Source organism: Actinospica acidithermotolerans, from assembly GCF_018139625.1.
Classification (GTDB): domain Bacteria; phylum Actinomycetota; class Actinomycetes; order Streptomycetales; family Catenulisporaceae; genus Actinospica; species Actinospica acidithermotolerans.
Map to the genome: position 1 here is coordinate 57160 of NZ_JAGSOH010000006.1, position 56273 is coordinate 113432.

The 56273-nt window shown below is 71.3% G+C and carries 54 protein-coding genes (2 of these 54 only partly in view); 26 read left to right on the top strand and 28 right to left on the bottom strand.

Annotation, left to right across the window (positions count from 1 at the left end; all coding sequences use genetic code 11):
* The 3 genes in view from KDK95_RS04210 to KDK95_RS04220 are tightly spaced (each overlapping or abutting the next) and all read right to left on the bottom strand, a layout consistent with a single transcriptional unit that may run on beyond the window.
* Positions 1–140, bottom strand: partial view of a glycosyltransferase gene (locus tag KDK95_RS04210; protein ID WP_212516649.1) — the start only. 1165 nt of this gene lie to the left of the window's left edge; the window shows 140 of its 1305 coding nt (coding positions 1–140); it begins with the start codon at positions 138–140; its stop codon lies beyond the left edge, outside the window.
* Complete coding sequence (locus KDK95_RS04215; protein ID WP_212516650.1) at positions 137–976, bottom strand: DUF2334 domain-containing protein; 840 nt, start codon at positions 974–976, stop codon at positions 137–139. The genes KDK95_RS04210 and KDK95_RS04215 overlap by 4 nt, the downstream gene beginning before the upstream one ends.
* Entirely contained in the window at positions 973–2154 is a 1182-nt protein-coding gene (locus KDK95_RS04220; RefSeq protein ID WP_307844151.1) for a glycosyltransferase family 4 protein, read from the bottom strand. The genes KDK95_RS04215 and KDK95_RS04220 overlap by 4 nt, the downstream gene beginning before the upstream one ends.
* Before the next feature lie 218 nt (positions 2155–2372).
* Here KDK95_RS04220 and KDK95_RS04225 point away from each other — a divergent pair, with 218 nt between their 5' ends.
* Positions 2373–2975: an NUDIX hydrolase gene (locus KDK95_RS04225; RefSeq protein ID WP_212516652.1), complete on the top strand. Its 603-nt coding sequence runs from the start codon at positions 2373–2375 to the stop codon at positions 2973–2975.
* On the opposite strand, the gene KDK95_RS04230 is transcribed toward KDK95_RS04225, so the two are convergent.
* Positions 2959–3867, bottom strand: a complete 909-nt coding sequence (locus KDK95_RS04230) for a hypothetical protein (RefSeq protein WP_212516653.1) — start codon at positions 3865–3867, stop codon at positions 2959–2961. The two genes, KDK95_RS04225 and KDK95_RS04230, sit on opposite strands and share 17 nt — an antisense overlap.
* A gap of 43 nt (positions 3868–3910) precedes the next feature.
* Between KDK95_RS04230 and KDK95_RS04235 the strand changes: the two genes are divergently transcribed.
* Entirely contained in the window at positions 3911–4420 is a 510-nt protein-coding gene (locus KDK95_RS04235; RefSeq protein WP_212516654.1) for an NUDIX hydrolase, read from the top strand.
* 62 nt (positions 4421–4482) lie between these two features.
* Here KDK95_RS04235 and KDK95_RS04240 read toward each other — a convergent pair whose 3' ends face one another.
* A complete protein-coding gene (locus KDK95_RS04240) occupies positions 4483–5520 on the bottom strand; it encodes an NAD(P)H-dependent flavin oxidoreductase (RefSeq protein ID WP_212516655.1) in 1038 nt (345 codons plus the stop codon).
* Between the two features lie 378 nt (positions 5521–5898).
* On the opposite strand from KDK95_RS04240, the gene KDK95_RS04245 reads away from it, so the two are divergent.
* From KDK95_RS04245 to zwf, 3 genes are all read left to right on the top strand, one after another.
* Complete coding sequence (locus KDK95_RS04245) at positions 5899–6489, top strand: TMEM165/GDT1 family protein (protein ID WP_212516656.1); 591 nt, start codon at positions 5899–5901, stop codon at positions 6487–6489.
* Between the two features lie 85 nt (positions 6490–6574).
* Entirely contained in the window at positions 6575–7135 is a 561-nt protein-coding gene (locus KDK95_RS04250) for a gluconokinase (RefSeq protein ID WP_212516657.1), read from the top strand.
* 43 nt (positions 7136–7178) lie between these two features.
* The gene (zwf, locus tag KDK95_RS04255; protein WP_212516658.1) at positions 7179–8555 is read left to right on the top strand and encodes a glucose-6-phosphate dehydrogenase; all 1377 of its coding nucleotides are present in this window, start codon (positions 7179–7181) and stop codon (positions 8553–8555) included.
* A gap of 19 nt (positions 8556–8574) precedes the next feature.
* On the opposite strand, the gene KDK95_RS04260 is transcribed toward zwf, so the two are convergent.
* The 9 genes from KDK95_RS04260 to KDK95_RS04300 all read right to left on the bottom strand — a co-directional run bounded on the left by KDK95_RS04260 (position 8575) and on the right by KDK95_RS04300 (position 19104).
* Positions 8575–9222, bottom strand: a complete 648-nt coding sequence (locus KDK95_RS04260; RefSeq protein WP_249160266.1) for a response regulator transcription factor — start codon at positions 9220–9222, stop codon at positions 8575–8577.
* 43 nt (positions 9223–9265) lie between these two features.
* Positions 9266–9796: a hypothetical protein gene (locus KDK95_RS04265; protein ID WP_212516659.1), complete on the bottom strand. Its 531-nt coding sequence runs from the start codon at positions 9794–9796 to the stop codon at positions 9266–9268.
* A 268-nt stretch (positions 9797–10064) separates the two neighbouring features.
* A complete protein-coding gene (locus KDK95_RS04270) occupies positions 10065–11243 on the bottom strand; it encodes an acyl-CoA dehydrogenase family protein (RefSeq protein ID WP_212516660.1) in 1179 nt (392 codons plus the stop codon).
* Entirely contained in the window at positions 11240–12523 is a 1284-nt protein-coding gene (locus KDK95_RS04275; RefSeq protein ID WP_212516661.1) for a CaiB/BaiF CoA transferase family protein, read from the bottom strand. Before KDK95_RS04275 ends, KDK95_RS04270 begins: the two co-directional genes overlap by 4 nt.
* Before the next feature lie 55 nt (positions 12524–12578).
* Positions 12579–13889: an LCP family protein gene (locus KDK95_RS04280; protein ID WP_212516662.1), complete on the bottom strand. Its 1311-nt coding sequence runs from the start codon at positions 13887–13889 to the stop codon at positions 12579–12581.
* Between the two features lie 48 nt (positions 13890–13937).
* Positions 13938–14651 (bottom strand): helical backbone metal receptor, encoded by a 714-nt coding sequence (locus KDK95_RS04285; protein WP_212516663.1) that lies wholly within the window; start codon positions 14649–14651, stop codon positions 13938–13940.
* Between the two features lie 201 nt (positions 14652–14852).
* On the bottom strand, positions 14853–16565 hold the full coding sequence (locus KDK95_RS04290; protein WP_212516664.1) for a glycerol-3-phosphate dehydrogenase/oxidase: 1713 nt from the start codon (positions 16563–16565) through the stop codon (positions 14853–14855).
* A 100-nt stretch (positions 16566–16665) separates the two neighbouring features.
* Positions 16666–18186 carry a glycerol kinase GlpK gene (gene glpK, locus KDK95_RS04295; RefSeq protein ID WP_212516665.1) on the bottom strand — a complete coding sequence of 507 codons (1521 nt, stop codon included), beginning with the start codon at positions 18184–18186 and terminating at the stop codon, positions 16666–16668.
* 75 nt (positions 18187–18261) lie between these two features.
* A complete protein-coding gene (locus tag KDK95_RS04300) occupies positions 18262–19104 on the bottom strand; it encodes an MIP/aquaporin family protein (protein ID WP_212516666.1) in 843 nt (280 codons plus the stop codon).
* Between the two features lie 279 nt (positions 19105–19383).
* On the opposite strand from KDK95_RS04300, the gene KDK95_RS04305 reads away from it, so the two are divergent.
* Positions 19384–20151 (top strand): IclR family transcriptional regulator, encoded by a 768-nt coding sequence (locus KDK95_RS04305; RefSeq protein ID WP_212516667.1) that lies wholly within the window; start codon positions 19384–19386, stop codon positions 20149–20151.
* A gap of 76 nt (positions 20152–20227) precedes the next feature.
* Positions 20228–21742 (top strand): glycerol kinase GlpK, encoded by a 1515-nt coding sequence (gene glpK, locus KDK95_RS04310; protein WP_212516668.1) that lies wholly within the window; start codon positions 20228–20230, stop codon positions 21740–21742.
* A 27-nt stretch (positions 21743–21769) separates the two neighbouring features.
* On the opposite strand, the gene ppk2 is transcribed toward glpK (KDK95_RS04310), so the two are convergent.
* From ppk2 to KDK95_RS04340, 6 genes are all read right to left on the bottom strand, one after another.
* Complete coding sequence (ppk2, locus tag KDK95_RS04315) at positions 21770–22729, bottom strand: polyphosphate kinase 2 (protein ID WP_307844155.1); 960 nt, start codon at positions 22727–22729, stop codon at positions 21770–21772.
* 78 nt (positions 22730–22807) lie between these two features.
* Positions 22808–23299, bottom strand: coding sequence for a DUF1877 family protein (locus KDK95_RS04320; protein WP_212516669.1), 492 nt, complete (start codon positions 23297–23299; stop codon positions 22808–22810).
* A gap of 86 nt (positions 23300–23385) precedes the next feature.
* Positions 23386–24444 (bottom strand): lactonase family protein, encoded by a 1059-nt coding sequence (locus KDK95_RS04325; RefSeq protein ID WP_212516670.1) that lies wholly within the window; start codon positions 24442–24444, stop codon positions 23386–23388.
* Positions 24441–24860: a RidA family protein gene (locus KDK95_RS04330; protein ID WP_212516671.1), complete on the bottom strand. Its 420-nt coding sequence runs from the start codon at positions 24858–24860 to the stop codon at positions 24441–24443. The genes KDK95_RS04325 and KDK95_RS04330 overlap by 4 nt, the downstream gene beginning before the upstream one ends.
* Positions 24860–25630: an IclR family transcriptional regulator gene (locus KDK95_RS04335; RefSeq protein WP_212516672.1), complete on the bottom strand. Its 771-nt coding sequence runs from the start codon at positions 25628–25630 to the stop codon at positions 24860–24862. The genes KDK95_RS04330 and KDK95_RS04335 overlap by 1 nt, the downstream gene beginning before the upstream one ends.
* A complete protein-coding gene (locus KDK95_RS04340; RefSeq protein WP_307844156.1) occupies positions 25627–26646 on the bottom strand; it encodes a sugar kinase in 1020 nt (339 codons plus the stop codon). Before KDK95_RS04340 ends, KDK95_RS04335 begins: the two co-directional genes overlap by 4 nt.
* A 111-nt stretch (positions 26647–26757) precedes the next feature.
* On the opposite strand from KDK95_RS04340, the gene KDK95_RS04345 reads away from it, so the two are divergent.
* The 4 genes from KDK95_RS04345 to KDK95_RS04360 are packed head-to-tail and all read left to right on the top strand — an operon-like array spanning position 26758 to position 31214.
* Positions 26758–28026 carry an alanine racemase gene (locus KDK95_RS04345; protein ID WP_212516673.1) on the top strand — a complete coding sequence of 423 codons (1269 nt, stop codon included), beginning with the start codon at positions 26758–26760 and terminating at the stop codon, positions 28024–28026.
* Entirely contained in the window at positions 28026–29654 is a 1629-nt protein-coding gene (locus KDK95_RS04350) for an N-acyl-D-amino-acid deacylase family protein (protein ID WP_212516674.1), read from the top strand. Before KDK95_RS04345 ends, KDK95_RS04350 begins: the two co-directional genes overlap by 1 nt.
* Complete coding sequence (locus KDK95_RS04355) at positions 29651–30286, top strand: bifunctional 4-hydroxy-2-oxoglutarate aldolase/2-dehydro-3-deoxy-phosphogluconate aldolase (RefSeq protein WP_212516675.1); 636 nt, start codon at positions 29651–29653, stop codon at positions 30284–30286. The genes KDK95_RS04350 and KDK95_RS04355 overlap by 4 nt, the downstream gene beginning before the upstream one ends.
* 43 nt (positions 30287–30329) lie before the next feature.
* Positions 30330–31214, top strand: a complete 885-nt coding sequence (locus tag KDK95_RS04360) for an endonuclease/exonuclease/phosphatase family protein (RefSeq protein ID WP_212516676.1) — start codon at positions 30330–30332, stop codon at positions 31212–31214.
* A 171-nt stretch (positions 31215–31385) separates the two neighbouring features.
* Here the strand turns inward: KDK95_RS04360 and KDK95_RS36710 are convergent, their stop codons facing one another.
* Positions 31386–31517, bottom strand: a complete 132-nt coding sequence (locus tag KDK95_RS36710; RefSeq protein ID WP_282971230.1) for a hypothetical protein — start codon at positions 31515–31517, stop codon at positions 31386–31388.
* A gap of 398 nt (positions 31518–31915) precedes the next feature.
* Between KDK95_RS36710 and KDK95_RS04365 the strand changes: the two genes are divergently transcribed.
* A complete protein-coding gene (locus KDK95_RS04365; protein WP_212516677.1) occupies positions 31916–34762 on the top strand; it encodes a poly(A) polymerase in 2847 nt (948 codons plus the stop codon).
* 143 nt (positions 34763–34905) lie between these two features.
* On the opposite strand, the gene KDK95_RS04370 is transcribed toward KDK95_RS04365, so the two are convergent.
* Positions 34906–35310 carry an MmcQ/YjbR family DNA-binding protein gene (locus tag KDK95_RS04370; RefSeq protein WP_212516678.1) on the bottom strand — a complete coding sequence of 135 codons (405 nt, stop codon included), beginning with the start codon at positions 35308–35310 and terminating at the stop codon, positions 34906–34908.
* Positions 35311–35570: 260 nt separating this feature from the next.
* On the opposite strand from KDK95_RS04370, the gene KDK95_RS04375 reads away from it, so the two are divergent.
* From KDK95_RS04375 to KDK95_RS04390, 4 genes are all read left to right on the top strand, one after another.
* A complete protein-coding gene (locus KDK95_RS04375; protein ID WP_212516679.1) occupies positions 35571–36218 on the top strand; it encodes a hypothetical protein in 648 nt (215 codons plus the stop codon).
* A gap of 61 nt (positions 36219–36279) precedes the next feature.
* Positions 36280–36837 carry a copper chaperone PCu(A)C gene (locus KDK95_RS04380; protein WP_212516680.1) on the top strand — a complete coding sequence of 186 codons (558 nt, stop codon included), beginning with the start codon at positions 36280–36282 and terminating at the stop codon, positions 36835–36837.
* 12 nt (positions 36838–36849) lie between these two features.
* Positions 36850–37497 (top strand): SCO family protein, encoded by a 648-nt coding sequence (locus KDK95_RS04385; protein ID WP_212516681.1) that lies wholly within the window; start codon positions 36850–36852, stop codon positions 37495–37497.
* A complete protein-coding gene (locus KDK95_RS04390; RefSeq protein ID WP_212516682.1) occupies positions 37490–38740 on the top strand; it encodes a Dyp-type peroxidase in 1251 nt (416 codons plus the stop codon). Before KDK95_RS04385 ends, KDK95_RS04390 begins: the two co-directional genes overlap by 8 nt.
* A gap of 36 nt (positions 38741–38776) precedes the next feature.
* On the opposite strand, the gene KDK95_RS04395 is transcribed toward KDK95_RS04390, so the two are convergent.
* Positions 38777–39856: a GGDEF domain-containing protein gene (locus KDK95_RS04395; protein WP_212516683.1), complete on the bottom strand. Its 1080-nt coding sequence runs from the start codon at positions 39854–39856 to the stop codon at positions 38777–38779.
* A gap of 137 nt (positions 39857–39993) precedes the next feature.
* Here KDK95_RS04395 and KDK95_RS04400 point away from each other — a divergent pair, with 137 nt between their 5' ends.
* The 8 genes from KDK95_RS04400 to KDK95_RS04435 all read left to right on the top strand — a co-directional run bounded on the left by KDK95_RS04400 (position 39994) and on the right by KDK95_RS04435 (position 49157).
* Positions 39994–40989 carry an ROK family protein gene (locus tag KDK95_RS04400; RefSeq protein ID WP_212516684.1) on the top strand — a complete coding sequence of 332 codons (996 nt, stop codon included), beginning with the start codon at positions 39994–39996 and terminating at the stop codon, positions 40987–40989.
* On the top strand, positions 40986–42050 hold the full coding sequence (locus KDK95_RS04405; RefSeq protein ID WP_212516685.1) for an SIS domain-containing protein: 1065 nt from the start codon (positions 40986–40988) through the stop codon (positions 42048–42050). The genes KDK95_RS04400 and KDK95_RS04405 overlap by 4 nt, the downstream gene beginning before the upstream one ends.
* A 47-nt stretch (positions 42051–42097) precedes the next feature.
* Positions 42098–43171, top strand: coding sequence for an enoyl-CoA hydratase/isomerase family protein (locus KDK95_RS04410; RefSeq protein WP_212516686.1), 1074 nt, complete (start codon positions 42098–42100; stop codon positions 43169–43171).
* Positions 43171–44070, top strand: a complete 900-nt coding sequence (locus KDK95_RS04415) for a phosphotransferase family protein (RefSeq protein ID WP_212516687.1) — start codon at positions 43171–43173, stop codon at positions 44068–44070. Before KDK95_RS04410 ends, KDK95_RS04415 begins: the two co-directional genes overlap by 1 nt.
* 245 nt (positions 44071–44315) lie before the next feature.
* Entirely contained in the window at positions 44316–45158 is an 843-nt protein-coding gene (locus tag KDK95_RS04420) for a nitrilase-related carbon-nitrogen hydrolase (RefSeq protein WP_212516688.1), read from the top strand.
* Between the two features lie 7 nt (positions 45159–45165).
* Positions 45166–46563, top strand: a complete 1398-nt coding sequence (gene hydA / locus KDK95_RS04425; RefSeq protein WP_212516689.1) for a dihydropyrimidinase — start codon at positions 45166–45168, stop codon at positions 46561–46563.
* A 16-nt stretch (positions 46564–46579) separates the two neighbouring features.
* Positions 46580–47590: a TIGR03842 family LLM class F420-dependent oxidoreductase gene (locus KDK95_RS04430; RefSeq protein ID WP_372463259.1), complete on the top strand. Its 1011-nt coding sequence runs from the start codon at positions 46580–46582 to the stop codon at positions 47588–47590.
* 28 nt (positions 47591–47618) lie between these two features.
* Complete coding sequence (locus tag KDK95_RS04435; protein WP_212516691.1) at positions 47619–49157, top strand: NCS1 family nucleobase:cation symporter-1; 1539 nt, start codon at positions 47619–47621, stop codon at positions 49155–49157.
* 46 nt (positions 49158–49203) lie between these two features.
* Here KDK95_RS04435 and KDK95_RS04440 read toward each other — a convergent pair whose 3' ends face one another.
* The 3 genes from KDK95_RS04440 to KDK95_RS04450 form a co-directional block, all read right to left on the bottom strand.
* Positions 49204–49842, bottom strand: a complete 639-nt coding sequence (locus KDK95_RS04440; RefSeq protein WP_212516692.1) for a flavin reductase family protein — start codon at positions 49840–49842, stop codon at positions 49204–49206.
* A 52-nt stretch (positions 49843–49894) separates the two neighbouring features.
* Entirely contained in the window at positions 49895–51490 is a 1596-nt protein-coding gene (locus KDK95_RS04445; protein WP_212516693.1) for a PucR family transcriptional regulator, read from the bottom strand.
* A gap of 174 nt (positions 51491–51664) precedes the next feature.
* Positions 51665–52387, bottom strand: coding sequence for a DUF4232 domain-containing protein (locus KDK95_RS04450; protein ID WP_212516694.1), 723 nt, complete (start codon positions 52385–52387; stop codon positions 51665–51667).
* Between the two features lie 174 nt (positions 52388–52561).
* Here KDK95_RS04450 and KDK95_RS04455 point away from each other — a divergent pair, with 174 nt between their 5' ends.
* Entirely contained in the window at positions 52562–53839 is a 1278-nt protein-coding gene (locus KDK95_RS04455; protein ID WP_212516695.1) for a mannosyltransferase family protein, read from the top strand.
* A gap of 4 nt (positions 53840–53843) precedes the next feature.
* The gene (locus KDK95_RS04460; RefSeq protein WP_212516696.1) at positions 53844–55022 is read left to right on the top strand and encodes a hypothetical protein; all 1179 of its coding nucleotides are present in this window, start codon (positions 53844–53846) and stop codon (positions 55020–55022) included.
* 21 nt (positions 55023–55043) lie between these two features.
* On the opposite strand, the gene KDK95_RS04465 is transcribed toward KDK95_RS04460, so the two are convergent.
* Both KDK95_RS04465 and KDK95_RS04470 read right to left on the bottom strand, forming a co-directional pair.
* Positions 55044–56045: a hypothetical protein gene (locus KDK95_RS04465; protein WP_212516697.1), complete on the bottom strand. Its 1002-nt coding sequence runs from the start codon at positions 56043–56045 to the stop codon at positions 55044–55046.
* A 2-nt stretch (positions 56046–56047) separates the two neighbouring features.
* Positions 56048–56273 carry the final stretch of a SigE family RNA polymerase sigma factor gene (locus tag KDK95_RS04470; RefSeq protein ID WP_212516698.1) on the bottom strand. Its footprint extends 332 nt past the window's final position, so 226 of the gene's 558 nt are visible here — the last part of the coding sequence; its start codon lies off the right edge, out of view — the gene reads right to left on this strand; it ends in the stop codon at positions 56048–56050.

Consider the following 56273-nt stretch of genomic DNA (forward strand, 5'->3'; position numbering starts at 1 on the left):
CGCACGGCCCATTCGCGGCCCGGCACGACCAGCACCCGCTCGTGCCCCGCCGCCGCGTAGCCGTGCCCGAGCCGGTCCACCGCGGTGCGCAGGCCGCCCGAGGTGGAGCTGTAGGCGTTCGCGAGTTGGACGATCCTCACGTCGTGGCCCGGGTCGGCGCCTGCAGGTCCCGCGCGGTACGCGGCAGGCCGAGCGCGGCGGCGTACGTCGTGGGGCGCGCGCCGAGCGCCAGGGCCTCGTCGATCGCGTCGAGCGTCGCGGCGCGCAGGCCGGGCCGGGCGAGGTCGTCGGGGTGCAGCGCGATCCGGAAGGCGCGTCCGTCGCGCGAGAACCGCCGCGCCGTCTCGGTCATCAGCCGCACGCCGATCCGCTCGCCGAATCCGCCAGGCCGGTGGGAGAGGGCGGGGGCGGCGAGCCGCAGCTCGGCGGTCGCGCCGCCGGCCCCGGCGAAGGAGTGCACACCCAGGTGGGTCGAGTAGTACCGCAGGCCACTGCGACGCAGCGCGCTGACCGACTCGGGGTTGACCAGCCAGCCCGGCGGGTGGAAGCCGACCGGATCGACGCCGACGTCCGCCAGCTCTTCGAGTCCTGCCTTGATCCGCGCGCGGGCCTCGCCCTCGGAGAGGGTGGCGAACTCGGCCGCGCCGCGCGCCATCAGCTGGGCCACGCCGCGGCGCCAGAGCGGGCCCGAGCCGTGCGTGGCGACATGGTAGAAGCCGTGCAGGGCCAGCTCGTGCCCGCGGTCCTGCGCCTCGAGCATGTCCTCGGCCAGCCGCCCGTCCGAGACCAGGCTCGGCCCGCGCCACGGTCCGGGCACGAGCAGCAGCGTCGCCGGGATGCCGCGCGCGTCGAGGGCGTCGAGCCAGCGCGCGGTCTGCGCCGCCGTGCCCGGGGCGATGTCGTGGATCGACACCATCAGCGGCGCGCCGCCTCGCGGCGCGCCGGGTCTGCCGCTGGGTTCCGGACCGGCGGTCACGCGGCGGCCGCCTTCTGGCCGTCGCCGCCGAACTCGTAGACCCGGGCGAGCCGGGCCGCGGGGACCGGCAGCTGCGGGCCGCTGCGCGGGGCGTGCTCGCGGCACACCTCGGCGTAGTGCCGCAGCAGTTCGTCGCCCACCGCGGTCCAGCTGCGGTGCTCGACCGAGAGCCGGCTCGCCGCACCCCACCGGGTGCGCAGCTCCGCGTCCTCGGCGAGGCGCACCACGCAGGCCCGCAGCGCGTCCATGTCGTTGGGCTCGAACAGCAGGCCGGTCTCCTCGGGCGTGACCAGGTCCACCGGTCCGCCCGCGGCCGGAGCGACCACCGGCAGCCCGGAGGCCATCGCCTCCTGCACCGCCTGGCAGAACGTCTCGTCAGGGCCCGTGTGCACGAAGACGTCGAGGCTCGCATACGCCTCGGCGAGCCGCTGCCCGTCCAGGAAGCCGAGGAACGCGGCGTCCGGCAGCATCGAGCGCAGCTTCTTCTCGGCCGGCCCCTCGCCGACCACGACCAGCTTCACGTTCGGCACGTCGGCCAGGCACGCCAGCAGCTCGACCCGCTTCTCCGAGGCCAGCCGGCCGACGAAGCCGACCAGCACCTCGCCGTTCGGCGCGAGCTCCCGCCGCAGCGCCTCGCTGCGGCGCGAGGGCTGGAAGCGCTCCGCGTCCACGCCGCGCCGCCACATCGCCAGGCCGGGGAAGCCGCGCTCGTCCAGCTGCTTGTACGTGGCCGACGAGGGCACCAGCGTGCGCGCGGCCTGCCGGTGCACGTGCCGCAGCCAGGACCAGATCGTCTTGTCTGTCCCGCGGAACCCGTAGCGCCGGGCGAAGCCGGCCAGGTCCGTCTGGAACACCGCGACGCTCGGCACGCCCATCTTCCGCGCGGCCCGCGCCCCCGCGGCGCCGAGCGCGACCGGCGAGGCCAGGTGCACGACGTCCGGCGCGAACTCGCGCAGCCGCCGCTCCACCGCCTTCGTCGGCAGGCCGAGCACGAAGGAGTTGTAGCCCGGAAGCCCGACCCCGGGGACCACCGTCACCGGGAATCCCGCGTACGCCTCGGGACCCGGTCCCGGCGCTATGATCAATGCCTCATGACCCCGCCGCTCCAGGTGCTCCAGCACCCGGCAGACCGAGTTCGTGACCCCGTTCACCCGGGGCAGGAAGGATTCAGTCACCACTGCTACCCGCACACCTTCATCGTGCGCAGTTTGGATGCATCCCCGGCCTCGGCTCCGCGAGAGTTCGGCAAACTGCAAGTGACGTCTCGGTCTCGTCGCACGTCGGGGGCGTCCACAGGATGACCTCGGGCAACCTTAAACCGCCATGAAGGAGTACGGTCGCGGTCCTTTCGGCGAACTCGGGGTGCGGGCCCGACAGCTGGTCCCGGAGGCCGGATTTGACGCTCGATCAGGGTTCCGCCGGCGTGCATCCCGCGCTCGCCGGCGTCGTCGCGGAGCTGACGCCCGCCGCCGAGCACGAGACGGACTGGTTCGACGGCGAGATGCCGCTGCGCATCACGGCGTACACGGGCGCCGAGGCCACGCCGCGGCTGCCGCTGGAGATCATCTCATCCATCCGCTGCATCGTCCGGGTCGGCGACAGGTACGTGTTCTGCCAGAACAAGACGAGCCGCCACCCCTGGCCGGGCGGCCGGCGCAACCCGGGGGAGAGCTTCGCCGACACCGCCGTGCGCGAGGTGCACGAGGAGACCGGCTGGCTGCTGAAGCCGGAGAGCATGCGCCAGCTCGGCTGGCTGCGGCTGCGCCACCTCGGGAGGAATCCCCCAGGCAATCAGGGCCCATACCCCGACTTCCTGCAGCTCGTGTTCGTCGGCGAGGCCGAGCGTAGGCACGGCGGCCTCGCGGAGGACGCCGACTGGAACGACGTCGACGACTACGAGCTCTCGTCCCGCCTGGTCACGCTGGACGAGGCGATCGAGCGCACATCGACCGGCATGCACGCGCAGCTGTTCCTGCAGCTGCTCAAGGAGTCGCAGTAGCCGTCGTGGCTTCGGTGGGCATCGCCGTCGGCGTGACCGCACCGCCGTTCTCCGCCAACCGGATCGCGCTCGCGACGCCCAGGTACGTCGGCCGGCCGACGGCCAGCCGGATCGTCAGCCCGGCCGCGTCGGCGACCTCGTACAGCGACTGGCCCATGAAGAGCTCGAACCGCCCGACGTCGTCCGCGATCCCGGCCGCGGCACGCAGCCGCGTATCCGCCGCGGGCGGCAGGTTCCGCAGGGCGTGCCCGATGGCGCGCCCCTGCTCGCTGAAGAAGTACCGCCGCGTGCACAGCATGCCCTGGTCGAGCCCGGAAAGCGGCTCGTCGCCCTCGCGCAGCTTGATCACCCGCACGGCGTCGAACAACGGCCGCACGACCTCCACCGCATCAGGCGAGTCGAGCTCGCACAGTTCCGTCAGCCGAGTTGCCGCCGCCGACACCGCAGCGTCGAGCCCTGCTGCCATCAGCAGATCGCCGAGGTCGTACGGCCCGTCCGTCAACAGGTCGCCCGACTTCACCGCGTCCCCCGACGCGACCAGCAACCTGCGCCCGTCGAGCGGTCCGTAGATCCACCCGAGCTGCTTGTCTCGGGACTCGCACATCCGGCCGCCCCCCGCGACGAGCTTGTACGCGCCCGTCGAATACCCGGTTCCCGGCACCGGCTCCGCCGTGTGCAGCAGGCCGCCATCGATGACGTGCACGTACCCGTCCTGCGGCGCCATCCACGCCGCGCGCTGCGGCACCCGCGCGCACAGCAGGTCGTCCACCGCAGCACGATCATCGGCAGTGCCCACCACCCCGGCGATCCGGCGCGCCTCGTCCTCGGAACCGAGGGAGTGAGTAAGCAGGCGAATGAGATCCTGCAGGGGCTCGTGGTCGTGGTCAGCCATGACGCTGATCGTACTCATCCGAGACCGGGCATACTGATGCCTCATGAGCGACGCGAAGGTGTGGAAGAACCGCATTGCCGGCCGGGTCATCCTGCTCAACGACGAGGACCGCGTACTGCTATTCGAAGGCTTCGATCCCGCCGAGCCGGACGCGCCGTGGTGGTTCACCCCCGGAGGCGGCGTAGAGCCCGATGAGACGCCCCGGGAGGCCGCCGCCCGGGAACTGTTCGAGGAGACCGGACTCACTGTCGCCCCGGACGATCTCGGCGAGCAGGTCTACCAGGACTACGTCGAGTTCTCCTTCGACGGCGTCGCGCTGCACCAGCACAACCACTTCTTCGCGCTGCGCACCTCGGCGAGCGACATCACGACCACCGGATTCGACGAGATGGAGCAGCGCACCCACCTCGGCCACCGCTGGTGGAGCGCCGACGAGCTGGCGGCCAGTTCGGTGACGTACTTCCCGGAGGAGCTGGCCGAGCTCCTCGGCCGACTGGTGGACACACAGCAGACCGAGCCCGCCGAGTCCGTGGAGCGCGCCGAATTCGCGTAGCGCACCGAGTGCGCCCGGGGCGCCGCGTCCGCTTAGCCCGCCTCGTCGGCCGAATCCGCCGACTACACCGGGAGATCCGCGGTAAGCCGCTCCATGATCTGGGCCGCGGGCGCGGCCAGTGCGTGCCGGTGGCCCGTGCCCGCGTAGAGGCTCATGCCGCTCGGGTCGCGCCGGGCCGCGGCCGCCGCCCGCAGCGGCTTGGTCACCTGGTTCACGGCCGGGTACGCGGCGGGGGCGTCGGCGGCGTGCCGGTCGATGAACGGCGTACGCAGGGCGCGGGCCCAGCGGCCGGAGAACGCGCGCGTGACCGCGGTCTGCGCGTACGCCCGGTCCACGAGCGCGTCGCGGTAGACCGGGTTGGTGGCCGCTTCGTGCGCGCGCAGGAACGCGGTGCCGAGCTGGACGGCGTCGGCCACGCCGCCGAGCAGGACGGCGACTTCGGCGGACGTGGAGATGCCGCCGGCCGCGATGATCGGGGTCCGCGGAGCCACCTTGCGCACTTCCTGGAGCAGCACGGTCAGCGGCGTGGCCGGCGGCAGGGCGCAGGGGTCGAAGACTCCGCGGTGGCCGCCCGCCTCCGTGCCCTGGACGCAGAGCGCGTCGACCCCGGTCGCGACGGCCAGCCGCGCCTCGTCCGCATTGGTGACCGTGCCGATCGTGTACGTACCCACGCTCCTGAGCCGCGCCAGGACATCCGACGTGGGCAGCCCGAAGGTGAAGGAGACGACGGGCACCGGCTCCGCCATGAGCAGATGGACCTTCTCGGCCCAGAAGTCGGTGTCCGCGAAGTCGGGCTCGGGCAGGTGGACCCCGGCCGCGGCCGCCTCGGGGAGCAGCGCCTCGCGGTACGCCGCGACCGCGTACGGCTGCGCGACCGGCTGCGGAACGAACACGTTCACGCCGAACAGCGCCCCGTCGCCCGCCAGCTTCCGCACCTGCTCGATCTGCGCGCGCACGGCCTCGGGCGTCAGATAGCCGGCCGCGAGGAAGCCGAGGCCGCCGGCCCAGCCGACCGCCGCGGCGAGCTCCGGGGTCGTCGGCCCCCCAGCCATCGGGGCCTGGACGATACGGAATCGCAGGTCAGCGAGCTGGAAGGGCATCAGGTTTCCTTTCGTCGGCTCGGCCTCAGCCTACCCGGCCGCGTTCGGCCGCCGGCTGTCGGCGGGCTGTCGGCGGCCTCTCGGCGGTCGGTCCCGCGGCGGCCCGGGTGATCTCAGAGCTGATCGACGGGTCGGCGAACGGGCCCGGATCTTGGGGCGGGACTGCTACCATGAGGCCAAGCGAAGGGGAGTAGCCCGTCGCCGGGATGTCGACATACTGGCCTTGCGGACCACGGTCCTCGGCCCGGCACTCGGGGCGACCGAGGAATCGGGCGCTGGGCGAGACCTTCGGCAAGCAGCCATGTCCGCTGCCGTTGCCGAAGCTCCCCGGAAATCCGAGGCCTTCGGGGCGGCCCGTCCGAAGGGTGATCCGAGCCCGTGAGCCTCCTCGTCATCGGCACAGTGTTCGTCCTGGTCTTCCTCGCCGAACTCCCCGACAAGACCGCGCTGGCCAGTCTCGTCCTCGGCACGCGCTACCGGCCGATATACGTGTTCGTCGGTGCCGCCGCCGCCTTCGTCGTACATGTGGCCCTCGCCATCGTGGCAGGACGGCTCCTCGCATTGCTGCCGCACCGCGCGCTCGAAGCCGTGGTCGCCGGCCTGTTCATCATCGGCGCGGTCCTGCTGCTGCGCGGCCGGCACGAGGAGGAGGAAGAGGACCTGGACATCAAGGAGGGCACCGAGCCGACGTTCCTCCGCGTCTCCTCGACGGCGTTCCTGGTGATCCTGGTCGCGGAGTTCGGCGACCTCACCCAGATCCTCACCGCCAACCTGGCCGCGCGCTACCACGACTTCCTGCCCTCGGTCGCCATCGGCGCGGTGCTCGGCCTGTGGGCCGTCGCCGGGCTCGCGATCGTCGGCGGGCGCAGCCTGCTCCGGGTCGTGCCGCTGGCGGTCGTCACCCGTATCGCCGCAGCGATCATGCTCGTTCTCGCCGGGTTCAGCCTCTACAGCGCGATCCGGGGCTAGGCTCGGGAGGGAACCCGTCGACCGAAGCCGACGCACACGTCGGTCCGCGTCGGCCCGAAAGGCACGCAGAGGCACGGAGGCTCGCATGGGCGCGCTGGTCGTGATCGTCATCGGCGTCTCCGGGAGCGGCAAGAGCACGGTCGGGCGAGCACTCGCCGAGGCCCTGTCCGTGCCGTTCCTCGACGGGGACGACCTGCACACCGCCGCGAACATCGCGAAGATGACCGAGGGTAAGCCCCTCGACGACGAGGACCGGCTCCCGTGGCTCGCCTCCCTCGCCGCCCGGATCGGCGAGATGGCGGCGGCCGACGGCGGCGTCGTCGCCTGCTCCGCGCTCAAACGCAAGTACCGCGACGCGCTGTTCGCCGCCGCGCCGACGGTCCGCTTCCTGCAGCTCTCGCTCGACCCGGACGACGCCCTGGAAAGAGTGACCGCGCGCGTCGACCACTTCATGCCCGCCGCGCTCGTGGAGAGCCAGTTCTGCGACTACGAGCCCTTGCAGCGCGGCGAGCCCGGGATAGTCGTCGACGCGCTGCGCGATCTGGCCGACAAGGTCGAGGCCTTCGAGGACTACCTGGCGTCACCCGCGCGGCGGAGCCCGGAGAGCGACGGCGCGCAGCGCCCCGCCAGGCTGAACCGAGACTGATCGACACCGACCGGGACCGGCGCCCGGGGAGAGCGAGCACGCGATGCCCGACAATCGGATGGACTGCCTCGTAGTCTTCGGCGCGACCGGCGACCTCGCCAAGCTCGAGACCTTCCCCGCGCTGGTCGGGCTCGTGGAGCGGGACGTGCTCGACGTGCCCGTGATCGGCGTGTCGAATACGGGCTGGAACCTGGACCGCTTCCGCGAGTACGCGGTCGCCTCGCTGCGGCACAACGACATCGACCCCGGCTCCCCGGCCGCGCGGCGCATGCTCGGCCTGCTTCGCTACGTGGACGGCGACCTCAACGATCAGAACACGTACGCCGCCGTCGCCGCCGAGATGCAGTCCGGCTCGCGCGCGCTGTTCTACTTGGAGGTTCCGCCCTCGCTCTTCGGCCGCATCGCCGACGGGCTGGCCCTGGCCGGGCTCGCGAAGAGCGGCCGGATCATGGTCGAGAAGCCCTTCGGCTTCGACCTCGACAGCGCCCGCGCGCTCAACGACACGCTGCACGAGCACTTCCCGGAGGGCTCGATCTACCGGGTCGACCACTGGCTCGGCCTCGAATCGGTCGGCAACGTGCACTTCGCGCGCTTCGCCAACGCCATCGTCGAGCCGATGCTCAACCGCACCTTCGTGCGGAGCATCCAGATCACGATGGCCGAGGACTTCGGCGTCGCCGACCGCGGCCGCTTCTACGACCAGACCGGCGCGATCCGCGACGTCATGCAGAACCACATGCTCCAGGTGCTCGCCACGATCCTCGCCGACCCGCCGCACGGCACCACCCTGGAATCCTGGGTCGAGGAGAAGTCGCAGGTCATCGCGTCGCTACGGCCGCTGACCCCGAAGGAGACGGTCTTCGGCCAGTACAAGGGCTACCGCGCCATCGACGGCGTGGCCGCCGACTCCGAGGTGGAGACCTACGCCGCGATCCGCCTGGCCTGCGACTCCTGGCGCTGGGCCGACGTGCCGATCGCGATCCGCGCCGGCAAGCTCATGCCCGTCACCGCCACCGATGTGACCGTCCAGTTCCGCCGCCCCCCGTACGACGCCTTCGGCCTCGCCGAGCCGCCGCCCGAGAACCGCCTCCGCTTCCGCATCTGGCCGGACACCGCGGTCGGCCTGACCGTGGCCGGCAAGAAGCCGGGCCCCGAGTGGCAGGCGGAGGCCCAGGAGCTGGACTTCAACCAGTCCCCGGGCCAGGACGTGCGCCCCTACGACCGCCTCATCGCGGCCGCCCTCACCGGCGAGCATTGGCTCTTCGCCCGCCAGGAGACCGTCGAAGCCGCCTGGCGCGTGGTCGACCCGATCCTCACCGGCGGCGTGCCCGTCCACGAATACCTCCCCGGCACCTGGGGCCCGCCCCAGGCCCACGAACTGACGGCCGACTTCGGCGGGTGGATCGATCCGGTGGTGTAAGGGCAGGGGTCCACACGCGTCATCCCAGCCCGTTGCGCTGCGCATACCCCACAGCCGCTGCACGGTCTTTGGAGGCAGTCTTCGCGAAGATCCGGTTCACGTGTGTCTTGATCGTGTGGCCGCTGAGGAACAACCTCGCGGCGATCTCCGGGTTCGTCAGGCCCTGCGCGATCAGCTGCAGGATCTCCGCCTCACGCTGCGTCAGACCGTCCGGCAGCGGCGGTGCGGCCGCCGGGGCGGCAGGGGCAGGCGCCGCAGCCGCCCTCATCAACGTCGTCCGGACTCGCGGGTCGAGAACTGCCAGGCCCTGCGTCGCCGCGTGGAGTGCGTTGGCGATGTCCTTGCGGTCGGCGTCCTTCGTCAGGTAGCTGCGGGCGCCGGCGCGGAGGGCGTCGAGGACGAAGGCGTCTTCGAGGTACGTGGTCAGTACGACGATTGCGACGTGCGGGTGAAGGGTGCGGAGGCGTCGGGTGGTCTCGATGCCGTTGAGGACCGGCATGTGCAAGTCGAGGAGGACGGCGTCCGGACGGTGCTCGGCGACGAGGGCGAGGACCTGCTCGCCGTCCGCGGCGGCCGCCGCGACGTCGATCTCGGGCAGCCCGCCCAGCAGTACGGCCAGGCCCTCGCGCACGCTGGTCTGATCGTCGGCCACGATGATGCGCAGCATCGAAGACTCCGTACCCTCAGCCCCTGGAGTACCCTCGTCGCCCTCAGTACCGCGAGCGGCCGCGGTCGAAGGCGCCGGCCATGAAGACGTTGCCGTCCTTCTCCGGCGCGAAGGGCACGCCCATCGCCATCGCCCGCGGCACGATCACTGCGGCCTGCGCCAGACGGTTCACGCCGAGGCCGAACAGCAGCGTCGCGGAGGAGGCGGCGACGTGGGCGTGCATGCCGTCGGCGATCACGAACGCGACGCCGCGCCACGCGAACAGGCCGAGCCAGAGCCAGACGCCGTACACCGGCAGCTGCGCCCAGAGGTAGCCGCCGCGCTCTTCGAGGCGGGTGATCGCGCCGAAGGCGAGGCCGATCAGCGCGGAACCGGCGGTGCCGATCGTGATCGCGACGACGTCGACGGTCTGCAGGTGCGCGGCGCCGTGGCCGTGCAGGTCGGTGAAGCCGATCACGGTCAGGATCGCCGGCAGCAGCACCGCGCGCTTGCCGCGCAGCGGCTCGCCGCGCAACTGCCGGAAGACGATCCAGCCGATGATCGCGACGACGGCGAGAATCTCGAGCCCGGACATGTGGGTTTTCCCCTCCACGCTACGTCCGCCCTGTTCAGGCGGGCCGACCGGTCCGGCCGACGCATTCAACGTACGATTCGGGCCGGTCCTCGCACGTCGGCGCGGAGGTAGAGGGCGGTATGAGATTCCGCGGGGCCGGTCTGGTACCGGCTCAAACCAGGGGTCGAGTCCGGAGCCGGGTCGGGCGTCAGGGGTCAGGTCGTGGGCGGGTCACGGGTCCGGGCGGGAGGCGAAGCGCGGCCGGCGGCGCGGCCGCGCTTCGTTCGGCTCAGCGGAACGCGGACTGGCCGGTCAGCGCCTGGCCGACGACGAGGGTGTGGATCTCCTCGGTGCCCTCGTAGGTGAGCACGGACTCGAGGTTGTTCGCGTGGCGCAGCGGTGCGTACTCGAGGGAGATGCCGTTCGCGCCGAGGATGGTGCGGCATTCGCGGGCTACGTCGAGGGCCGCGCGGACGTTGTTCAGCTTGCCGATGCTGATCTGCTCGGGGCGGATCCGGCCCGCCTCCTTCAGCTTGGCGAGGTGCAGCGAGAGCAGCATGCCGGTGTTCAGCGAGACGGCCATGTCGGCGAGTTTGCGCTGGGTGAGCTGGAAGCCGCTGATCGGGCGGTCGAACTGGATGCGGGAGTCGGCGTAGCGCAGCGCGGCCTGGAGGCTGTCGCGGCCGGCGCCGAGCGCGCCGAAGAGGATGCCGAAGCGCGCTTCGTTCAGGCAGCCGAGCGGAGCGCCGAGGCTGCGGGCCTCCGGCAGGCGCGCGGAGTCGGGCAGGCGGACGTCGGCGAAGGAGAGCTCTGAGGTCACCGAGGCGCGCATGGACAGCTTCTGCTTGATGTCGTGCGTGGTGAAGCCGGGCGTGCCGCGCGGGACCAGGAAGCCGCGGATGCCCTCCTCGGTCGACGCCCAGACCGTGGCGACATCCGCGACGCCGCCGTTGGTGATCCACATCTTGGCGCCGTTGAGGATCCAGTCGCTCCCGTCGCGCACGGCGCGGGTGCTCATGTTGGCCGGGTCGGAGCCGTGGTCCGGCTCGGTCAGGCCGAAGCAGCCGATCGCCTCGCCCGCGGCGAGCCGGGGCAGCCACTCCTGCTTCTGCTCCTCGGAGCCGTACCGCCAGATGGAGTACATGGCGAGCGAGCCCTGCACCGAGACGAAGCTGCGCAGGCCGGAGTCGACGGCCTCGAGCTCCAGACAGGCCAGGCCGTACGCGGTCGCACTGGTCCCGGCACAGCCGTAGCCGGTCAGGTGCATGCCGAGCACGCCCAGCTTGCCGAGTTCGGGCACCAGTTCGCGCGGGAACGTCGCCGTCTCGAACCAGTCCGCGATGTGCGGCCGGACGTGGTCGTCCAGGAACGCCCGCACCGTCGCCTGGATGTCCCGCTCCTCCTCGCCGACCTGCGAGGAGATGTCCAGCAGGTCAAAGGGATCGTTGAGGGGTGACGTCGGTGTCATGTCCGCTCCTTCGGGGCGTCGGCTGAGGGATCGATTGCGGCTACGGCTGAGGGCTCGACTGCGACTGCGCCGTCGGCGGCGTGTTCGCATCCGGTACCGGCATCGGCGGCGGTCTTGAGTTCGGCGCCTAGCCAGGCTCGCAGTTCGGCGGTGTGTTCGCCGAGGCGCGGCGGCCGCGAACGGTAGGCGGGCGGCGTGGCGGACAGGGCGATTGGGTTGGCGACCAGCGCGACCTGCTCGCCGTCCCGGCCGAGCTCGACGCGCGGGGCCAGGCCCAGGTCCTCGGCCAGCGCGAACGCTCCGGCCAGGTCGTTGACCGGACCGCACGGCACACCCTTCGGCGTCAGGCGCTCGAACCAGTCCGCCGCCGAACGGGTGCGCAGTCGCGCGCCGAGTTGTTCCGCCAACTGCTCCACGTGGGCGACGCGGGCCGGGTTCGTGGCGTAGCGCGGATCGTCGACGAGGCCGGGCAGGCCGACGACGTCGCAGAGGGCCGCGAACTGGCGGTCGTTGCCCACCGCGAGAACGAACGGCCGGTCGGCGGCGTCGAATACCTCGTACGGAGCAATGGACGGATGCCGGTTCCCGAGGATCCCGGGGACCACGCCGGCTCCGGTGAATCCGGCGCTCTGGTTCACCATCGAGGACAGCAGCGTGCTGAGCAGGTTCACCTCGATGCGCTGGCCCTCGCCGGTCGCCTCGCGGTGGCGGAGCGCGGCGAGGATGCCGATCGCCGCGTGCAGGCCGGTGAGCACGTCGACGAGCGCGACTCCGGTCTTCACCGGCCGGCCGGGACCCGGACCGGTCACGCTCATCAGCCCGCCGACGGCCTGGACCAGCAGGTCGTAGCCCGGCAGCGACGCGCCCGCGCCCGAGCCGAAGCCGGTCACCGAGCAGTAGACGATGGCCGGGTTCAGTGCCCGCGCCGCGTCGTAGTCGAGGCCGCGGCGACTGAGCGTGCCGGGGCGGAAGTTCTCGACGAACACGTCGGCGCGGCGCACGAGCTCCCGGACCGCGGCCAGGTCGGCCGGGTCCTCGAGGTCGGCGGCGAAGGAGCGCTTGTTGCGGTTCACCGAGAGGAAGTACGTTGATTCGCCGTCCGCGAACGGCGGCCCCCAGGCGCGCGTGTCGTCGCCGGCCCCCGGCCGCTCGATCTTGATCACCTCGGCGCCCAGGTCCGCGAGCAGCATCGTCGCGTAGGGCGCGGCCAGGACCCGGCCGAAGTCGGCGATCAGGATCCCGGACAACGGCAGCTGCGACCGAGACCGATCATCGTCCATTCGCACAGCCTCAGGGATCACGAGCGCTCCGTCAATTGGCAGATTGTCAACGCGATCAGGGCGAGCCGCCGTAGTCGGCAACCGCGGGCAGGCCCGAGCACAGGTTGTCGTCGCCGTTTCGCGCCTCGGTGTCGATCGCGCCGGAGGAAGAGGTCGAGGGCGAGGGCGCCGGGCCGGCGTGGATGGCGTACGCGGCGAGCTCGGTCGGCACGTCCTGCGGGGGTAGGGTGCCGAACTCGGCGGCCGCGGGCGATCCCGGCAGCGGCTCGTCCTCGCGCAGGTAGTTCCACACCTCGTTGAAGCCGGTGCCGGGGATGAGCCGGTTCGCATCGGCGGGGTCCAGCTCGTAGGGCACGGTGATGTACTGCATGTACTTCCGGTCCACCGTGCCCACGCTCTCCGCGAGCGAGATCATCGAGCTGACGCCGTCGAGGGCCGGGTCGACGGTGATGTTGCTCGTGACGGCGTTCGCGATGCGGTAGAGCGTGAGCGGGTTCTCGAGCGTCCCGTTCGCGGTGAGCTTGTCGAACAGCGAGGTCATGAACATCTGCTGCATCTGGATCCGCTGCGTGTCCATCCCGAGGGATAGCCCGTGCCGGTCGCGGACGAACTCCAGCGCGGTGTCGCCGCTGATCGTGTGAAGCCCGGCGCTCATCACCAGTCCGGAGTAGTTCGGATCGTCGATGCCGGGCGGCGGAATGCACACGGTCACGCCGCCAACGGCATCGGTCAGCTGCTCGAAGGCGTTGAAGGTGAGTTCCACGAAGTGGTCCACCCGGATGTCGGTCATCTGCTCGACCGTCGCGACCGCGCAGGCCGGGCCGCCGTAGTTCATCGCCGCGTCGAACATGTCCTGCGTGGAGCCGGGGACCGTCACGTTCGGGTCGAAGCGGCTCTGGCACGCGGGCCTGGCGACCTCCAGGTCGCGCGGGATCGAGACGATCTCCGCCCAGCGCCGGTCGGCCGCGAGGTGCACCAGGAACGCGGTGTCGGACAGGTCGGTGCCGTTCTTCGTCGCGTTGCCCAGGTGCGGGGCGTGCTGGCCGTCGCGGGTCTGCGAGCCGAGCACGAGGATGTCCAGCGGCGTCTGGCCCTCGGCATTGGGCCGTGCGGTGGTCGGGCGATGGGTCAATCGGGCGAGGCTGACCGTGTCCACTCGGCTGAACAGGTGATGCACAAGGTAGAAGCCGGTGGCGGCGACCGCCAGCACCACGCCCGCCGCGCACAACGCCGTGACCTTGAGCAGCTTGCGCCGCCGGCGGCTGCCCCTCGTCGGATTCGCCGCTCGCTCGACCCGCCGCCTCGCACGTCCGCGCGGATCGAGTTCATCGAGATCCACATCTTCGTTGACATGCTCGCCGGACACCCTCTCACCCTCGCACGGCCGGCTCCGCGCGATGCCGGCCATTAGGCCTTACGGGGGAGGGGATAGCTGTCTCATCAGCACGTTCGGCGCTTCGACGAGACTCGGACCGTACCACGTCAGATGCCTGCCGCTGACGAGCGCGGCAGGCAGGCCGCGGAACGCCTCCGGGCCGTCCTCGGAGCTGAACGCGTACGGCTCGTCCGGCAGCACGACGAGATCCGCGGCCTGGGCCCGGAGATCGGCGAGTGCGATCTTCGGATAGCGCTCCTCGTGATGGGAGTACACGTTCTCGACGCCCAGTCTGCGCAGCACGTCGCCGGCGAACGTGTCGCGGCCGAGGACCATCCAGGGTCGGCGCCAGATCGGGATGAAGGCGCGCCGGACCGTCCCCGGCGACACCTCCGCCCACGCCGCTTCCGCCGCGTCGAGCCACGGCGGGCGCGGGAGTCTGCACGCCACCGTGAGCATTCGATCCAGCTCGCGAAAAGCCTGGTCGAGCGTGCGGATCTCGGTCACCCACACCGGCAACCCGGCCGCGCGCAGCGCATCGAGATCCGGCGCGCGGTTCTCCTCCTCGTTCGCGAGCACTACGTCCGGACGCAGCGCGATGATGCGCGCGATGCCAGGATTCTTCGTGCCGCCGATCCGCTCGACGTCGAGCCCGGCGGGATGCGTGCACCACGCGGTCGCGCCGACGATCAGCTCGGGCGCGCTCTCGGCTACCGCCTCGGTGAGTGACGGGACGAGGGAGACGATCCGCATCGCACCTTCTTAGCGTTCGGAGATGCCGGTGATGCGCCCGGGGGCGACGACCGGCGTGTCGACGGAGGCCGGCGCGCGCCGCGGCGGAGGGTTCAGGAGATCTCGCCCTTCGCGCCGCTGTAGGCGGGGGTGTCCGGGAACAGGCCGGCCCGCCGAGGTGACGTACCCACCTCGACGGGCCGGTGCCCGGCTCTCCTCGCGCTACGCGCTCGGCGCGATCGCGTCGGAGAGGTCCTTCGCGGCGAGGCGGGCCACGTCGGCGCTCCGGTCGTCGGGCTGGGAGTTGGCGTCCAGCTCCGCCTTCACCCGCTCGAGGTAGCGGTCGATCTCGGCCGCGGCGGTGGCCGCGTCCCAGCCCAGGACCGGCGCGACGAGCGCCGCCGCGTCGCGGGCCGCCGCCACGCCGCGGTCCCGCTGCTCGATCGAGATGCGGGTGCGGCGGGTGAGGATGTCGTCGAGGTGCAGGGCGCCCTCGTGCGACGCGGCGTAGACCGCCTCGACCCGCAGGTACTCGCCCGCGCCGCCGAGCGGCTCGGCCAGGTCGGGATCGGCGTCGATGAGCTCGAACAGCTCGTCGACGCACGAGCCGTACCGGCGCAGCAGGTGCTCGACGCGGTGCTGGCTCAGGCCGTGCCTGCGTGCGAGCTGCCCGCGCTCGTTCCACACGGCCGCGTAGCCGTCGGCGCCGAGCAGGCCGACGCTCTCGGTGACCGACTCCGGCACATGCGTGCCGAGGTTCTTGGCCGCCGCGTCCACGACGTCCTTCGCCATCACGCGGTACGTCGTGTACTTGCCCCCCGCGATCACGAACAGGCCGGGGACCGGCTCGGTCACCATGTGCTCGCGCGAGAGCTTCGTGGTCTGCACGTCCGCGCCCGCCGAGACCAGCGGCCGCAGCCCCGCGTAGACGCCCTCGATGTCGTCGTGCGTCAGCGGCCTGCGCAGCAGCGCGTTCGCGTGCTCCAGCAGGTACTCGATGTCCGCCGCGCTGGCGGCCGGGTGCCTGCGGTCCAGCTCCCAGTCGGTGTCGGTGGTGCCGACGATCCAGTGGTCGCCCCACGGGATGATGAACAGCACGCTCTTCTCGGTACGCGAGATCAGGCCCGTGTCCAGGTCGATCCGGTCCCGCGGGACGACGATGTGCACGCCCTTCGACGCGCGCACCTTCAGGCCGCCCTGCGCGTTCGCGAGTTCGTGCAGGTCGTCGGTCCACACGCCGGTCGCGGCGATGACCCGCTTCGCCTTCACCGTGAGGCTGCGGCCGTTTTCCAAGTCCTGAACCACCGCCCCGGTCACGCGCTCGCCCTCGCGGGTGAAGCCGGTCACCAGGGTCCGCGTCGCCACAGCCGCGCCGTACTGGGCGGCGGTGCGGGCGAGCGTCATCACGTAGCGCGCGTCGTCGACCTGGGCGTCGTAGTACTGAATCGCGCCGATCAGTGCGTCGTTCTTCAGGCCGGGCGCCTTGCGCAGCGCGGCCTTCTTCGTCAGGTGACGGTGCATCGGCAGGGCCTTCGCGCCGCCGAGGGTGTCGTAGAGCATCACGCCGGCGCCGATGTACGCGCGCTCCCAGACGCGGTGCTGCAGCGGCAGCAGGAACGGCACCGGGTTCACCAGGTGCGGCGCGATCTTGTGCAGCAGCACGCCGCGCTCCTTGAGCGCCTCGCGCACCAGCGCGAAGTCCAGCTGCTCCAGGTAGCGCAGGCCGCCGTGGATCAGCTTGCTGGAGCGGCTGGACGTGCCCGCCGCCCAGTCGCGCGCCTCGACCACGGCGACCGAGAGGCCGCGGGTGGCCGCGTCCAGCGCCGCGCCGGCGCCGGTGACGCCGCCGCCCACGATCAGGACGTCGAACTCTTCCTCGGCCATCCTGCCGAGCGCGGCGAGCCGGTACTGCGCGCCGAGGGGGACGGATTTCACGGGTGCCCTCCAGCCTCTTCCTACTTCGCGGTGACTTGCGTGTACGGGGCCGGCCGGCCGGGCCCCCGCGGTGCGGCGCGGGAGCCCGGCGCGGACCGGATCAGTCCTCGAACTCGACCCAGTCCAGGGTGCGCTCGACGGCCTTCTTCCAGTTGCGGTAGCCCTTGGCCCGGGCGGCGTCGTCCGCCTCCGGGGTCCACCGCTTGTCCTCGTTCCAGTTGCTCACGAGCTCGTCGGTGGACTTCCAGAAGCCCACAGCCAGGCCCGCGGCGTATGCGGCGCCGAGCGCGGTCGTCTCGGCCACCACCGGCTTGGAGACCGGCACGCCCAGCACGTCCGCCTGGATCTGCATGGCCAGCTCGTTGGCGGTGATGCCGCCGTCCACCCGCAGCACGTCCAGGTGCACGCCGGAGTCCTGCTCCATCGCCTCGACCACGTCGCGGGTCTGGTAGCTGATCGACTCCAGGGTGGCCCGGGCCAGGTGCGCGTTGGTGTTGTAGCGCGACAGGCCGACGATCGCGCCGCGCGCGTCCGAGCGCCAGTAGGGGGCGAACAGGCCGGAGAACGCCGGGACGAAGTACACGCCGCCGTTGTCCTCGACCTGCCGGGCCAGCGCCTCGCTCTCGGCCGCGCCGGAGATGATGCCGAGCTGGTCGCGCAGCCACTGCACGGCCGAGCCGGTGACCGCGATCGAGCCCTCCAGCGCGTAGACCGGGGCCTCGTCGCCGAACTTGTAGGCCACCGTGGTCAGCAGGCCGTTGCTCGAGTGCACGATCTCGGTGCCGGTGTTCAGCAGCAGGAAGTTGCCGGTGCCGTAGGTGTTCTTCGCGGTGCCCGGGGTGAAGCAGACCTGGCCGACGGTCGCGGCCTGCTGGTCGCCGAGGTCGCCGGTCAGCGGGACCTCGCCGCGGAACGGGCCGTCGGCGCGGGTCCTGCCGTACCCCGCCGGGTCGGAGGACGGCTTGATCGCCGGCAGCATGGCTCGCGGCACGCCGAAGAAGCCGAGCAGCTCGTCGTCCCAGTCCAGCGTTTCGAGGTTCATCAGCATGGTGCGGCTGGCGTTGGTCGGGTCGGTGACGTGCACGCCGCCGTCCGTCCCGCCGGTGAGGTTCCACAGCAGCCAGGAGTCGGTGTTGCCGAACAGCGCGTGGCCGGCCTCGGCGTCCGCGCGCAGCCCCTCGACGTTCTCCAGCAGCCACTGGATCTTGCCGCCGGAGAAGTAGGTGGCCGGCGGCAGGCCCGCCTTGCGCCGGATCACCTGGCCGCGCTCGTCCTTGTCCAGGGCGGCGGCGATCCGGTCGGTGCGGGTGTCCTGCCAGACGATCGCGTTGTAGTACGGCCGTCCGGTGCGCTTGTCCCACACCACGGTGGTCTCGCGCTGGTTGGTGATGCCCACGGCGGCCAGGTCGGCCGCGGTCAGGTTCGCGGTGCGCAGTGCGGTCTCGATGACCGCGCGGGTGCGCTCCCAGATCTCGGTCGGGTTGTGCTCGACCCAGCCGGCCTGGGGCAGGATCTGCTCGTGCTCCAGCTGGTGGCGGGCAACCTCGTTGCCGCCGTGGTCGAAGATCATGAACCGGGTGCTGGTGGTGCCCTGGTCGACTGCGCCTACGAAGTCTGCCATTGCGCGCTGCCTCTCAACTAAGGTCGCAAAGCTCTGTTGCTGGTGCTGGAAGGGGACGGGAAGCCGGGAGGCGGCTCAGTGGTCGGCGACGGACTCGAGGGTCGGCTCGGCGGACGGGGTGCCGACGGTCTCCGGCTCCACGTCGGGCAGGAAGCGGCCGACCAGCGCCTTGTAGAGGAAGGCTCCGATCACGGCGCCGATCAGCGGCGCGACGATGGGCACCCAGAAGTAGAGGTTCCCGTACTGGTCCCTGAAGGCCCCGCTGTAGCCGGTGAAGTAGGACGCGAGCCGCGGGCCGAGGTCGCGGGCCGGGTTGATCGCGTAGCCGGCGTCGGTGCCCCAGGCCATGCCGATCGCGACCACGATGAAGCCGACGACGACCGGGGCCATGTTGCCGAGCGGCGCGGTGTTGCGCGCGTCGGTCACCGCGTAGACCAGGAACAGCAGCAGCGCGGTCCCGATGATCTGGTCGCGGAACGCGCCCCATTCGGAGACGCCGGCGGTCAGGCTCCCGTTGCCGGGCAGGGTGGAGAAGATGCCCTGGCTCTTGATCGTGTGGCCCGGGTCGAAGCGCGCGATGACCTCGGTGTAGTTCCAGCGCACCACCAGCGCGGCGACGAACGCGCCGGCCAGCTGGGCGAGGGAGTAGGGCAGCACCTTGCGCCACGGGAAGCCGCTGAATATCGCGTTGGCGAAGGTCACGGCTGGGTTCAGGTGTCCGCCGGTGACCTTGCCGGCCACGTAGACGCCCAGGATCACGCCGAAGCCCCACGCCCAGGCGATGCTGTCGTGGTTCCCGATGCCGCCCGCGACGACCTGGGCGACGACGCCCACGCCGATGGCGATCAGGATGAAGGTGCCGGCGAACTCGGCCGCCAGCTCTCCCAAGAGCCCGTGGGCCCTGAGTCGTTCCACCATGTCTCCTCCTCGAGACGAGTGGGTTGAACAAGCGCCTTCATCCGGGGGAACCCGGGGCGCCGACGAAGACCACGGTGCCTTTTCGGAAACATCCAGTCAACGAACGCCATTCGACAATGTCGAACGCTGGTCGGATCGGGTCCCCTGGTCTACCATCACGAGCCATGTCCGGACGATGCGGCGACGCGGCCCACCCCCCACACTGGGGCCTGTACGCGTGGACGCAAGCGCGGCCGTTCGGCATAGTCGAACGATCCCCGGCCCGCTACCATCGGGACCATGCCAGGCTCCGTCCAATCGATCGAGCGCGCAGCGGCCATCCTTCGCCTGCTCGCGCGGGGTTCCGGCCGGCTGGGCGTGGGCGAGATCTCCACCTCGCTGGGGCTCGCGAAGGGCACCACGCACGGCATCCTGAAGACGCTTCAGGACGTCGGCTTCGTGGAGCAGGACAAGGCGAGCGGCAAGTACCAGCTCGGCGCCACCCTGCTGCACCTGGGCACCAGCTACCTCGACGTCAACGAGCTGCGCTCGCGGGCGATCAACTGGGCCGACGCGCTGGCCTCGCGCAGCGGCGAGGCGGTCCGGATCGGCACCCCGCTGGACGGCAAGGTGCTGGTCGTGCACCACGTCTTCCGGCCGGACGACTCGCTCCAGACGCTGGACACCGGCACCCTGCTGCCGGTGCACGCCACCGCGCTCGGCAAGGTGCTGCTGGCCTACGACTCGGGCGTGGCCGCCGAGCTGGCCGGGGCGACGCTGGAGCAGTACACCCGGCGCACGCTGGTCACCCCGGCGGCGCTGCGCAAGGCGGTCGCCGAGGTGCGCGAGACGGGCTGGGCGGGGGAGGCGGAGGAGTTCGCCGCCGGCCAGGCCTCGATCGCCGCCCCGATCCGCGGGTACGGTGGCTACGTGGTCGGCGCGATCAGCATCGCCGGCTCGGTCGACCGGCTCTACCCGTCCGCGGGCCGGGTCGATCAGTCCCTCGTCACGTTCGTGCAGAACGCCTCCCGGGCCATCTCCCGGGACCTCGGCGCCGGTCGATGGTGACCGCCGCCGCCGGCCCGGCGCATCACGCACGTCACCACGTCCCGTCCGCCGCAACGACGCAGCGAAAGGCTTCCCGATGGTCGCGCGCTATGTAATGTCGGTCGATCAGGGCACGACGTCGACCCGGTGCATCCTGTTCGACCACGGCGGGCGGCTGGTCTCGGTGACCCAGCGGGAGCACCGGCAGCGCTATCCGAAGCCGGGCTGGGTCGAGCACGACGCCACCGAGATCTGGCGCAACCTCGAGCACATGGCGCCGGAGGCGCTCTCCCGCGCGGGAGTGGACGCGAGCCAGGTCGTGGCGCTGGGCATCGCGAACCAGCGCGAGACGACCGTGCTGTGGGACCGGCACACCGGCAACCCGGTCGGCCGCGCCGTGGTCTGGCAGGACACCCGCACCGACGAGCTCGTCGAGGAGTTCGCCGGGCAGCCGGGCGCCGAACTGGTGCTGGAGCGCTCCGGCCTGCCGCTGGCCACGTACTTCTCCGCGCCGCGGCTGCGCTGGCTGCTCGACCACACCCCGGGCCTGTACGAGCGGGCCGAGCGCGGCGACGTGCTGTTCGGCACGATGGAGAGCTGGCTGGTGTGGAACCTCACCGGCGGCGTGGACGGCGGCGTGCACGTGACCGACGTGACCAACGCGAGCCGCACGCTGCTGATGAACATCGAGACGCTGCGGTGGGACAAGGACCTGCTGGAGTTCTTCGGCATCCCGGCCGCGATGCTCCCGGAGATCCGCTCGAACGCCGAGCTCTACGGCACGGCCACCAAGGCCGTGCCCGGCGTGCGGATCAGCGCCGCGCTCGGCGACCAGCAGGCGGCGCTGTTCGGCCAGACCTGCTTCGCCCAGGGCGAGGCCAAGTGCACGTACGGCACCGGCAGCTTCCTGCTGCTCAACACCGGAACCGTGCCGGTCCGCTCCAGCCACGGCCTGCTCACCACGGTCGGCTACCGGATCGGCGACGAGCCGGCCGTCTACGCGCTCGAAGGCTCCATCGCGGTGACCGGCTCGCTGGTCCAGTGGTTCCGCGACAGCCTCGGCCTGATCACGACGGCCCCGGAGATCGAGACGTTGGCCCGCACGGTCGAGGACAACGGCGGGTGCTACATCGTTCCGGCGTTCTCCGGCCTGTTCGCCCCGCACTGGCGGGCCGACGCGCGCGGCATCATCGTCGGCCTGACCTCGTACATCACCAAGGGCCACCTGGCCCGCGCGGTGCTGGAGGCGACCGGCTGGCAGACCCGCGAGGTGGTCGACGCGATGAACGCCGACTCGGGCCTCGAGCTCAGCACCCTGAAGGTGGACGGCGGGATGACCGCCGACAACCTGCTGATGCAGTTCATCGCGGACGTGCTGCCCGCCCCCGTGGTGCGGCCGATGGTGGCCGAGACCGTCTCGCTCGGCGCCGCGTACGCCGCGGGCCTGGCCGTCGGCTACTGGCCCGACCTCGAAGGACTGCGCCGGAACTGGCACCGCGCCGCCCAGTGGCTGCCCTCGATGGACGCCGAGCGGCGCGAGAGCGAGTACGCGAACTGGAAGCGCGCCGTCGAGCGGACCTTCGGCTGGGTCCGCCCGAACCACACGGCCTAGCCGGAGCGCCCAGGCCGGCCCGGCGGGTCAGTGCCCGGACAGCCGCGGCAGGATGTGGACGGCCTCGCCGCTGTTCAGGCTGCGCTCGACCTCGAGCGCGCCCGAGCCGAGGATCAGCGGGTCCGGCGCCCTCGCGATCTCCGGCTCCTTGTTCGCGTACGGGAACAGGGACAGCACGTGCTGCATCGCGGCGAGCCTGGCCCGCTTCTTGTCGTTGCTCTTCACGACGGTCCACGGCGCGTCGGCGGTGTCCGTGTAGAAGAACATCGCCTCCTTCGCGTCCGTGTACTGATGCCAGCGCTCCAGCGACGCGAGGTCCATCGGGCTCAGCTTCCACTGCCGCACCGGGTCGACCTGGCGGATCAGGAAGCGGGTGCGCTGCTCGGCCTGCGAGACGGAGAACCAGAATTTCACCAGGTGCACGCCGTCGCGCACGAGCATCCGCTCGAACTCCGGCGCCTGCCGCATGAACTCCAGGTACTCGGCCGGATCGCAGAATCCCATCACCCGCTCGACACCGGCGCGGTTGTACCAGGAGCGGTCGAACAGGACTATCTCGCCCGCCGCGGGCAGGTGCGCGACGTAGCGCTGGAAGTACCACTGCGAGCGCTCGCGCTCCGTCGGCTTCTCCAGGGCGACCACGCGCGCCCCGCGCGGGTTCAGGTGCTCGGTGAAGCGCTTGATCGTGCCGCCCTTGCCCGCCGCGTCGCGCCCCTCGAACAGGATCACCAGCCGGCCGCCGGTCTCCTTGATCCAGTTCTGCAGCTTGAGCAGCTCGATCTGCAGCAGCCGCTTGTCGTGCTCGTACGCGGCGCGCGAGAGCCGCTCGTCGTAGGGGTAGTTCTCCCGCCAGGTGTCCACCGCGTTGCCGTCCGCGTCGACGAGGACCGGGTCGTCGTCGTCCTCGTCCACGACGTGCAGACCCTCGGTGCGGGTGACGTCCGCGAGATCCCATCGCCGCGCGTCGGCGTCCGTTTCTGCGCTCACAGGGGAAATATGCCGAACCCGCGATCTCGCCGTCCGAGCACACGCCGAACACTGGGCAAACTCCAGGTGTCCTTCGTGCTAGAGCTCGACCGAGAAGATCACCGCGCGGCCGTCCTGCGCCGCGGTCTCGAAGAAGGCTGCGATGCCCGCGACGTTGGCCCAGAGGTAGGCGAAGTCCTCCGCGCCGCGCACGCGCCCGTACCCGGGGAACTTGAGCGCCTCGTAACGCCGCCGCAGCCAGGCCGCGTCCACCGGCGCCAGGGCGTCGGCGACCGCCGAGACCTGGTCGGCGCGCACCAGCGAGACCAGGTACTCCGGGTCCTCGCACAGCTGCACGCCGCCGAGCACCGCGTGCGACAGGGGGAAGGAGCCGGCCGCCACGGACAGCGTCCCGTCGGTCAGGCAGCGGTGCAGCGGATCCCAGGCCTGGTCGGTGCCGAACAGGAAGCCCGGCTCCGACCGCTCCTCGATCTCCTCGACCAGCGCGATCACGGCCGCGTCGTCGTCCGCGGCGAGCAGTCGGGCCACGACGTCCTCGCCGATGGCGAGGTGCATCCCCAAGCCAGCCATTGCGCCGCGTCCTCTCCCCGGTGGGACTCCCGTCGCCTCGCAGGGAGCGTACCAGCGGCCGCCGACATCCGAGCGGGGTCCGTCCGTCAGCGCACGATGACGCACGACGGCGCGGGAACCGCGAGGACGGCGCCCGTCGCGCTCGGCACGCCGGTCCGCGGGTCGAGCGCGAACACGGTGACGTCGTTCGACTGCTGATTCGAGCAGAACAGCAGCGCGCCGTCGGGGGAGAGCACGATGTCGCGCGGCCACCTGCCGCCGGTCGGGACCACGGAGACCAGCTCGGGCTTGCGCGGGTCGCCGAGGCTGTAGGTGCGCAGGGTGTCCGGGCCGCGTACCGCCAGATGGAGGAACCGGCCGTCGTCGCTCACTCGAATGCCCGACGGGAAATCCTCGCCGAGCACGCCGCCGTCCACGATCGGCAGGTACGAGAGGGGATCGAGCTCGCCGGTCGCCGCGTCGTACGCGCAGACCGCGACCTCGAAGCCGAGCTCGCCGATCACGTACACGAGCTCGCCGTCCGGGTGGAAGGCCAGGTGGCGCGGGCCGAACGCCGGACGGAGCCTCGAGCGGGAGGCCTCGATCAGCGCGCCGCTCGCCGCGTCGACCTCGTACGCGTACACGGTGTCGGTGCCGAGGTCGATCGCGTGGACGAACCGGCCGTCCGGCCCCTCGGCGACCATGTGCGCGTGCGGACCGGCCTGCCGCTCGACGTACGGGCCCGAGCCGAGGTGCTGCGCGAAGCCGCTGCGCTCGCCGAGCGTGCCGTCCGCCGCGATCGGGTGGACGGCGACCGAGCCCGAGACGTAGTCCGCCGCGACCACGTGCGCACCGCCGTTGACGACCGCGGCGTGGCAGGTCCCCGACCCGCCGGTCGCCTGCGCGTTGAGCACGGTGAGATCGCCGGACCCGGCCACGGCCACGGCCAGCATCGCGCCCTGCTCGCCCTCGCAGGCCGCGTACACGAACCGGCCGTCCGGACTCGCCGCGAGCCAGGTCGGATCCACGTTCGGCGCGACCGACGTCACCCCGCGCAGCTCGATCCGGGTGCCGTCGGGCGTGACCGTGGCCCGGAAGATGCCGCGCTCCGGATCCTGGCCCTCGGTGTAGCTGCCGATCAGCAGCTCGAGGTTCCGCTCGTTCATCGGGAGACCTCCGAAACCACGGCGAGGGCGTCGATCTCGACGAGCATCTCAGCGTGCGGGAGGCCGGTGAACACGGTCGTGCGCGCGGGCAGGACGCCGCTGGGCACGTGCTCGGCGACGAACTCGCCGTACGCCTCGTTCATCGCCGCGAAGTCCTCGCGCGCGGTCAGGTAGACGCGGAACATGATCACGTCTTCGACACTCGCGCCGCCCGCCTCCAGGATCGCCCGCACGTTCTCCAGCGTGCGCAGCGTCTGCCCCTTGACGTCGCCGAGCGCGATGTAGCGGCCGAGCTCCGGATCCATCGGCCCCTGTCCGGCGACCTGCAGCATCGGGCCCTTGCGCACGCCCTGCGAGAAGGTGTGCGCGGGGGCCGGGGCCGCGTCGGTGCGGATCGCCGACTTCTGATCAGGCATCAGTGGTGTTCTGCTTTCTTGATCGGGTGTTCGTGCCAGCCGCAGTCGGCGGAGACCGCGGCCGTCGTCTTGAGCAGGTCCGGCAGGACGGCGAGCACCTGCTCGAAGTCGAGCAGCACCGCGGGCACCGAGATCGAGGCGGCGGCCACGACCCGGCCGCCCGCGTCCCGGATCGGCGCTCCGACGCAGTTGATGAAGGTCTCGTGCTCGCCATGATCCACGGCGTAGCCCTGCTCGGCCACCCGGGAGAGCTCGGCCAGCAGAGCTTCCGGGCCGGTCAGCGTGTTCGGCGTCATGGCCTCGTACTCGATCGACCCGGCCACGGCGCGCCGTTCGGCCTCGGGAAGCCCGGCGAGCAGCACCTTCGCGACGGCCGTGCAGTGCAGCCGCGCCCTCAGGCCGATCCGTGAGTACATCCGCACCGGGTGCCGCGAGTCGTACTTGTCTATGTACACGACCTCGCCGCCCTCGTACGCCGCGAGGTGCACCGTGTGCCCGGTCTCGCGGTTGAGCGCGGCGAGATGCGGCGCCGCCGTGGCACGCACCGGCCTTTGTTCGAGTGCGCGGCTGGAGAGCGCGAAAAGACCGGCGCCGAGGTGGTAGCGGTAGGCGGCGTCGCGGAAGACGAGCCGGTCGCCCTCAAGTGTGCGCAGCAGCCGCAGGACGGTGGTCTTGTGCACGTCGAGGAGCGCGGCCAGGTCGTCGAGCGAGCGCGGCCCTTCGCCGAGCTCGTTCAGCAGGCGCAGTGCACGGCTGAGGCTCTGGCTCACGACACTGCCCCTGCGAAGGCGCCCTCGCTCGCACGCAGCGCAGACCATTGGGATGCCGAACAGGAAAGCAGCACGTCGAGCTCGGCGGTCGTCGGCGGCGTTCCATGATCCCCGGCGACCATCAGCGCCGACGCGGCGCACACGTGCCCGAGCCGGAGGCGTCGCCGCTGGTCGTAGCCGCGCAGCAGCCCGGCCAGGTAGCCGGCTGCGAACGCGTCGCCCGCGCCTATCGGCTCGACGACCTCGACCGCGAGCGCGGGCTCGGTCACGACTCCGTCGTCGTCGAACGCCGTCACGCGATGCCCCGAGTCCTTCACGACAAGGACGCGCGGGCCCGGCAGCAGAGCACGCAGACGATGCGGATCATCGGTGCCGAACACCGCCTCGGCCTCGTCCGTGCCGAGCAGTACGACGTCGGCCCTGTCGGCGAGCTCGGCGAGTATCGCGGCCGGCCTGCCGGTGCCGAGGCCGTCCCACAGCCTGGGCCGCCAGTTGAGATCGAAGCTGACCAGCTGCCCGGGCCTGCGCCGGTCGAGCACGGCTTCGACGAGCCGTCGGCCGCCTTCGTGCCCGGCGCGGTATCCGAGCGCCGCCGTCACCCCGGTCAGGTGCACGAGCCGGGCCTCGCCGAGCAGAGCGGACGCTGCGGGCAGGTCCAGCGAATCCGGGCCGAGGACCGAGGCGGCCGAGTCGCTGCGGTAGTAGTGCAGCGTGCTGCTGCGGTCCCGGGCGATCTCCTTGACGTACAGGCCGGTGGGCCGCCGCGGATCGATCGCGACCGCCGAGGTGTCCACCCCTCGTTCCGCCAGCTGAGTGACGACGAGGCGGCCGAACCCGTCCGCGCCGAGCCGGCTGATCCACGCCGTCGGCACGCCGAGCGCCGCGAGCGCGCAGGCCACGTTGGATTCCGCGCCGCCCACGCCGCGCCGGAAGACCTCGGACTCCTCGAGCGGCCCGGCCTGCTCGGGGACGAGCACCGCCATCGTCTCGCCGATGCAGACGGCGTCTACCGGCACGCGCCCTCCTCAAGCTCTCCATTGACCTTCGTCGAGCCGTGATGCTACAAGTTCCGTATCACACTGCGCAATGTACGTTGCGTATTTTGCAACGCGACGGAGGTTGCCCGGATGCCTGCCCCGCACGGCGCGATCGACCACGAGGCCCTGTCCGCGCTCGCCGCCGAACCGCTCGACTGGCGGTTCAAAGCGGTCCCGGTCTCCGCCTGGGGCACGACCATCGGGGAATTCCTCGCCGGCCGCCCCCGGCTGTCCGACCTCGGCACCCCGCTGCTCACCCTCGACGCCCCGGCGCTGGACGCCAACCTCGCCGCCATGGTCGCGTACTGCGCCGACGCGGGGGTCGAACTCGCGCCGCACGGCAAGACGACGATGGCCCCGGAACTGTGGTCCCGGCAGCTCGCGGCCGGGGCACGGGGGATCACGGTCGCCAACGTGCCGCAACTGCGTGTCGGCCGCGCCTTCGGCGTGCGGCGGCTCTATCTGGCGAACGCGCTGGTCGATCCGGCCGCGATCCGATGGATCTCGGCCGAGCTCGACGCCGATCCCGCCTTCGGATTCAGCAGCTGGGTCGACTCGCGGCGCACCGTCGCGCTGATGGACGAGGCGTTGCGCGGCCGTGCTGCACAGCGACCGATCGACGTGTTCGTCGAGCTCGGAGCGCCCGGCGGACGCACCGGTGCGCGGTCGATCACCGAAGCGCTCGACGTCGCCGAGGCCATCGCCGCCACGCCCGCGCTCCGGCTGATCGGCGTCGCAGGGTACGAAGGCGTGGTCGCGCACGACGCCTCGCCCGAGAGCCTTCAAGCCGTACGGGATTACCTCCAGCGGCTGGCCGGACTCCACAGCAGGCTGCTGACGTCGGGCCTCTACGGCGACGTGGACACGGTGTGGCTCACGGCAGGCGGCAGCGCATTCTTCGACCAGGTCGTCGAGGTGCTCGGCCCGATGTCGACTCAGGGAACCAAGGTTCTGCTCCGCTCGGGCGCCTACCTCATTCACGACGACGGCTTCTACGCGGGAATCTCGCCCTTCTCGCGCGGCGTCGGCAAGCCGCTTGCCTCGGCCATGCACGGCTGGGCACGCGTGCTGTCCCGGCCGGAAGCGACACTGGCGCTGCTCGACGGCGGCAAGCGCGACTTCCCGTTCGACGAGGGCTTACCGATGCTCGACCCGATGCGCGGCTCGGTCACGTCGATCGTGGATCAGCACACGTTCGTCCGGCTCGACCCACGCTCCGATCTGGCCGTCGGCGACGTCGTCCGCCTTGGCCTGTCGCACCCGTGCACCGCATTCGACAAGTGGTCGCTGATCCCGGTCCTCGATGACGCCTCGGCCGCAGATCCGCTCGTCACCGGCCTGGTCAGGACGTACTTCTGATGTCCGGCACGCGGCTCGCCCTGCGCGGCGCGACGGTCGTCGACGGCACCGGCTCGCCCCGATACCGCGCCGACGTCGTGATCGCCGGGGGCCGGATCGCCGAGATCGCGAGCCCCGGCGCGCCGATCGTCGCCGACCGCTCGATCGACGTCGCAGGGCTCGTGCTCGCGCCGGGCTTCATCGACATGCACGCGCACTCCGATCTCGCGCTCCTCGCCGAGCCCGCGCACCTCGCCAAGATCAGCCAGGGTGTGACGCTCGAACTGCTCGGCCAGGACGGTCTCGCCTACGCCCCGGTCGACGATGCGACGCTGGACGACATCCGCCGGCAGATCTCCGGCTGGAACGGCGACCCCGAGGGCTTCGACTGGAACTGGCGCAGTGTGGGGGAGTACCTCGACCGCCTCGACTCCTCGGGGATCGCGACGAACGCCTGCTACCTCGTGCCGCACGGCTCGGTGCGCATGCTCGTGCTCGGATACGACGCACGCGTGCCGTCAGCGGACGAACTCGCGCGTATGCAGGCCATGGTCCGCACCGGCATGGCAGAGGGCGCGGTCGGCATCTCCTTCGGCCTCGGATACACGCCCGGGATGTACGCGGCCACCGCCGAGATCACCGAGCTGTGCCGCACCGTCGGCGAGTTGGGCGGATTCTTCGCACCGCACCACCGCTCGTATGGCGTAGGTGCCCTCGAGGCGTACGCCGAGATGATCGATGTGTCGCGCGCCTCCGGCTGCCCGCTGCACCTCTCGCACGCGACCATGAACTTCAACGTCAACCGCGGCCGGGCCGGCGAACTGCTCGCGCTGCTCGACGCCGCTATCGCAGAGGGCTGTGACATCAGCCTCGACACGTACCCCTACCTGCCCGGATCGACCACGCTCGCCGCGCTGCTGCCGAGCTGGACCTCGGCCGAAGGCCCCGGCGGCGTGCTCCGGCTGCTCAAGGACCCGGCCGCGTGCGCGCGCATCCGGGAGGACGTCGAGATCCGCGGATCCGACGGCTGCCACCGTGTCCCGATGGACTGGAGCACGATCCAGATCTCCGGCGTAGGGGACCCGGCGCTCACCCCGAACGTGGGCCGCACGATCGAGGAGCTGTCGCGGAGCAGCGGCCGGCCGGCCTTCGAGGTCTTCCGCGAGCTGCTGATCGCCGACAACCTCACGACCGCGATCCTGCACCTCGTGGGCCACGAGGAGAACGTCCGCGCGATCATGCGCCATCCGGCGCACACCGGCGGCAGCGACGGCCTGCTCGTCGGCACGCGGCCCCACCCGCGCGCCTGGGGAACCTTCCCGCGCTACCTCGGCCACTACACGCGCGAGCTCGGCGTACTCGGCCTGGAGGAGTGCGTGGCGCACCTGACCGGCAACGCGGCACGCAGGCTGCGGCTGCGCGATCGAGGGCTGATCCGGCCCGGGTACGCCGCCGACCTGGTGGCCTTCGAGGCCGAGGCGATCCGCGACACCGCCACCTACGAGAGCCCGCGGCAGCAGGCCGCAGGAGTTGAATACGTGTTCGTCAACGGCGTCGCAGCCCTCGCGGACGGCCGACCCACCGGAGCCGTCGCCGGCCGCGCCCTGCGCCGCGCCGCGGACGGGCTCGTCGACGAGGGGAAACCATGACTGACGATTCGGCGCTTTCCACCATAGCCGCGGACCGGATACTCGCCGTGGTCCGCGCCCCGCGCGTCCCCGACCCGGCAGAACTCTGCGCGGCGCTCGGCTCCGGCGGCATCCGCGCCGTCGAATTCACCTACACGACGCCCGGCCTGCCCGAAGTCCTCGCGGCGGCGGCGGCGGGCAGGAAGCCCGGCCAGCACATCGGCGCCGGGACCGTGGTGACCGCCGAACAGGCACACGCCGCGATCGACGCGGGCGCGGAGTTCCTGGTCACCCCCGCCGTGCTCCCAGAAGTCGCGACCGTCGCCGCACGCCACGCGATACCCGTCTTCCTCGGCGCCCTCACCCCGACCGAGGTGCTGAGGGCGATGGATCTCGGTGCGGCGGCCGTGAAGATCTTCCCCGCCTCGGCGCTCGGCCCGCGCTACCTCAAGGACCTGCGCGGCCCCTTCCCGGACGCCAGGCTGGTACCCTCCGGGGGCGTCAGCTCGGCGAACGCCCGCGACTTCCTCGGCCAGGGAGCCTTCGCAGTGTGCTGCGGAACCGAGGTGGTCCCGCCGGCGGCCGTCGCCGACGGGGGCCACGACGAGATCGCCCGCCTCGCGGAGCGCTTCGTCACCGCCGCGCTCGGCTGAAGCCCAGTGACGTATTTCACCCGGTTCGGATACGATCCCGACGATGCGCATCGCGACGTTCAACGTGCTCCACGGTCGGCCCGTGACCGACCCGCGCCGACCGCGGCGTCCCCCCGGCGACCGCGGGAATCCGCTGGTCGAGGCGGTCGCGGCGCTCGGCGCCGACGTCCTCGCGCTCCAGGAGCTCGACCGGTTCCAGCCGCGATCCGGCGACCTCGACCAGGCCGCGCTCGCCGCGTCGGCGATGGGCGCCGCCGACTGGCGCTACGCCACCGCGTACCACGGACGGTCGATACCTGAAGTCGGCTGGGTCCGGGACAGCCACGCGCCCGACCTGAGCGTCCACGGCCCCGCCGGCCCCGATCGCTCGACGCGCCTCCCATCGCAGGGAATCGCCTTGCTGTCGCGCTACCCGGTCACGGCCTGGCGTGTGCGCAGATTCGCCGGCGCGCCGGGCGGCATGCCGCTGCGTGTCGTCGGCCGCAGAGGGCTGACGATGGTCCGCGACCACGCGCGCGTCGCCATCGCCGCGGTACTCGACGGCCCGCGCGGACCGCTCACCGTCGTCGCGACGCACCTCTCCTTCGTGCCCGTCTGGAACCTGTGGCAGCTCACCGCGTTCACCCGGTGGATCGCCGACCTGCCGCACCCCCACCTGCTGCTCGGCGACCTCAACATCGCCGGCCCCCTTCCGCGCGCCGTACTGGCGGGCGGCGAACTCGCGGCCGGCCTGAGCCGCCCCGGCGCGTCGCTCGAGCACCGCTGGCACGACCTGGCCCGGACCGCGACGTATCCCGCACACCATCCGCGCATCCAACTCGACCGCGTCCTCGCCGCCGGCATCCCCCGTTCGGCCGTACGAGCCTTCGAAGCCCCCGAGACCGCGATCTCCGATCACCGCCCGTTGATCGTCGAGCTCCCCGACTGAGAGAAGTAACGGGACCCGCGCGGGCGATAAAACGTTCGAGTATGGAACTGCCTGGCATCCGTGGACTCGTGGTGCAGCGAAGTACCATCTGAACTGGCCTTTTCCGTGATCACGGGCATCCAGGTACCAGGGCGGCCTCCGGATACCACCGCGGCTGGTACCTGGCTGGTATCACGCGGACTGGGCTGCTCGCTGGGCCATCAGGTCCGCGACCTGCTGCACCGCGGCGGCCTGCGAGCCCGCGAGGACGTGGGCGTACGTGGCCAGCATCACCTGCACGCTGTGGCCGTGCCGCTCCGCCACCGTCTTGACGGGACGGGCGCGCCAGCGCCCTCGGGGGTCGCCGCCTTCGCGGTGGTCTTCGCGGTCATCTTCTTTCTCGCTTCCGATCTCGGTTTCCCAGCCGCCATCTGGCGGCTTGGTGATACCAGCATATCCATGCATTGAGTCAATGTAAACACTCTGAGCTGCAAGGATGCGTGAAGCCGGGAAAGGTGGCCGGTCAGGCATGGTCGTGCGAGGTGGCGTGGTGCCGGACCGGCCCGGATGATCTTGCTCGCGGCCCCGTGATGGACCCCGTGAGCAAGATCAGTATCGCGTTGGTATCAGGACTCTGAAAAAGGCCAGGTCAGGGACTGTCCACCTCGACAGAGGTCCAAATCGTTCGAGACTGTCGGCGGCGCTCTCTACAGTGGGTGGGCATGCGGACGAGCGAGGAGATCTACCACCGGGTGCGATGGGACCCGCGCTTCGATCCCGCGCGCTTCACGTTCGGGGTGAGTCGGCGCGAGGGCGGCGTCAAGCGCGTCGCGCTGGCCACGTTCGTGCCCGGCGGGGACATTCCCTGGCACCGCATCATGTTCGTCGAGGCCGACGGGCAGATCGTCTGGGACCGGGAGTCCGGAGTCGACCGGATCGACGCCTCGCGGGCCGGCCGCGTCACCCGCGAGCGGCGGCTGCGCGCGCCCTCGTTCCGCGCGTGCGTGCCGCATCGCTGGGACGAGCGTGCACAGGCCTGGCGTCCGGCGCCTGAGCCGTCCGCCGAGCTCACCGCCAGCGGGCCTTCCGCTATCCGAGTCCTGACGTGGAACACGCTGTGGGACCGCTACGACGCCGACCGGATCGATACGGCCGCCCGCCGGCCGCTGCTGCTCGATGTCCTGCGCGCCCGCCACCGCGCTGGTGATGCCGACGTGATCGCACTTCAGGAAGTCGAGGGGCCGCTGCTGGCCGTGCTCGCGCGCGAGGAGTGGGTGCGGGCGGGCTACACGTTCTGGGCGAACCCCGGGAAGGCGGCGGTCGATGACGACGGGCTGGTCCTGCTGAGCCGGTTGCCGGTGTTCGAGGCAGCCCGCTGTGTGCTCGGCCCGTACAAGGCCGCGCTTTTGATGACCGTGGCCGGTCCGGCCGGACCGCTCGTCGTCGCGACCACGCACCTGACGAGCAATCACACACCGAACGCGCAGTCGCGGCGGATGGCCGAACTGGCGGAACTGGCCGCGGCGTTCGGTGGCATAGACGCGGATCTGGTCGTCATGGGGGACTTCAACGACTCGACAGGCGAACCCGCTGCCGCGCTCGGACTCGCCGATGCGTGGACCGAGGCACGCGGCGGGCACGACGAGGCAGCCACGTTCGATCCGGGCCTCAACCCCTTGGCGGCGGTCAGTTCGCTGACGGGAAAGGCCGGCCGCCTCGACAGAGTCCTGTTCCGCGCACGCGGCGGGGGAGTGCGCGCGGCGGCCGCGTCGCTGGTCGGCGACGTGCCGGATGAGCGCGGGCTGTTTCCCTCGGACCACTTCGGTGTCACGGCCACCCTTACGCAGTCCGACACCGCCGGGCCCGGGCAGCAGGCGGGCCTCTTCGCGCCGCCGACGGCACGTACCGCGCTGGCCTGGATTCCGCCGCGTGAGCTGTGGCCGACGGTCAACGGCCTGCGTGAGCGCTACGACCCGCAGGTCGAGCGCTGGCCTCCGCACGTCAACGTCCTGTTCGGTTTCGTGCCGGAGCACGAGTTCGAGCGCGCCGCGCCACTGCTTGCCGAAGCTGCCGCGCGCGTCGCACCGTTCACCGCCCGGCTCGCCGGCGTCGAGACCTTCGGCCACCGGGACAGCGCAACCGTCTGGCTCGACCCGGCCGCAGCCGGCTCGGAGCCCTGGACCGCGCTGCACGCCGAGTTCCAGAAGCACTTTCCCGACTGCAGTGGCCGCGAGGACGGCTGCACGCCACACCTCACGCTCGGCCGCGCGGCGGATCCCGAGCGCGTGGCAGTATCGTGTGCCGCCGCGCTGCCCGCGATGACAGCCGAGGTCGGCAAGCTCGCGCTGCTCTCCCGGCGCGGCGACGAGCCGATGGGCGTCCGCGCCGAGGTCGAGCTCGGGACCGGGATGGTCACGTGGCTGGACGAGCCGATGCCCCCGGCGGAACATCCGCCGGCCACCGACTCCGCCAGCGCGCAACGCATTGTCGAACGCATCCAGGCTGCCCTCGACGACGCCGCGCTGCACCTCGTCGGCTCGAGACGAATGGGATGCGCACTGCCCGGCGCCGACGTGGACCTGGTCACCGACTTCCCCGGCGCGGTCGACTTGGGCGAGATCGGCCGCCGCCTGGTGCGCGCGCTGCCCGAGGCTACCCACGTGCGCCAGGTCGTCGGCGCGCGGGTGCCCGGGCTACGCCTCGATGTCGGCGGCCTCGGCGTCGATCTCGTCGTCGTGCCGAGCGGTAGTCCCGCGTACGCCGAGGCCGCCGCGATCGCGCTCAGCGCTCTGACCGACGCGGAAGCCGTGCTCGACGTCGTCCGTGCCGATCCCGCGACGTTCGCCCAGCTCGCGCGGCAGGTGAAGACGTGGGCCAAGGCGCGGGGGCTTGACTCGGCGCCGTTCGGCGGGCTGCCGGGCCTCGCTTGGGCTGTCCTCGCTGCGCGGACCGTCGCGCGGGGGACGGACGTGACCGTGGCAGGGTTTTTCGCGCAGTGGGCGGCGTGGGACTGGCGTCGGCCCGTCGCGCTCGACGGCGCAGCCGGTGAGCCGACGCCGGAGCCGGTCCGCGTCCTGACCCCGACCGCCCCCGTCCGCTCGTGTACCGCGCAGGTCGGTCCCGCAGCGCGCGACCTGCTCGTCGAGGAGCTCTATCGCGGCTGGGAACTCACCCAGACGGACCAGCCGTTCGAGGAGATTTCTCGGCGGCTGTGCGAGCCGCCGCCGCTGCACCGCCGGCACGCCGCGTGGGCGCTCGTCACCATCGAGGCGCTCCCCGGGAAAGACCTCGACGACGCGCTCGGCCGGGTACGTGGACGTATGCGTGCCCTGATCCTGCAGCTTGAGGCGGCGAGCTCGTCCGCGGCCATTCATGCCTGGCCGCGGCCACTGTCCGCCGATGCGCACGAGGTTCGGTATGCGATCGGCCTGGGCCGGACGCCGCTTGATCGGCGGGAGCTCGCGGAGATCGCCGAGAGTTGGGCGAAGGGTATGCGCGGCGTGCGGGTGGAATGGCGCGAGGGTGGCGAAGTGGGTTCGCTGACCGCTGTTGGTGTGTTCGAACGCTAGTGTCCACGATTCGGTCGTCCGGTTGTGTCACTTTCTGCGTGAGTATGATCCGCGAGTGGTGGTGGGACACGGGCGTTCAGAGCGCGTCCGTGCCCCATCCCGCGAGGCCGAGCTTCTCAATAGGGTGAGACGGGGCCGGCGGATCACGGCTCCGCCGTCCCGTTGTCCGCTTCCCACTGCTTGGCCAGACGCCTGGGTGCCCGGCAGAGCCAGGCCTCGATGATCAGCTCCTCCAGCTCCGCCCGGCCGATCCGCTCGAGCCGGACGAGGACCGCCGGATAACCGTCGAAGTGCGGGATGGTGAAGTAGATCTCCGGCTCGCTCGAGATCAGCGCGGCCCGCACGCCGACCTCCGGCACGCGCACGGCGAGAATTGTGCCGGGCGCGGGAGCTGCGTCTCCCAAGGCGTCGAGGTCCGCCGGACGCAGCGGCCGCTCCCAGACGAAGACGGCGCCGCGCACCCGCCAGGCCGTCGATCCCCAGTGCTCGCCCTCGGTTACCTCGGGCAGTGAGTTGGCGATGCGCCGTACGTCCTCCCACGTGGCCATGGACTCAGCTTAGGCACTGTCGGCCGCCTCGGCGCGGCATCCCGCCGCCGGGCGGTGATGGGCGCCAGTGTGGCGATGGATTCGGAAGCTCGGCACGGTCGGCTGCCTCGGCGCCGCACCCCGCTGCCGGGTGATGATCGGCGCTCGTGTGGTGATGGGCGCTCGTGTGGCGATGGTTTCGGTCTCGGCACGGTCGGCCGCCTCGGCGCCGCACCCCGCTGCCCGGTGATGATCGGCGCTCTGAAAAGATGGGCCGCACTATGACGACCCGGGCCGGCTGGCAGCTCCGCGGCGCGCGGGCGGCGGTCTTCGCTGCCGTGTGCGTGGGAGTCTCGGTGGCCGGGCACGTCTGGATGTCCGGCGACGCGATACCGCTCTGGGCCGTCGCGCTCGCCTTCGCCGCGCTCACGGCGTCCGGCTACGCATTGGCCGGCCGTCGGCCGCGCGGCGTCCTTTCGATCTCGGCGCTGATGCTGCTCGGCGAACTCGGCCAGCATTACCTGTTCGCCGCGGTTCAATCCGCGGCCACCGCGCCCGCCATGCCCGCGCCCGCCGCGTCCGAGTTCGTCTCCGGACGTGTCCTGCCCGCCTCGGCCTGGATCTGCGGCATGCCGGCCTCCGGCATGCGCCACGGCGGCATCGGCATGATCGCGGCGCACGTGGGCGCCGGACTGCTGAGCGCGTGGTGGCTGCGCAACGGCGACGCCGCGGTCTTCCAGCTGGTCCAGACGCTCGGCGTACTCGCGGCCCCGCTGCTCCTGCTCATCTGGCCGGACACGCTCGTCGTCCCCGACTTCCGGCGTCCTGCGCTGGCCGCCGACGCCCACGTGCGTGCTCGGTGCACCCGGCTGCTCTCCACGGTCGTGGCCCGTCGCGGCCCGCCGTTCTCTCGCATCTGCGCGATCTGACCGAATCACCCTCTTCTCTTTTCAAGCCCTGAATCTCTCCTGATCGTGGGGGCTCTTCGCCATGCGCTCTTCCCTGCCCGCAATCGCCGGGGTCGGCGTGCTGATGGCGGTTTCGACCGCCGGCTGCGCGTCCTCGACCCCGGGTCATCCGGCCACAGCCACAGTCACAGCCACGACCGCAGCCGCTGCTTCCGGTCCGCGCGGCTCCGCCTCCGTCGGCGAACTCGAGATCACCGACGCCTACATCCCCCAGCCCGCCTCGCCCGACGTCGCGGCCGCTTACTTCACCGTCACGGACGTCGGCAGCACGGGCGACGTGCTGCTGTCCGCGACCTCGACGCCCGCGTCGCAGACCTCGCTGATGCAGGAGTCCGACACGGGTGCCGACGCGGGCACGATGACCGACCTCCCCGGCGGCCTGTCCGTCCCGCCCAAGGGCGCGGTCGAACTGGGCCCTGGCGGCTACCACCTCATGCTCGACAATCCCGTCTCGGCTCTCAAGCAAGGCCAAACGGTTGTTCTGGCTCTCCGCTTCAAGTACGCGGGCACCGTAACGCTCAAGGTCCCGGTCACCTCGTTGCTCTCCGATGCCCAGACCGCCGCGATGCCCGGAATGTGAGTGATGGATTCCATGAAGCTTCGTACGATTCTCGCCACCACAATCGCCGTCGGACTGCTCGGCAGCGTCGGCGCCTGCGGCGCGTCCTCGTCCTCGGCGTCCTCCGGCGTCGTTGTCGACTCGACGCCGACTTCGATCTTCGACGGCGACCTGCTCAACCCGCCGTACGCCAAGCCGGACGTCACCCTCACCGACTCCTCCGGCAAGCAGTTCAACCTGGTCGAGGGCACGAAGGGCAAGGTCACGCTCGTCTACTTCGGCTACACGCACTGCCCGGACGTCTGCCCGACGACGATGGCCACGATCGCAGCGACCATGCGCACGCTGACCGCGGCGCAGGCCGCGCAGGTGGACGTCGTGTTCATCTCCTCCGACCCGAAGCGCGACACGCCGAGCGTGCTCAAGACGTGGCTCGGCCAGTACAACCCGACGTTCATCGGCCTGACCGGCGACTTCAGCAAGATCCAGAGCGCGGCGGCCACTCTCGGCGTCGATCTCGAGGCGCCGAGGGACACGAACGGCCAGTACACCGTGACTCATGGGGCCGAGGTCATCGCGTTCGACGCCAAGGGCAAGGGCGACCTGCTCTACACGTCCGGCACGAGCGTCCCCGAGTTCCAGCACGACATCCCGCTGCTGCTGGCGGGCCGTGATGGCTGAGATCACGCGGCGCACGTTGTTCGGGTACTCGGGTGCGGTCGGCGTGGTGGGCGCGGCCGCAACCGCCGGAGCGGCCGGTGCCGGTGGTCTCGTCGCCGGCGCCGTCCTCGGACGCGAGTCCGCCGCCGGCGCGGGCGCGACGGCTGACGGCAACCAGCAACTCGCGTTCTACGGCACACATCAGCCGGGCATCGAGGCGCCGGTTCAGGCCCAGGGCTGGCTGACGGCCTTCGACCTCAAGCCCGGTACGACCACCACTCAACTACGTGCGCTGATGCGCGAGTGGACGTCGATCGCCGCGGCGACGATGGCGGGCGAGCCGCTGCCGTCCGCCGACGACGCGATGGCCCTCGGGCGCGGTCCGGGCGCGCTGACCGTGACCGTGGGCGTCGGCGCGTCGCTGCTCACCAAGCTCGGCCTCGGCCACCGGATCCCGGAGGCGCTGACCCCGCTGCCGACGTTCCTCGGGGACGATCTGGACGCCGACGCGTCGAACGGCGACCTCGTCGTGCTCGTCGCGGCGAACGACGGGCTGGTCGCGGTGCACGCGCTGCGGGCCATGCAGCGCAGTGCCGCCGCCGTGGCCGGCCAGCGTTGGCAGGTCAACGGGTTCGGCGAGGCGGCCGGCGTGATGCCGAGTCCGACGGCGACCCCGCGCAACCTGATGGGCCAGCTCGACGGCACCGGCAACCCGAAGCCCGGCACCGCCGCGTTCGACCGGACCGTTTACGTTCCGGCCGACGGCGACCCCGCCTGGATGCGCGGCGGGACCTACCTCGTCTACCGGCGGATCAGAATGCTGCTCGATACGTGGGACGCCCTCGACCGGGGACAGCAGGAGGCCGCCATCGGCCGCGACAAGGCGACCGGCGCACCGCTGTCCGGCGGCACCGAGTTCACCGCGCCGGACTACGGGAAATTCAGCCCCGAGGGCGCGCTGCTGATCCCGCCCGGCTCGCACATCCGCCAGGCCAGTGCGCAGTTGAACGCCGGCGCGACGATCTACCGGCGTCCGCTGAGCTACTACAACGGCCGGCGCGCGGACGGCGCACCGGACGCCGGGCTGCACTTCCTCGCCTACCAGCGGGACCCGGCGAGCGGATTCACCGCGATCCAGCAGCGGCTCGCGGGCGCCGACACGCTCAGCACCTACATCCGGCACGAGGCCAGCGGCCTGTTCGCGATCCTGCCGGGTTGTTCGGAAGGAGGGTATCTGGGCGAGACTCTCCTGGAGAGTGCGTGATTTCGCGGTGGGCGCCCGGTGGCGGCAGCCGCGGAGTCAGCGCGGCGATTGCGTCGCCGCGGTGCCCACCCGGTCCCGGCCCAGCGCTTTGGCCGTGTAAAGGCCCGCGTCGGCGAGGGCGAACAGGTCCTCCGGCGACGTCTGCGTGTCGAGACTCGCCGCGACGCCCACGCTCACCGTGATCGGGTGCGCCCACCCGCGCGTCTGCGTGCGCACGGCGTCGCAGATCTCTTGCGCGCGGGCGAGGGCGTGGTCGGGGTCGCTGTCCGGGATCAGCACGCCGAACTCCTCGCCGCCGATGCGCCCGATGACGTCCATCGGGCGGAAGCCGTCGCTGAGCAGCGCGCCCAGCTGACGCAGCGTCTGATCGCCCACCTGGTGCCCCCACGAGTCGTTGACCTGCTTGAAGTGGTCGATGTCGATGAGCAGCAGGGCCATCGGCGGGCCGCCGCGCACGTGCCGCGAGTGCTCACGGGCCAGGGCCTCGTCGAAGCCGCGCCGGTTGACGAGCTCGGTGAGCGGATCCGTGCGCGCGAGGCTCGCGAGGGCGGCGCGCAGCCGGTTCGACTGGGCCTGCAGCCGCGACACCATCCAGCAGACGACCGCGAGCGATGCGATCACCTCCACCCACAGCACCAGCCCGTCCACGCCCCGGGCGGCCGAGGCGAGCACCCCGAACGCGAGGGCCACGACCCCGAGCGTGATCCAGGCCGTGCGCTTGGAGAGCACGGCGGCGGCGAACGCCACGGGCCAGGTGAGCAGCAGCGGGCCGAGCGGGCTCGGCGACCTGTCCACGGCCGTCGGGATGCACACCATGATCGCCGCGACCGACGGCAGGACGTTGATCAGCCAGGACGGCACCTTGCCGGGGGCGCGCAGCAGTAACAGGCCGAACAGCACCGCCAAGCCGCTCAGCAGGTAGTTGAGCAGCCGCGTCGTCGGCTGGAACGGTTCGTGCCGCAGGTCGGAGAGCGCCGTGATGCCGCTGACGAGCACCCCGGCCGCGATCATCAGCCAGCCCCCGACGTCGCGTGCCGCCCACTGCTCGGTGCCCCGGTCGCGCGCCTCGCCCGGCTCGCCGCGCCGTGCGGGCCGCCCAGCCTCCCCGGCGTTCATGCTCCGATCACATCATACGAAGGTGAGATCCGCAGGGCGACACCCGTCACGGGTTTGACGCGATTTCACTCCGATTCGTGCAGGCCGTGATCGTCCCGTCGTTGACGCCGGGACCGATTTAGTAAATGATCCTAACTATGAAGTGGGAGAGACAGGCGGCCGTCGGGACGGCGGCCGACGGAGCTGCTGCCGCGGTCGCGGCCATCGGCATCGACTTCGGCGGCACGAAGATCGAGGCCGCCCTCGCGCGCCCCGACGGCACGCTGCTGGACCGCGAGCGACTGGACACGGAAGCGCACCGAGGCCCGCGGCAAGCGCTGGAACGCACGGCCGACGCCGTCCGCCGCCTGGAAGCCCGAGCCCGTGAGACCTACGGCGTGACAGTCACGGGCTACGGCGCAGTGGCCCCCGGCATCGTGCAGAGCGACCGGATCCTGCTCACACCGAACCTGCCCGGCTGGGAAGACCTCGCCCTGGCCGCCGAGGTACAGCGACTTCTCGGCCTGGACCGCCCGCCGGCAGTCGGCAACGACGTACGCGCGGGAGCCCTGGCCGAGCTGAGGTTCGGCGCGCTACGCGGCACCGACCCCGGCCTGTACGTCAGCCTCGGCACCGGCGTCTCGGCCGCCGTGACGATCGGCGGACGCGTCCTGGCGGGTGCGAACCAGGCCGCCGGCGAGATCGCGTACATCGATCCGGGCGCCGGCCGTCATGGGGATTCGGCGGGGGCGCCGCTGGAGGAGATCATCGGCGGCCGCGCCCTCGGCGAACGCGCGAGCGCGCTCCTGGGCGAGACCGTGACCACCGCCGAACTCTTCGCCCGAGCCCGAACCGGCAGCGACAGCGCTGCGCGCACGATCGTGAACGACGCGCTCGCCGTGCTGGCGAGGTCGATCGCGAATATCGCGGCCCTGATCGACCCGGAGGTCGTCGTCATCGGCGGCGGCATGATGGCCTCGGCCGACGTGATCATCCCCGTGATCCGCAAGCGCCTGACCGACACGCTGCCCTTTCCGCCGCGCGTCGCTCCCGCTCACTTCACCCGAGACGCCTCACTGCACGGCGCCATCGCGCTCGCGCTGTCGTCGCAATCCGAAAAATCCCAGCTCACGACCGTAGGATGCAGAGTATGAGCACCAACATGGGCTCCGGCGCCAAGACAGGCTCCACGATGAGCTCCGAGATGGCCGAGCAGCCCCAGGTCCTCGCCCGCCTGGCCGCGCGCTTCGACTCGATCGCCGGCCAGGTCCGGGCAGCGGCCGCGCCCGACGGCCCGGTCAAGGGCGTGGCGTTCCTGGCCCGCGGTTCGTCCGACAACTCGGCGCTGCTCGGCCGTTACGCCATCGAGCAGCGGACCGGCCTGCCGACCAGCCTCGTCGCCCCGAGCATCGTCACCGTCTACCGGCAGGCGCCCGAGCTCTACCGCGGCTGGCTGCTCGTCGCCCTCTCCCAGTCCGGCCGCACCCCCGAGATCGTCGACATCGCCGCCCGCTACGCCGCCTGCGGCGCCACCGTCGCGGCCGTGACGAACGACCCGGACTCCGCTCTCGCCCGGGCCGCCCGCCTGCACGTGAGCCTCGACGCAGGCCCCGAACTCGCCGTTCCCGCGACGAAGACCGTGACCTCCCAGATGCTGGCGATCCTCGCCATCGCCGCCGGTCTGACCGACGAGAGCGAGACCGCCGGCTTCCAGGCCGACGTCGACCGTATCCCCGCCGCCTCGGCGACGATCCTCGCCGACCCGGAGCCCGTCGAGCGCGTCGCGAAGAGCCTCGCCGAACACCGCCGCCTGGCCGTCGTCGGCCGCGGAGCCTGCTACCCGGCAGCGCTGGAGACCGCGCTCAAGCTCCAGGAGACACTCGGCGTCATGGCGCACGGCTTCTCCAGCGCCGACTTCCGCCACGGCCCCATCGCCGTCTGCGGTCCCGACGCCCCGGCCGTGCTGCTCGCCGGCTCAGGCCCAGCCGACGACGACACGCGCGCCCTGCGCTCCGACCTGAGCGCCCGAGACGCCCGCGTCATCGAGTTCGGCACCGGCCCCGCCGCCGACGCCGAGTGGCCAGCCCTCGGAAGCATGGCCGAATGCATCCTCGCCACCATCCGCGGCCAGCAACTCGCCTCGGCCCTCGCCGCCCGCCTCGGCATCGACCCCGACGAGCCGACCGGCCTGAACAAGGTGACCCTGACCCACTGACCACGCAGCCGACCGTAGCCCGCGCGCCGTCGGGTAACCTCCCAAGCGTGGCGATCACTCCTTCCTCGGACGACTCCGTACTGCTGCGCACTGAAGGCCGCGCCGCCTACCTCACGTTGAACCGCCCAAAGGCGATCAACGCGCTCACCCACGCCATGGTGCTCCGGATGGGCGAGGCACTCGAAGCGTGGCAGGCGGACGCGTCGGTCCAGGCGGTCGTGATCACCGGCGCGGGAGAGCGCGGCCTATGCGCGGGCGGCGACATCCGCGCCGTCCGCGAAGCCGTGATCAGCGGCTCCCCGCGCGCGGCGGCCGAGTTCTGGCGTGACGAGTACATCCTCAACCTCGCCATCGCGCGCTATCCCAAGCCGTACGTCGCGATCATGGACGGCATCGTGATGGGCGGCGGCGTCGGCGTCTCCGCGCACGGCTCGGTCCGCGTCGTCACCGAGCGCTCGCTCGTCGCCATGCCCGAGACCGGTATCGGCTTCATCCCCGACGTCGGCGGCACGTACCTGCTCTCCCGCGCCCCCGGGGAGCTCGGCACCCACCTCGCGCTCACCGGCACCCCGGTCGGGGCGGGCGACGCAGTGCTCTGCGGCCTGGCCGACCACTTCATCCCCTCCGAGGACCTCGCGGCCTTCGCCGAAGCGCTGGCCACGGACGAAGTCGCCACCGCCCTCAAGTCCTTCACGGCCCCCGTTCCCGCCGCCCAACTCGCCGACCAGCGCGTGTGGATCGACGAGTGCTACGCCGCGGACACCGTCGAAGAGATCGTCGCCCGCCTCCGGCAGCATCCCGACCCCGCCGCGAACGCGACCGCCGCCACGATCCTCACCAAGTCCCCGACCGCCCTCAAGGTCACCCTCGCCGCCGTCCGCCGCGCCCGGGAGCTGCCCGATCTGCGGGCCGTCCTCGAACAGGAATTCCTCGTCTCCTGCTCCGGCCTCACCGAGCCCGACCTCGCCGAGGGTATCCGCGCCCAGGTCGTCGACAAGGACCGAGACCCCCACTGGGTCCCCGCCGCCCTGGCCGAGGTCCCGGACTCCGCGGTCGCCCGGTACTTCAGTCCGCCACGGGAAGGTGAGCGCCACAATTACCTCGGCCGCCTGTTCGCCTGATGGTGGAATTCCGGCGGAGGGGTCCTTCGGCGGCGACGCTGGCGTGGGTCGAGGAAGAGCTGGGCGGGCGGGTCGTGAACGCACGGCGGTTGACGGGGGGCATCGTCGCGGCGGTTCATCGGCTGACCGTCGAGCGGGCGCTGTCCGGGCGGCGGGAATTCGTGGTGCTGCGGCAATACGAGCAGCACGGGGACGGCGACGTCGCCCGGGAGGCCCGGATCCTCGCAGAGACGGGGGAGGCGGGCCTGCCGGCGCCCCGGCTGCTCGCGGTGAGCGCCACCGGTGCCGAGGCCGGTGGGCATCCGTCGGTTCTGATGACGCGAGTGGCCGGGCGGGCGGATCTGGCTCCCGCCGATCCCGGCCATTGGCTGGGGCAGATCGCGGACGTGGCGGCGCGTATCCACGAAGCGCCGATCGAGGCGCCCGCGTATGAACGGTGGATCGACCCTTCCCGGCTCGCCGTGCCGGCTTCCGCGACGCGGCCGGCGCTGTGGCGCGAGTTGGCGCGCGTGCTCAATGAGGCCGCTCCTCCCGCCGAGCCGCGCTTCATCCACCGGGACTTCCAGCACTTCAATCTGCTCTGGTCGCGCGGGCGGCTCACCGGCGTGGTGGACTGGGGCTCCGCCGCGTCGGGCCCGCCGGATATCGACGCCGGACACTGCCGGCTGAACCTGGCCGTGCTGTTCGGCGCAGACTGGGCCGAGCGGTTTCGCACGGCGTACGAGCGACGCGCCGGGCGCCGCGTCGATCCTTGGTGGGATCTGTACGCCATCGCTTCATACGACGACTCGTGGCAGCAGTTCATCCCGGTCCAGGTCGACGGCCGGGCGCGAGTCGATGTGGGCGGGATGACCGGGCGCGTCGAAGAACTCGTGCAGGCGGTCCTGCGCCGGCTCTGACGATCCCGGTCGGCAGTGGCGCGTGTCGTCGCGCCGATTCGGCGGGGAAGCGAAACAATGATTTCACGGCGGGTTCTCGCGGCGGTGACACTTGTAATCATTCGGGTACCGGGCGTGACATCGTGGAACGTCCGACTGGTCAGGGCGTTACAGCGCGGCACTCGATGCGTTCCCGGCGTTCTCCTACTGTTCAAGCATTCCAACCCCGCTCCCCGCCCCGAGTACTGCCAAGGAGTGACGACGCGATGAGCCGAGTGGTACGAGCAGCGCTGTTCCAGACCGCGTGGACCGGAGATTCCGAGTCGATGAGCGCGGCGCACGAGAAGGCGACGCGGGAGGCCGCCGCGCAGGGGGCGCAGATCATCGGGTTCCAGGAGGTGTTCAACGCACCCTACTTCTGCCAGGTGCAGGAGGCGGAGCACTACCGGTGGGCGGAGGCGGTGCCGGAGGGGCCGACGACGCGGCGGTTCCAGGCGCTCGCGAAGGAGCTCGGGATCGTGATCGTGCTGCCGGTCTACGAGCTGGAGTCGGCCGGCTTCTACTACAACACGGCCGCCGTGATCGACGCCGACGGCAGCTATCTCGGCAAGTACCGCAAGCACCACATTCCGCAGGTCAAGGGTTTCTGGGAGAAGTACTACTTCAAGCCGGGCAACCTCGGCTGGCCGGTGTTCGACACGGCGGTCGGCAAGGTCGGCGTCTACATCTGCTACGACCGGCACTTCCCCGAGGGCTGGCGGGCGCTGGGGCTGCACGGCGCGGAGATCGTCTACAACCCCTCGGCGACGAGCCGGGGGCTCTCGGCGTACCTGTGGCAGCTGGAGCAGCCGGCGGCCGCCGTCGCCAACGAGTACTTCGTGGCGGCGATCAACCGGGTCGGCGTCGAGGAGTACGGCGACAACGACTTCTACGGGACCAGCTACTTCGTGGATCCGCGCGGTCAGTTCGTCGGCGACGTGGCCTCGGACAAGGTCGAGGAGCTCGTCGTGCGCGACCTCGACATGGGGCTCATCGAGCAGGTGCGCCAGCAGTGGGCCTTCTACCGCGACCGGCGCCCGGAGGCCTACGGCCCGCTGACGGAGGCGTGACCCGAAGATGCGCACTCTGATCAAGAACGGGCTCGTCGTCACGGCGTCGGACGAGCTGAACGCCGACGTGCTGATCGACGGGGAGACGGTCGCGGCGATCGCGGCGACCGGGAGCGCGGTGGCTGACGGCTGGACCGCCGACACGGTGCTCGACGCGACCGGGCTGTACGTGATCCCGGGCGGCGTCGACGCGCACACGCACATGGAGCTTCCGTTCGGCGGCACCGCGGCCTCGGACACCTTCGAGACCGGCTCGCGCGCGGCGGCCTGGGGCGGCACGACCACGATCGTCGACTTCGCGGTGCAATCGGTCGGCAAGTCGCTGCGCGAGGGGCTCGACACGTGGCACGCGAAGGCCGAGGGGAATTGCGCAATCGACTACGCGTTCCACATGATCCTCGCCGACGTCACCGAGGACTCCCTCAAGGAGATGGACGTTCTCGTCGGCGAGGGCGTCACCAGCTTCAAGCTGTTCATGGCCTACCCCGGCGTGTTCTACAGCGACGACGGCAAGATCCTTCGGGCCATGCAGCGCGGCGCCGAGAACGGCGGCCTGATCATGATGCACGCCGAGAACGGCATCGCGATCGACGTGCTCGTCGAGCAGGCCCTCGCGCAGGGCAAGACCGATCCGCGCTACCACGGCGAGGTCCGCAAGGCCCTGCTCGAGTCCGAGGCGACCTACCGGGCCATCCAGCTCGCGCGGGTCGCCGGGGCGCCGCTCTACGTCGTGCACGTCTCGGCCGCCGAGGCCGTCGCCGAGCTGACCAGGGCCCGCGACATGGGGCTCAACGTGTTCGGCGAGACCTGTCCGCAGTACCTGTTCTGTTCGACCGACGACCTTGCCCGCCCCGACTTCGAGGGCGCGAAGTACGTCTGCTCCACGCCGCTGCGGCCGGCCGAGCACCAGGAATCGCTGTGGCGGGCATTGCGCGGCGACGACCTGTCCGTCATCTCCACCGACCACTGTCCGTTCTGCTTCGTCGGGCAGAAGGAGCTCGGCCGCGGCGACTTCTCCAAGATCCCCAACGGGATGCCCGGCGTCGAGAACCGGATGGACCTGCTGCACCAGGCCGTCGTCGACGGGCACATCAGCCGCCGCCGCTGGATCGAGCTGGCCTGCGCGACCCCGGCCCGGATGTTCGGTCTCTACCCGAAGAAGGGCACGATCGCGCCCGGCGCGGACGCCGACATCGTGCTCTACGACCCGCGGGGCGCGTACACGATGTCCGCCGCCACGCACCACATGAACGTCGACTACTCCGCGTACGAGGGCAGGACCGTCGCCGGGCACTCCAGGACCGTGCTCTCCCGCGGCCGGGTGATCATCGACGACGGGAAGTACCTCGGGCACGCCGGCGACGGCCGCTTCACCCCTCGCTCGACCTGCCAGTACCTCACGTAGGAGTAGGGAGCCGATGATGGACTTCGGTCTGGTTCTGCAGAACGACCCGCCCGCCGCGACGCTCGTGGACCGGATGGTGCGCGCCGAGCAGCTGGGCTTCACACACGGCTGGACCTTCGACTCGGCCGTGCTCTGGCAGGAGCCGTTCGTCATCTACAGCCGCATCCTCGAGCACACCGGGCGGCTGGTCGTCGGGCCGATGGTGACCAACCCGGGCACGCGCACCTGGGAGGTGACCGCCTCGACCTTCGCCACGCTCAACGACATGTACGGCAACCGCACGATCTGCGGAATCGGCCGCGGCGACTCGGCGATGCGCGTCGCCGGACGCAAGCCGGCCACGCTCGGGCTGCTCGCCGAGGCGATGCGCGTCATCAAGGACCTCGCCGAGGGCCGCGAGGCCGAGTTCGGCGGGACCAGCATGCGCATCCCGTGGATCAAGGACGGCAGCCTGCCGATCTGGATGGCCGCCTACGGGCCCAAGGCGCTCGAACTGACGGGACGCCAGGCCGACGGCTACATCCTCCAGTTGGCCGATCCGTTCCTGACGGAGTGGATGGTCAAGGCCGTGCGCAAGGCCGCCGCGGACGCGGGCCGCGACCCGGCGAGCGTCAAGGTGTGCGTCGCGGCGCCCGCGTACGTGACCGACGGCAGTGCCGAGGGATACGCGCACGCCCTCGACCAGTGCCGCTGGTTCGGCGGGATGGTCGGCAACCACGTCGCCGACCTCGTCTCCCGCTACGGCGAGACCTCCGGCATGGTGCCGGCGGAGCTGACCACGTACATCAAGGCCCGGGAGAAGTACGACTACAGCCACCACGGCCGCGCCGGGAACCCGGACACCGCGTTCGTGCCGGACGAGATCGTCGAGCGCTTCTGCCTCGTCGGCCCGGCCGAGGCGCACATCGCGAAGCTCGAACAGCTCAAGGCGCTCGGCGTGGACCAGTTCGCGGTCTACGCCATGCACGACGCGATCGACGACACGATCGAGCGCTATGCGGATGCTGTCATTCCGACATTCAGTTGACGACCGAAACGTGAGGTGGCTTTCCCCGATGTCCACAACCGCCCCACCGCCCTCCATCGTCACGGCCGACGACGGCCGAATAGAACTGGCCGCGGACGTCCTGCTGGACGACACCCGCTTCGCCAATCCCGACCTGACGCCGGTCCCCATCGCCAAGCGCCGCTGGAACACGTACAACTTCCTCGCGCTCTGGGTCGGTATGTCGCACAACATCGCGACCTGGACGCTCGCGTCCGGGCTGGTCGCGCTCGGCATGGACTGGAAGCAGTCCGTCCTGACCATCGCCATCGCGAACGTCGTCGTGCTCGTCCCGGTCATCCTGAACGGGCACGCCGGCACCCGCTACGGAATCCCGTTCCCGGTCTTCGCGCGCGCCTCGTTCGGCCTGCGCGGAGCGAACCTGCCTGCCCTGATCCGGGCCCTGGTCGCCTGCGTCTGGTTCGGCATCCAGACGTGGATCGGCGGAGGCGCGATCTACGCCCTCGGCGGCAAGGCGTTCGGCTCCTGGTGGGCGAACGCGAGCGCGATCGGCGGCGAGCCGTGGACGCAGTGGCTCTCCTTCGCCGTGTTCTGGGTGATCCAGGTCGTCGTGATCGTGCGCGGCATGGACACCTTGCGCCGCTTCGAGAACTGGGCCGCGCCGCTCGTCCTCGTCGGCGCGGTCGGCCTGCTCATCTGGGTCGGCGTGAAGGCCGGCGGCCTCGGCCCGCTGCTGCATCAGCCCTCGAAGCTGGGCTGGGGCTCGGACTTCTGGAAGGTCTTCTTCCCCGCGCTGATGGGCATGATCGGGTTCTGGTCCACGCTCTCGCTGAACATCCCCGACTTCACCCGCTTCGGCGGCAGCCAGCGGGCCCAGGCCCGCGGCCAGGCGCTCGGCCTGCCCACGACGATGACGATCTTCTCGCTGCTCGCGGTGCTGGTCACGTCCGGCTCGCAGGCGATCTTCGGCACGCCGATCTGGGACCCGGTCGAGCTGCTGACGAAGCTCGACAACCTCGCCGGCACGCTGGTCGGCCTGTTCATCGTGCTGATCGCGACGCTGTCGGTGAACATCGCGGCGAACGTCGTCAGCCCGGCGTACGACTTCTCCAACCTGATCCCGAAGCACGTGAACTTCCGCCGCGGCGCGCTGATCACCGGCGTGATCGGCGTCGTGATCTTCCCGTGGAAGCTCTACTCGAACCCCGACGTCTACATCTTCACCTGGCTCGACACGGTCGGCGGACTGCTCGGCACGGTCGCCGGCATCCTGATCGCCGACTACTGGATCCTCCGGCGCACCAGGCTCGCGCTCCCCGAGCTGTACGAGCCCGGAGGACGCTACTGGTACGCCGGAGGCTGGAACTGGCGCGCAGTCACCGCGTTCGTCGTCGGCGGCCTGCTGGCGATCGGGGGCTCCTACTCGTCGGTGTCCGACGGGGTGAAGCAGGGCCCGTTCCCCGCCGACGGCTTGATCCCGTTCCTGAAGCCGCTGGCCGACTACGGCTGGGCGGTGGGCCTCGGCTCGGCGCTCGTCCTCTACGTGGCGCTGATGAAGCTGGTCCCGCCCGAGCGGCAGGAGATCTAGCCGCAGCCCGCGGTTTCCGGCCCCCCGCACCGCGCGGTCGGCCGTCTTACGAGACGGCCGACCGCGCGGCGTGCGGCATCTTCCAGCCGACCGCGAGCCTCGACGGCCGCAGCCGCTCCCCGCCGCCGTAGAACTCGCAGAACTTCATGATCAGCGGATCCCACGCGTCCGGGTCGACGTAGTGGGTGCCGGGGATGACGACCGACTCCTCCACATGCGCCCGCAGCACCTTGACCTCGAACGCCGAGCAGTTGAGCTCGCCGCGGTCCAGCGGATGGGAGTCGACGAGCGTGCACTCCAGCTGGATCGGGCACTCGGCGATCCGGCTCGGCGCGACGAGCTCGGAGGCCTGCTCGGTGAGCCCCGAGACGCCGAACTTGTCCCTCTCGCTCCGGTAGCCCTGCTCCGCCTTGTACGGCGCGACCACGTTCGCTCCCGTCGTCAGGGCGAGCCGGTCCACGGCGTCGGCGTGCGTCGAGGGGACGAGGTTGAGCACGCACTCGCCCTCGCGCTCCAGGTTGATCGCCGTCTGGCTCCGCCGGCTCAGGCCCAGCACGGCCGACTGGCTCAGCCACCAGGCCGAGGACATCGGCGCGATGTTCGTCGTGCCGTCCGGGTTGCGCGTGCTGATCAGCACGACGGGCGTTCCGAAATACAAGACCTTGAGTTCCCGTGTCGTATGCATGGCTCCACTCTGCCTGCGTCGACCGTCGCGAACCGGCGGGATTCGGACGTCGCTACCCGCTTTCCCCTCCGGAGGCCGAGGACTGCTGAGCGTCATAGGCGAGCAGCGCGACGTACAGCGAGACGAGCTGGTCCCAGTCGTCGAGATCGACGTCGAGCAGCGACTCGATGCTGTGCAGCCTGCGGTAGAGCGCGGGCCGGGAGAAGTGGTGCTCCTGCGCGGCGAGCGACTTGTTGCGACCGGTGCGCAGATACGACCGCAGCACGTCGAGCAGCTCCTGCTCGGCGAACAGCGGGCCGAGCTCGCGTTCGATGAAGGCCTGGAGTTCGGGCTCGTCGCGAAGCAGCCGGACCAGGCCGCGCAGGTGCACGTCGCGGAGCCGGGCGACCGGGCCGGCCGGCGGATCTGCCAAAGCGGCGTCCGCGACGTGGACCGCCTCGGCGAACGAGTGCGGGAGCTGGTCGAGGGTGACGCAGTCGGAGCCGGCGCCGACGATGAACCTCCGGCCGCGGCCCGGCCCGTGCTCGCAGGCCTTGAGGACCAGACGGTTCACGGCCGTGCCGGCGTCCTGATCGCGGGGCAGGCTGACCAGTACCGCTATCGCGCTCTCGCCGGTCCAGCCCGCGAGCCCGGCGAGCCCCTCCTCGGCCAGGACGCGGCGGAACAGCAGGTCAAGACCCTCGCCGCCGCCGGTCAGGGGCCTGACGATCAGCGGGACGAGGGTGCGCCGGTTCACCGGCAGGCCCAGCGCGCGCACGCGCGGCAGCAGCTGGTCGGGGCGCCCGGAGCCCGAGGCCAGGTCGGCGAGCATGGCCTGCGCGGCCTCGCCCTCCAGCCCGTCGCGCGCGAACTCGACGCCCCCGCCGACGAGCCGGTGCACGGCCAGCGCCTCGGCCGCGCGGTCCGCGATCATCCGGCCCTCGGCCTCGGTGCCGCGGTAGCCGAACAGCAGTAGCCTGGCCCACTGGCGGCCGCGTGCCTCGAGCGGCGCGCCGATCCAGCCGTCCGGGCCGACGCTGGTGTTCCCGTTGAGCCGGGCGACCTGCCGGGAGACGCGGTCCCAGTCGCGCATCAGCTCGCCGAGGGCGCCGCGGTCCCCGGCGGAGGCCAGCACGCGCTGGGCCAGGTTCACCAGCATGACCGGGCAGCCGGCGAAGGCCGCCACCTCGTCGAGCAGCCGCTGCAGCGAGGCGCCGGAGAGGTTGAGGGCGGCGAGCGCGGAGCGCAGCCGGTCGGACAGGTCCACGGCGGCGAAGCGCTCGTTGAGCAGTCGCGCATGGACCTCTTCGGTGAACTTCGCGAAGGGCGCGGGCCGGTGCAGGACGATCAGCGGCACGCCGCGTTGCTCGGCCGCCCTGCGCAGCGCGGGCGGGGTGGTTGCGAACGCGCGGCCGAGGCCGAGGACCACGGCGGCGACATCGGCGCCGTGCATCGCCTCCATGTACGCGGTCTGGGCCTTCGGGTCGTCGGCCAGCAGCAGGCCGGTCGTCAGCACGATCTCGCCGCCGGAGAGCATCACCCCGACGTCCAGCGCCTCGGCCACGTGCACCCAGCGCACCGGCCGGTCCAGGCCGGCCGCGCCGGCCACCACTTCCGGACCGAACGACGCGACGAGGTCGAGCCCGAGCACGTCACGCACCGTCAACATGGCTGGAGAGTGTATCCGCCTCCGACCGCGCGGCCGGTGACCTGCCCGGCGGCCTGCCCGGTGAGCTACACGGCGCCGGGTCGTTCCGGTACACGGCGTCGGCTCGCCGCGGACCGATGGTCAGGCGGTCTGACAGGCACGTGCCGGCCCGCGCCGGCACGTGCCGGGTCGCGTTCAGCCGCCGACCGAGACGCCGAAGGTTCCGGGCACGACCGGGTTGACCTCGAACGCCGAGCAGATGCCCTGCGTCCCCAGGTGCGCGCCCGTGCTGATGGCGATGGTCTTCGTCGTGTTCGGCGCCGTGATCTCGATCGTGCCGGTGCCGTTCGGGTAGCAGGACTGGTCGGTGTGCAGGAGGTACTCGATGACGGAGTACGAAACGCCGCCGGGGGCGAGCGTGACCAGCGGCGGGCTGGTCAGCTGCGGCAGGTCGCCGCGGTCGCCGTTGAGCACGCGGGTCGCGTTGATCACCGTGCCCGAGTCCTCGATCGCAGCGCCCGGATAGCCCTGCAGCGTGCATGTGTGCGTGCTGATGTTCTTGAAGACGACGGCGCCCTCCTGCAGCGGCTGGCTCTGCGTGCCGTAGCCCGGATAGATCTTCAGATCATCGTTGTCGCAGGCCGGGACGGTCGACTTCTTCGACGCGCCCGTGCTGCCGGTCGTGGTGCCGCCCGCGGCCTTCGTCGGCGCGGCGGACGCGGTCGCGGCGGCCGATGCGCTCGCCGGAGCGCCGGCGCCCGGCGTGCCGCCGTTCGCCGCGGCGCCGGTCGTGGTCGCGCTCCCGGTCGTCGCGGTCGCGCCCTTCGCGGACGGCGGCGCCGCCTGGGCCGTTCCGCACGCGGCCGCGCCCAGAGCCACCGTCGAGAGCGCGCACGCCGCGATCGTCTTCTTGAACATGATCAAAGTCTCCCCACCTCGATCTTCGCTGCTTCCTCCGTTGATAAAGACGCCCGAACGCGCCGGCGGTTGACGTGAGTTTTCCAAGGTCGGGGCGGTACCGCTAAACGTTCTTTCGGTGTCGGTCACGCGCATTTCGGGATCTGGACACCTCTACGGCATAAGTTCGCCGCCGTGGATTCCGACGTACGACTTCTCGAATCTGATCGACCCGCTCACGACGCGGCGCCCCCGGCCGCCGCCGACGAGCGGTCCACGCGCTTCGCGGGCGTGACGGCGCGGCTGAACTCGTTCGCCGACCCGTGGCGGGCGCGGCTCGGGATCGGCGGCCCGGAGGGCGACGCGCTCGCGGTGTGGCTGCTCTCCCGGGTGCCGATGCTCCTGATCACCTGGGCCGTGGCCTGGACCGGCTTCAGCTACACGGCCAAGGAGCCGCACGGCTACGCCTCGGTCTGGCAGCGCTGGGACTGGCTTCGCTACCAGGGCATCGCAGCGAACGGATACACGCTGCATGCCCGGCACGGCGCGTCCATCGCGTTCTTCCCCGGCTACCCGATCATCCTGTACGTCGTCCACTTCGTCCTGCGCTCGTGGGTCTTCTCCGGCCTGATCATCTCGCTCGTCACCGGCGCCATCGCGTGCCTCGCGCTGGTGCGGATCATCGCGATGGAGGCCGAGGCCGCCGGCCTGTCCGCCACCGGAGTCCGCACCGCCGCCCGGGACGGCCTGCTGCTGTTCGTCTGGGCGCCGGCCGCCGTCTTCATGGCCGCCGGCTACACCGAGCCGCCGTTCCTGGCCTGCGCGCTGTGGGCGTGGATCTACGCGAGGCAGGGCAAGTGGCTGCGCGTCGGAATCCTGCTGGCCGTCGGCTCGGCCATCCACATCAACGGCCTGTTCGTCCTCGCCGGCGTCGGCGTGCTGTTCCTGCAATCACGGCCCGGCGGACTCCGCGGCTGGCTCAAGGGCTGGCCGCTCGTTCTCCCCGTGCTGCCGGTGGCCGCTTTCATGGTCTACCTGCACAAGCTGACGGGCAGCTGGAACGCCTGGGAGCACGCCGAGGCCACCGGCTGGAACCGGCACGAGACCTACCCCTGGCGCACCCTCGCCAACACCTGGCACTACGCGTTCGGCCGCGGCATGGTCGCCGAGAACGCCTGGGAGTACCAGCTCGAATTGGTCGTCACCTTCATCGGCATCGCCCTCGCGATCTGGCTCGCCTACAAGCGCCGCTGGGCCGAGTTCGTGTACGTCGGCCTCTCCGTCGGCACGCTCGCCACCTCGCACGTCTACCTCTCGGTCAACCGCGAGACGCTCAGCTGGTGGCCGCTGTGGGCGATCCTCGGCGTCTGGTGCGTGCGACGGCCGTGGTTCAAGTCCGTGTATCTGACATTCTCCGCGCCGATCATGTTCGTCATCGCCTACATGTTCCTCAGCGGCAAGTGGGCCGGATAGCCGCGTGGAATCTACGCTCGGCGCGGGCACGGACGTCGTCGGTGCCCGGACGCCATTCGCGGCCCGCGCCCGAAAGCGGCTGCGCGGCCACGCGCCGGAGATCATCGCGTACTGCGTCGTGCGGGCGGTCGGGCTCGTCGTGCTCGCGGCGATGGCGTCGCACTCGGGCCACCTCGTATCGCTGCTGACCAAGTGGGACGGCTCGTTCTACCTGGAGGTGGCACGGCACGGATACGACACCGCGCTGACGTACCGGCCGGACGGCAGCCTCGTCAACACGGACATCGTCTTCTTCCCGCTCTATCCGTTCCTGACCGGGCTGCTCGGCCTTGGCCTCGGCGTCACGGCCGCGGCACTGCTCGTCAGTCTCGGGAGCGGGATCGTCGCGGCCGTCGCCCTGTGCGGCATCGGCGAGCACCTGTACGACAAGCGCACCGGCGTGATCCTCGCGGCGCTCTGGGCCGCCGTGCCGACGGCAGTCGTCGAGTCGATGGCGTACACCGAATCGCTCTACACCGCCCTCGCCGCGCTGACCCTGCTATGCCTCCTCAGGGAGCGCTGGATCGCGGCGGGCATCGCAGCGTTCTTCGCCGGACTCACCCACCCGACCGGTATCGCTGCCGCGTTGACGATCGGCGTCTGCCTGCTCGCCGCGCTGCTGCGAGGTGAGCGCGGCGGGCGGGTCTGGCTCGCGACGGCGATGGCGCCGCTCGGCATGCTCGCGTACCTCGCTTGGGTGGCTGTCGAACTCGGCCGGTGGGACGGGTTCACGTATATGGAGGAACGCGGCTGGGGGAGTGACCCGAGCCTCGCCGGCGTCTGGCAGCAGATCGTCCGGTCGCTCACGCACGCGCTGCCGCTCGGGTACGAGGTGCCGGTCTTCGTGCTCGGCGCGTCGCTCCTGTTCGCGCTCTGGCTCACGCTCAGCCGCCGCATACGCCGCGACGGTCTGCCGGTCCTGGCCTTCGCCTGGATCTCCATCGCGCTCGCGCTCTTCATCGGCCCGACGTACTTTCACGCCGAGGCCAGGTTCCTGATGCCGGACTTCCCACTGCTGCTGCCGCCCGCCGCCTTCCTGGCCCGCCGGAACCGGTACACGGCGCTGTGCGCCCTGACCGTCTGCGCGGGGCTCTCCGCATGGTACGGAGGCTACCTGCTGACGATCTGGACGCACTCGCCGTGATCGGATTCCGATCGTGATCGATCAGCCCAGGGCGTTGATCACGGTCTGGAGGTAGGACGCGTCGCCCGAGGCGTCGCTGACGGCCGGGCCGCCCGTGATCAGGACCATCTCCACAATGTCGCCGCGGACCGCGAAGAAGTAGTGCCGGTCGGATGCGCCGCTCGGGTTGCCGTTCATCTCGGCCGGCTTGCCGTTGCTGTCGCGCAGCCTGCTGTCGATGGCGACGGCGCCGTCCGCGTGCGCGGTCTCGGTCGTGGTGCTGGTCACCGCGAGGCCGGTGATCGCGTCCGTGGACCCGGCGAACTGGGAGTCCTCCCCGAGGATCCCGTTCGTGAAGTACTCGAACGCCGCCTGTGCGTCGGACGCGCTCGCGTAGGTGTAGAACTCCTGGTCGGCGGTGGTCCCGGCCCACGCGCCGTCGCCCGTCGCGACACTCGGCGCCCCGAAGACGCGGGTGTCCATCCTCTCCGCCGGGTGCGGGTCGCCGGGAAGGGTGTGCTCGGAGCAGCCGCCCGCGTAGTACTGCCAGATCTCGTAGCTGCCCGCGGGACAGCTGGACGGGGTGCCGGCGTTCCAGTTCATACTGCTGTCGTACAGCACCTGAGACGCCGTGAGCCAGTGCTCCGACGCGGTCGCGGTAGACGTCGTCGCCCCCGTGGACGCAGGCCCGCTCGGCGTGTTCAGCGGCGAGGCCGAACCCCGCGTCCCGCTCGCGGTCGTGATCGGCAGGCCGGTCGGGCCCGAGGTCGGCGTCGGGCTAAATCCGGCGGACGGCGTCCGGCTGGCGCTCACGCTCGGGCTGGCGGCGGTCACGCGCGGCGTGCCCCCGTGGTGCGACGTGACCGCGAACGCGGCACCCGCGCCGGCGGCGACGAGTGCGAACGACGTGGTGGAGACGATGATTCGCTTGCGCATGGTGCGTTCCCTCCCTCGGACGCGGGCAGCGGATGCGCCCGCGGTGTGCGCAGCCCCCGCCGCCAGTTCGATGGCGTCGGAGAGCGCGGCGTCGAAGTCCTTGGACACGGTCAGATCTCCCTTCGGCTGATCTGCGGACGGGCGGCTCTGCTGTTCTTCGTCGCTTCGGGTGCGAGGCTGTCCGCGAATTCGGTCAGATGGGGTGCCAGGGCCCTGCGCCCGCGGGCGAGCCGGGCCTTGACGGAGCTCTGCGTGGACGAGGTCTCGATCGCGATCTCCTCCACCGACAGCCCGGCGTAGTGGTAGAGCACGATCGCCATCCGCTGGTCGGCGGAG

Bases quoted from the DNA above. Each gene is read 5' to 3' on its own strand.
- KDK95_RS04440 (WP_212516692.1), bottom strand. From the start codon at position 49,842: ATGCATACGACACGGGAACTCAAGGTCTTGTATTTCGGAACGCCCGTC.
- KDK95_RS04275 (WP_212516661.1), bottom strand. From the start codon at position 12,523: ATGGACGATGATCGGTCTCGGTCGCAGCTGCCGTTGTCCGGGATCCTG.
- KDK95_RS04390 (WP_212516682.1), top strand. From the start codon at position 37,490: ATGGCTGAGATCACGCGGCGCACGTTGTTCGGGTACTCGGGTGCGGTC.
- KDK95_RS04435 (WP_212516691.1), top strand. From the start codon at position 47,619: ATGTCCACAACCGCCCCACCGCCCTCCATCGTCACGGCCGACGACGGC.
- KDK95_RS04285 (WP_212516663.1), bottom strand. From the start codon at position 14,651: ATGCGGATCGTCTCCCTCGTCCCGTCACTCACCGAGGCGGTAGCCGAG.
- KDK95_RS04355 (WP_212516675.1), top strand. From the start codon at position 29,651: ATGACTGACGATTCGGCGCTTTCCACCATAGCCGCGGACCGGATACTC.
- KDK95_RS04430 (WP_372463259.1), top strand. From the start codon at position 46,580: ATGGACTTCGGTCTGGTTCTGCAGAACGACCCGCCCGCCGCGACGCTC.
- KDK95_RS04350 (WP_212516674.1), top strand. From the start codon at position 28,026: ATGTCCGGCACGCGGCTCGCCCTGCGCGGCGCGACGGTCGTCGACGGC.
- KDK95_RS04405 (WP_212516685.1), top strand. From the start codon at position 40,986: ATGAGCACCAACATGGGCTCCGGCGCCAAGACAGGCTCCACGATGAGC.
- KDK95_RS04265 (WP_212516659.1), bottom strand. From the start codon at position 9,796: ATGTCCGGGCTCGAGATTCTCGCCGTCGTCGCGATCATCGGCTGGATC.
- zwf (WP_212516658.1), top strand. From the start codon at position 7,179: ATGCCCGACAATCGGATGGACTGCCTCGTAGTCTTCGGCGCGACCGGC.
- glpK (WP_212516665.1), bottom strand. From the start codon at position 18,186: ATGGCAGACTTCGTAGGCGCAGTCGACCAGGGCACCACCAGCACCCGG.
- KDK95_RS04400 (WP_212516684.1), top strand. From the start codon at position 39,994: ATGAAGTGGGAGAGACAGGCGGCCGTCGGGACGGCGGCCGACGGAGCT.
- KDK95_RS04235 (WP_212516654.1), top strand. From the start codon at position 3,911: ATGAGCGACGCGAAGGTGTGGAAGAACCGCATTGCCGGCCGGGTCATC.
- KDK95_RS04365 (WP_212516677.1), top strand. From the start codon at position 31,916: ATGCGGACGAGCGAGGAGATCTACCACCGGGTGCGATGGGACCCGCGC.
- KDK95_RS04270 (WP_212516660.1), bottom strand. From the start codon at position 11,243: ATGACACCGACGTCACCCCTCAACGATCCCTTTGACCTGCTGGACATC.
- KDK95_RS04375 (WP_212516679.1), top strand. From the start codon at position 35,571: ATGACGACCCGGGCCGGCTGGCAGCTCCGCGGCGCGCGGGCGGCGGTC.
- KDK95_RS04360 (WP_212516676.1), top strand. From the start codon at position 30,330: ATGCGCATCGCGACGTTCAACGTGCTCCACGGTCGGCCCGTGACCGAC.
- KDK95_RS04445 (WP_212516693.1), bottom strand. From the start codon at position 51,490: ATGTTGACGGTGCGTGACGTGCTCGGGCTCGACCTCGTCGCGTCGTTC.
- KDK95_RS04370 (WP_212516678.1), bottom strand. From the start codon at position 35,310: ATGGCCACGTGGGAGGACGTACGGCGCATCGCCAACTCACTGCCCGAG.
- KDK95_RS04305 (WP_212516667.1), top strand. From the start codon at position 19,384: ATGCCAGGCTCCGTCCAATCGATCGAGCGCGCAGCGGCCATCCTTCGC.
- hydA (WP_212516689.1), top strand. From the start codon at position 45,166: ATGCGCACTCTGATCAAGAACGGGCTCGTCGTCACGGCGTCGGACGAG.
- KDK95_RS04420 (WP_212516688.1), top strand. From the start codon at position 44,316: ATGAGCCGAGTGGTACGAGCAGCGCTGTTCCAGACCGCGTGGACCGGA.
- KDK95_RS04250 (WP_212516657.1), top strand. From the start codon at position 6,575: ATGGGCGCGCTGGTCGTGATCGTCATCGGCGTCTCCGGGAGCGGCAAG.
- KDK95_RS04325 (WP_212516670.1), bottom strand. From the start codon at position 24,444: ATGAACGAGCGGAACCTCGAGCTGCTGATCGGCAGCTACACCGAGGGC.
- KDK95_RS04240 (WP_212516655.1), bottom strand. From the start codon at position 5,520: ATGCCCTTCCAGCTCGCTGACCTGCGATTCCGTATCGTCCAGGCCCCG.
- KDK95_RS04395 (WP_212516683.1), bottom strand. From the start codon at position 39,856: ATGAACGCCGGGGAGGCTGGGCGGCCCGCACGGCGCGGCGAGCCGGGC.
- KDK95_RS04300 (WP_212516666.1), bottom strand. From the start codon at position 19,104: ATGGTGGAACGACTCAGGGCCCACGGGCTCTTGGGAGAGCTGGCGGCC.
- KDK95_RS04380 (WP_212516680.1), top strand. From the start codon at position 36,280: ATGCGCTCTTCCCTGCCCGCAATCGCCGGGGTCGGCGTGCTGATGGCG.
- KDK95_RS04385 (WP_212516681.1), top strand. From the start codon at position 36,850: ATGAAGCTTCGTACGATTCTCGCCACCACAATCGCCGTCGGACTGCTC.
- KDK95_RS04230 (WP_212516653.1), bottom strand. From the start codon at position 3,867: ATGGCTGACCACGACCACGAGCCCCTGCAGGATCTCATTCGCCTGCTT.
- KDK95_RS04330 (WP_212516671.1), bottom strand. From the start codon at position 24,860: ATGCCTGATCAGAAGTCGGCGATCCGCACCGACGCGGCCCCGGCCCCC.
- KDK95_RS04450 (WP_212516694.1), bottom strand. From the start codon at position 52,387: ATGTTCAAGAAGACGATCGCGGCGTGCGCGCTCTCGACGGTGGCTCTG.
- KDK95_RS04345 (WP_212516673.1), top strand. From the start codon at position 26,758: ATGCCTGCCCCGCACGGCGCGATCGACCACGAGGCCCTGTCCGCGCTC.
- KDK95_RS04320 (WP_212516669.1), bottom strand. From the start codon at position 23,299: ATGGCTGGCTTGGGGATGCACCTCGCCATCGGCGAGGACGTCGTGGCC.
- KDK95_RS04415 (WP_212516687.1), top strand. From the start codon at position 43,171: ATGGTGGAATTCCGGCGGAGGGGTCCTTCGGCGGCGACGCTGGCGTGG.
- KDK95_RS04260 (WP_249160266.1), bottom strand. From the start codon at position 9,222: ATGCTGCGCATCATCGTGGCCGACGATCAGACCAGCGTGCGCGAGGGC.
- glpK (WP_212516668.1), top strand. From the start codon at position 20,228: ATGGTCGCGCGCTATGTAATGTCGGTCGATCAGGGCACGACGTCGACC.